The organism is Psychrobacter sp. T6-4 (assembly GCF_052258425.1).
Classification (GTDB): Bacteria; Pseudomonadota; Gammaproteobacteria; order Pseudomonadales; family Moraxellaceae; genus Psychrobacter.
Genome location: NZ_JBQQEZ010000002.1, coordinates 115,343 through 173,013, shown reverse-complemented (window position 1 = coordinate 173,013; position 57,671 = coordinate 115,343). Strand labels below are relative to the sequence as shown.

Annotated in this window: 44 protein-coding genes and 1 pseudogene (2 of these 45 running past the window's edge); 29 read left to right on the top strand and 16 right to left on the bottom strand. The window is 41.5% G+C overall.

All coding sequences use genetic code 11. The features are described 5' to 3' along the window. Both ACTXGE_RS02470 and ACTXGE_RS02465 read left to right on the top strand, forming a co-directional pair. Positions 1 to 844: the 3' portion of a 3-hydroxyacyl-CoA dehydrogenase gene (locus ACTXGE_RS02470; RefSeq protein ID WP_435950834.1), read on the top strand. Its footprint begins 743 nt before the window's first position; only the last 844 of its 1,587 coding nucleotides appear in the window; the start codon falls outside the window, past its left edge; the stop codon is at positions 842 to 844. Positions 845 to 933: 89 nt separating this feature from the next. After that, on the top strand, positions 934 to 2,136 hold the full coding sequence (locus ACTXGE_RS02465; RefSeq protein WP_443541627.1) for a 3-oxoadipyl-CoA thiolase: 1,203 nt from the start codon (positions 934 to 936) through the stop codon (positions 2,134 to 2,136). Positions 2,137 to 2,405: 269 nt separating this feature from the next. Here ACTXGE_RS02465 and bhcD read toward each other — a convergent pair whose 3' ends face one another. The 5 genes from bhcD to bhcA all read right to left on the bottom strand — a co-directional run bounded on the left by bhcD (position 2,406) and on the right by bhcA (position 7,131). Beyond that, a complete protein-coding gene (gene bhcD, locus ACTXGE_RS02460) occupies positions 2,406 to 3,392 on the bottom strand; it encodes an iminosuccinate reductase BhcD (protein WP_435950836.1) in 987 nt (328 codons plus the stop codon). Positions 3,393 to 3,566: 174 nt separating this feature from the next. After that, positions 3,567 to 4,718, bottom strand: a complete 1,152-nt coding sequence (gene bhcC, locus ACTXGE_RS02455) for a 3-hydroxy-D-aspartate aldolase BhcC (protein WP_443541625.1) — start codon at positions 4,716 to 4,718, stop codon at positions 3,567 to 3,569. Positions 4,719 to 4,912: 194 nt separating this feature from the next. Then, complete coding sequence (locus tag ACTXGE_RS02450) at positions 4,913 to 5,050, bottom strand: hypothetical protein (RefSeq protein WP_443560264.1); 138 nt, start codon at positions 5,048 to 5,050, stop codon at positions 4,913 to 4,915. Between the two features lie 39 nt (positions 5,051 to 5,089). After that, a complete protein-coding gene (locus ACTXGE_RS02445) occupies positions 5,090 to 5,893 on the bottom strand; it encodes a pyridoxal-phosphate dependent enzyme (protein WP_443541622.1) in 804 nt (267 codons plus the stop codon). Between the two features lie 38 nt (positions 5,894 to 5,931). After that, positions 5,932 to 7,131 carry an L-aspartate--glyoxylate aminotransferase BhcA gene (gene bhcA, locus ACTXGE_RS02440; RefSeq protein WP_443541620.1) on the bottom strand — a complete coding sequence of 400 codons (1,200 nt, stop codon included), beginning with the start codon at positions 7,129 to 7,131 and terminating at the stop codon, positions 5,932 to 5,934. Between the two features lie 881 nt (positions 7,132 to 8,012). Between bhcA and ACTXGE_RS02435 the strand changes: the two genes are divergently transcribed. The 3 genes and pseudogenes from ACTXGE_RS02435 (at position 8,013) to ACTXGE_RS02430 (ending at position 11,305) form a co-directional block, all read left to right on the top strand. Further along, the gene (locus ACTXGE_RS02435; RefSeq protein ID WP_435950841.1) at positions 8,013 to 9,695 is read left to right on the top strand and encodes an NAD-dependent malic enzyme; all 1,683 of its coding nucleotides are present in this window, start codon (positions 8,013 to 8,015) and stop codon (positions 9,693 to 9,695) included. Positions 9,696 to 10,367: 672 nt separating this feature from the next. Further along, positions 10,368 to 10,475, top strand: a pseudogene (locus tag ACTXGE_RS12525) (transposase); the annotation flags it as partial. A 242-nt stretch (positions 10,476 to 10,717) separates the two neighbouring features. After that, a complete protein-coding gene (locus ACTXGE_RS02430; protein WP_443541617.1) occupies positions 10,718 to 11,305 on the top strand; it encodes a hypothetical protein in 588 nt (195 codons plus the stop codon). A 117-nt stretch (positions 11,306 to 11,422) separates the two neighbouring features. Here the strand turns inward: ACTXGE_RS02430 and ACTXGE_RS02425 are convergent, their stop codons facing one another. Together ACTXGE_RS02425 and ACTXGE_RS02420 are read right to left on the bottom strand one after the other, a co-directional pair. Further along, positions 11,423 to 12,976 carry an ATP-binding protein gene (locus ACTXGE_RS02425; protein ID WP_443519830.1) on the bottom strand — a complete coding sequence of 518 codons (1,554 nt, stop codon included), beginning with the start codon at positions 12,974 to 12,976 and terminating at the stop codon, positions 11,423 to 11,425. Further along, complete coding sequence (locus ACTXGE_RS02420) at positions 12,966 to 13,700, bottom strand: heavy metal response regulator transcription factor (RefSeq protein WP_025645672.1); 735 nt, start codon at positions 13,698 to 13,700, stop codon at positions 12,966 to 12,968. The genes ACTXGE_RS02425 and ACTXGE_RS02420 overlap by 11 nt, the downstream gene beginning before the upstream one ends. A 227-nt stretch (positions 13,701 to 13,927) precedes the next feature. Here ACTXGE_RS02420 and ACTXGE_RS02415 point away from each other — a divergent pair, with 227 nt between their 5' ends. The 20 genes from ACTXGE_RS02415 (at position 13,928) to ACTXGE_RS02320 (ending at position 32,700) form a co-directional block, all read left to right on the top strand. Next, positions 13,928 to 14,254, top strand: coding sequence for a hypothetical protein (locus tag ACTXGE_RS02415; RefSeq protein ID WP_093068413.1), 327 nt, complete (start codon positions 13,928 to 13,930; stop codon positions 14,252 to 14,254). A gap of 134 nt (positions 14,255 to 14,388) precedes the next feature. Next, positions 14,389 to 14,667: a hypothetical protein gene (locus tag ACTXGE_RS02410; RefSeq protein ID WP_093068416.1), complete on the top strand. Its 279-nt coding sequence runs from the start codon at positions 14,389 to 14,391 to the stop codon at positions 14,665 to 14,667. Positions 14,668 to 14,728: 61 nt separating this feature from the next. Continuing rightward, complete coding sequence (locus ACTXGE_RS02405; RefSeq protein ID WP_093068419.1) at positions 14,729 to 15,322, top strand: c-type cytochrome; 594 nt, start codon at positions 14,729 to 14,731, stop codon at positions 15,320 to 15,322. A gap of 139 nt (positions 15,323 to 15,461) precedes the next feature. Next, on the top strand, positions 15,462 to 16,091 hold the full coding sequence (locus tag ACTXGE_RS02400; RefSeq protein ID WP_025645678.1) for a DUF411 domain-containing protein: 630 nt from the start codon (positions 15,462 to 15,464) through the stop codon (positions 16,089 to 16,091). A gap of 67 nt (positions 16,092 to 16,158) precedes the next feature. Further along, entirely contained in the window at positions 16,159 to 17,856 is a 1,698-nt protein-coding gene (locus ACTXGE_RS02395) for a copper resistance system multicopper oxidase (protein ID WP_319052020.1), read from the top strand. Between the two features lie 25 nt (positions 17,857 to 17,881). Then, a complete protein-coding gene (locus ACTXGE_RS02390; protein ID WP_319052022.1) occupies positions 17,882 to 19,015 on the top strand; it encodes a copper resistance protein B in 1,134 nt (377 codons plus the stop codon). 95 nt (positions 19,016 to 19,110) lie between these two features. Continuing rightward, the gene (locus tag ACTXGE_RS02385; protein WP_201572229.1) at positions 19,111 to 19,587 is read left to right on the top strand and encodes a DUF305 domain-containing protein; all 477 of its coding nucleotides are present in this window, start codon (positions 19,111 to 19,113) and stop codon (positions 19,585 to 19,587) included. Between the two features lie 145 nt (positions 19,588 to 19,732). Next, entirely contained in the window at positions 19,733 to 21,076 is a 1,344-nt protein-coding gene (locus ACTXGE_RS02380) for an APC family permease (RefSeq protein ID WP_220455939.1), read from the top strand. A gap of 130 nt (positions 21,077 to 21,206) precedes the next feature. Continuing rightward, a complete protein-coding gene (locus ACTXGE_RS02375) occupies positions 21,207 to 21,860 on the top strand; it encodes a methyltransferase family protein (protein WP_443541615.1) in 654 nt (217 codons plus the stop codon). Between the two features lie 112 nt (positions 21,861 to 21,972). Then, the gene (locus ACTXGE_RS02370) at positions 21,973 to 22,251 is read left to right on the top strand and encodes a DUF5676 family membrane protein (protein ID WP_025645689.1); all 279 of its coding nucleotides are present in this window, start codon (positions 21,973 to 21,975) and stop codon (positions 22,249 to 22,251) included. A 98-nt stretch (positions 22,252 to 22,349) separates the two neighbouring features. Next, a complete protein-coding gene (locus ACTXGE_RS02365; protein WP_156770962.1) occupies positions 22,350 to 22,505 on the top strand; it encodes a hypothetical protein in 156 nt (51 codons plus the stop codon). A 138-nt stretch (positions 22,506 to 22,643) separates the two neighbouring features. Then, the gene (locus tag ACTXGE_RS02360) at positions 22,644 to 25,262 is read left to right on the top strand and encodes a copper-transporting P-type ATPase (RefSeq protein ID WP_443541613.1); all 2,619 of its coding nucleotides are present in this window, start codon (positions 22,644 to 22,646) and stop codon (positions 25,260 to 25,262) included. A gap of 80 nt (positions 25,263 to 25,342) precedes the next feature. Next, positions 25,343 to 25,627 carry a Sec-independent protein translocase subunit TatA gene (gene tatA / locus ACTXGE_RS02355; RefSeq protein WP_011959992.1) on the top strand — a complete coding sequence of 95 codons (285 nt, stop codon included), beginning with the start codon at positions 25,343 to 25,345 and terminating at the stop codon, positions 25,625 to 25,627. A gap of 55 nt (positions 25,628 to 25,682) precedes the next feature. Further along, positions 25,683 to 26,069 carry a Sec-independent protein translocase protein TatB gene (gene tatB, locus ACTXGE_RS02350; RefSeq protein ID WP_192992010.1) on the top strand — a complete coding sequence of 129 codons (387 nt, stop codon included), beginning with the start codon at positions 25,683 to 25,685 and terminating at the stop codon, positions 26,067 to 26,069. Continuing rightward, positions 26,066 to 26,899 (top strand): twin-arginine translocase subunit TatC, encoded by an 834-nt coding sequence (gene tatC, locus ACTXGE_RS02345; RefSeq protein WP_025645697.1) that lies wholly within the window; start codon positions 26,066 to 26,068, stop codon positions 26,897 to 26,899. The genes tatB and tatC overlap by 4 nt, the downstream gene beginning before the upstream one ends. Before the next feature lie 175 nt (positions 26,900 to 27,074). Then, positions 27,075 to 28,367: an ATP-grasp domain-containing protein gene (locus ACTXGE_RS02340; protein WP_286708074.1), complete on the top strand. Its 1,293-nt coding sequence runs from the start codon at positions 27,075 to 27,077 to the stop codon at positions 28,365 to 28,367. Between the two features lie 101 nt (positions 28,368 to 28,468). Next, entirely contained in the window at positions 28,469 to 28,798 is a 330-nt protein-coding gene (locus ACTXGE_RS02335) for a DUF6122 family protein (RefSeq protein WP_226945081.1), read from the top strand. Between the two features lie 124 nt (positions 28,799 to 28,922). Beyond that, the gene (locus tag ACTXGE_RS02330) at positions 28,923 to 29,345 is read left to right on the top strand and encodes an ion channel (protein ID WP_201611663.1); all 423 of its coding nucleotides are present in this window, start codon (positions 28,923 to 28,925) and stop codon (positions 29,343 to 29,345) included. 126 nt (positions 29,346 to 29,471) lie between these two features. Next, the gene (locus ACTXGE_RS02325) at positions 29,472 to 30,956 is read left to right on the top strand and encodes a leucine-rich repeat domain-containing protein (protein ID WP_193005964.1); all 1,485 of its coding nucleotides are present in this window, start codon (positions 29,472 to 29,474) and stop codon (positions 30,954 to 30,956) included. 73 nt (positions 30,957 to 31,029) lie between these two features. After that, positions 31,030 to 32,700: a hypothetical protein gene (locus ACTXGE_RS02320; protein ID WP_443541611.1), complete on the top strand. Its 1,671-nt coding sequence runs from the start codon at positions 31,030 to 31,032 to the stop codon at positions 32,698 to 32,700. A 180-nt stretch (positions 32,701 to 32,880) separates the two neighbouring features. Here the strand turns inward: ACTXGE_RS02320 and ACTXGE_RS02315 are convergent, their stop codons facing one another. The 9 genes from ACTXGE_RS02315 to ACTXGE_RS02275 all read right to left on the bottom strand — a co-directional run bounded on the left by ACTXGE_RS02315 (position 32,881) and on the right by ACTXGE_RS02275 (position 48,057). Continuing rightward, entirely contained in the window at positions 32,881 to 33,099 is a 219-nt protein-coding gene (locus tag ACTXGE_RS02315) for a helix-turn-helix domain-containing protein (protein ID WP_156770958.1), read from the bottom strand. Between the two features lie 381 nt (positions 33,100 to 33,480). After that, entirely contained in the window at positions 33,481 to 34,767 is a 1,287-nt protein-coding gene (locus ACTXGE_RS02310; RefSeq protein ID WP_083328828.1) for a Wadjet anti-phage system protein JetD domain-containing protein, read from the bottom strand. Continuing rightward, positions 34,760 to 38,149, bottom strand: coding sequence for an ATP-binding protein (locus tag ACTXGE_RS02305; protein ID WP_071001766.1), 3,390 nt, complete (start codon positions 38,147 to 38,149; stop codon positions 34,760 to 34,762). The genes ACTXGE_RS02310 and ACTXGE_RS02305 overlap by 8 nt, the downstream gene beginning before the upstream one ends. A gap of 11 nt (positions 38,150 to 38,160) precedes the next feature. Continuing rightward, entirely contained in the window at positions 38,161 to 39,138 is a 978-nt protein-coding gene (locus ACTXGE_RS02300; RefSeq protein ID WP_443541609.1) for a DUF4194 domain-containing protein, read from the bottom strand. Positions 39,139 to 39,203: 65 nt separating this feature from the next. Next, entirely contained in the window at positions 39,204 to 40,664 is a 1,461-nt protein-coding gene (locus tag ACTXGE_RS02295) for a DUF3375 domain-containing protein (RefSeq protein WP_443541607.1), read from the bottom strand. A gap of 308 nt (positions 40,665 to 40,972) precedes the next feature. Continuing rightward, entirely contained in the window at positions 40,973 to 42,364 is a 1,392-nt protein-coding gene (locus ACTXGE_RS02290) for a GIY-YIG nuclease family protein (RefSeq protein WP_443541605.1), read from the bottom strand. Then, positions 42,318 to 44,519: a DEAD/DEAH box helicase gene (locus tag ACTXGE_RS02285; protein WP_443541603.1), complete on the bottom strand. Its 2,202-nt coding sequence runs from the start codon at positions 44,517 to 44,519 to the stop codon at positions 42,318 to 42,320. Before ACTXGE_RS02285 ends, ACTXGE_RS02290 begins: the two co-directional genes overlap by 47 nt. Before the next feature lie 83 nt (positions 44,520 to 44,602). After that, positions 44,603 to 45,274, bottom strand: coding sequence for a hypothetical protein (locus ACTXGE_RS02280; RefSeq protein ID WP_443541601.1), 672 nt, complete (start codon positions 45,272 to 45,274; stop codon positions 44,603 to 44,605). Positions 45,275 to 45,279: 5 nt separating this feature from the next. Further along, the gene (locus ACTXGE_RS02275) at positions 45,280 to 48,057 is read right to left on the bottom strand and encodes a DNA methyltransferase (RefSeq protein ID WP_443541599.1); all 2,778 of its coding nucleotides are present in this window, start codon (positions 48,055 to 48,057) and stop codon (positions 45,280 to 45,282) included. Positions 48,058 to 48,223: 166 nt separating this feature from the next. Between ACTXGE_RS02275 and ACTXGE_RS02270 the strand changes: the two genes are divergently transcribed. The 4 genes from ACTXGE_RS02270 to ACTXGE_RS02255 form a co-directional block, all read left to right on the top strand. Continuing rightward, positions 48,224 to 48,715, top strand: a complete 492-nt coding sequence (locus ACTXGE_RS02270; protein WP_443541597.1) for a hypothetical protein — start codon at positions 48,224 to 48,226, stop codon at positions 48,713 to 48,715. A gap of 200 nt (positions 48,716 to 48,915) precedes the next feature. Then, on the top strand, positions 48,916 to 51,456 hold the full coding sequence (locus ACTXGE_RS02265; RefSeq protein WP_443541595.1) for a hypothetical protein: 2,541 nt from the start codon (positions 48,916 to 48,918) through the stop codon (positions 51,454 to 51,456). A 14-nt stretch (positions 51,457 to 51,470) separates the two neighbouring features. After that, positions 51,471 to 53,360: a hypothetical protein gene (locus tag ACTXGE_RS02260; RefSeq protein WP_443541593.1), complete on the top strand. Its 1,890-nt coding sequence runs from the start codon at positions 51,471 to 51,473 to the stop codon at positions 53,358 to 53,360. Positions 53,361 to 53,369: 9 nt separating this feature from the next. After that, a protein-coding gene (locus tag ACTXGE_RS02255) for a DEAD/DEAH box helicase (protein WP_443541591.1) crosses the window boundary here: on the top strand, positions 53,370 to 57,671 show its 5' portion. The gene runs 1,485 nt beyond the window's last position; the window shows 4,302 of its 5,787 coding nt (coding positions 1-4,302); its start codon is at positions 53,370 to 53,372; the stop codon falls past the right edge of the window.

Genomic DNA, 57,671 nt, shown 5'->3' with positions numbered 1-57,671 from the left:
TATGGAATCGATTTATAATCAATATTACTTCGAGCCGCGCTATCGCCCGCATCCATTAACACGGCAAATGCTAGAGGGTAACAAGCTTGGTCGTAAAGTGGGTGAGGGCTTTTATCAGTACATAGACAATAAAAAGCAAGATAGTAAAAAGGTGACAGCAGATACCGCTCAAGAGTCTTTGTCTAACGCTGTATCTGACAAAGCCGTTAATTCAGTTTGGATTGGCGCGGATTTAGCGGCAGATAAACAACAGCTGGTTGATTACCTAAACGCTAATGACATCACTATCGATAATAACGATACCCCAAACCCTAGCAGTTTGGTATTACTGGCGATTTATGGCGAAGATACCACCAATGCCGCTATTCGCTATCAAGTGAACCCTCAACAAGCGGTTGCCATCGATATGCTAACGGACTTATCTAAGCATCGTACGTTGATGCCAAGTATCGTTACAAAGGACAAATTTGTCACGCAGGCTGATACTTTATTCGGTAAAAGCTTAAATAATAATTTGAATGAAGGCTCAGCTGGTGCTTCGCTAATTAAAGAAAGCACGGGCTTTGTGGCGCAGCGAGTTATGGCGATGGTGATTAATTTGGGCTGTGATATGGCGCAGCAAAGCATAGCGACGCCTGAGGATATCGACAATGCCATCAAGCTTGGCTTGGGATATCCGTTCGGTCCGATTTCGTGGGGTGACGCGCTTGGTGCTTCGCGTATTTTACTTATCTTAGAGCGTGTTTATGCTCTAACAGGTGATCCGCGTTACCGTCCTAGTCCGTGGTTACAGCGCCGTGCCAAGCTTAGTATTTCGCTGTTTACGCAGCAGAGTAATTTTTAATGCCAGATCTTTAATGCTAAAAACTAAAGCAGTTTGATGAACTCTATATCTCAATCGAAGCAACTCTTAAAACACAACAAGGAACAGTGATGTTAGACGCTTATATTTATGATGGATTAAGAAGTCCTTTCGGTCGCCATGGCGGCGCACTTGCCACTGTGCGTCCTGATGATATGATTGCGGCAGTGATCAAAGCTTTGGTTGAAAAACACCAATTGCCCAGCGACATCTTTGATGAAGTACTGATCGGTAACACCAACCAAGCGGGTGAAGACTCACGCAACATCGCACGCAATGCCGCATTACTAGCGGGACTAGATGTCACCACGCCCGGTCAAACCGTCAATCGTCTATGCGCGTCAGGGCTATCTACTGTCATTGATGCCGCGCGCGCTATCACTTGCAACGAAGGGGACATATTTTTGGCAGGTGGCGTTGAGTCCATGACCCGCGCGCCCTTTGTCTTTGCCAAGACCGAGCAGCCTTTTAGTCGTGACTTTAAAGTATTTGATACCACTATTGGTAGCCGATTTCCTAATCCTGTTTTAACCAAAGAATTTGGTGGCGATAGCATGCCGCAAACGGGTGATAATGTCGCGCGCAAATACGACATCAGCCGAGAAGAAGCCGATAAATTCGCAGCCGCCTCGCAAGCGAAATATCAAACCGCCAAACAAGCTAGTTTCTTTGATGAGGAAATAACGCCAATCACAGTATCGCAAGGTAAAAAATTACCAGACAAAGCGATAACGGAAGATGAGCATCCTCGCGCTAGCTCTACGGTAGAAGCACTGCAAAAGCTAAAACCGTTGAATGAGAATGGCGTGGTCACAGCAGGGAATGCATCAGGTATTAACGATGGCGCCGCTGCGCTGATTATTGGCTCAAAACAAGCAGAAGAAAAACTAGGCTTTAAACCTATTGCCAAGATTTTATCCTCTGGCGCGATGGGCGTTGAGCCAAATATTATGGGCGTAGGCCCCGTTGAGGCGATAAAGCTAGCACTCAAACGCGCTGACTTGACCCTTGATGATATGTCCATCATTGAGATTAATGAAGCCTTTGCATCCCAAGTACTAGGCTGCCTAAAGGGTTTGGATATCGACTTTGATGACAAGCGCGTTAACCCAAATGGCGGCGCGATTGCGGTCGGTCATCCGCTTGGTGCGTCAGGTGCTCGCATAGCCTTAAGTACGGCGCGCGAGCTACAGCGCACGGGCGGACAATACGCGGTAGTCAGTTTATGCATTGGTATTGGGCAAGGGCTGGCTATGGTGATAGAGCGGGTGTGAGCGGTTAGATAGTATTTGGTTCATACTCAATATATTTCAAAATAACGCGCAGTCAGTTGCGGTAGTTAATAATGTAAACTAGAAGGAGAATGTCAGCTTTGTAAAGACAAAGTCTATTCGAAATAGTACAGATTAAACAGTAGAGGCATTGATAATAGTCTGTCACAGCTGCACGCAAAGCATGTTGGTCGGGTTTAATTAAGCAAAAATAGAACCGCCAAGTAAGCTCATGATTTGGCGGTTCTAAAATACAATAGCTAGTTTGCTGATTATAACGAGATTTGCTGGGCTTCGCCTTTTTCAAGTGCAAGCTTAGCAGCAGCAGAAGCAACTGCTAAATCTTGCAGGCCAACACCAGTCCCATCAAACAAGGTAATCTCATCATCATTACTACGACCTGCATGTTCACCGTTGATGACGTCACCAAGAGTAGTGATATCACTTTCTTTGATAGCACCAGACTTAATCGCATGCTGAGCCTCACCAAGGCTAATCGATTGCGCGATTTCATCAGTAAATACGGTAGCGGCGGCGATCAAGGCAGGATCGACTTCTTGTTTTCCGACCGTATCAGTACCCATACAGGCGATATGTGTACCAGATTTGATCCACTCTTTCATAAGCAGCGGCTCAAACGCTGAGGTAATCGTGATGATTACATCAGCCTGCTTGCAAAGCTCTTCGCGCTCCACTGATTTAAACGGTACGCCTATCTCTTCAGCGACGGCTTGTAGGGTTTTGAGGCGATCCTTGTTCTTGTTCCAAGCCACTACCTTTTCAAAATTGCGTTGCTCAAGAGCAGCACGCAGCTGAAAAGTAGACTGATGACCGGCGCCGATCATACCTAATACTTTGCTATCTGTGCGCGCTAAATGGGCAATCGACACGGCAGAGGCGGCCGCTGTACGTACCGCCGTTAGGTAATTGCCACCGACGAGGGCGCGCAACTTACCATTATCTGGATTGAATAAGAAAATCGTTGACTGATGATTGGTCAAGCCTTTAGCGGCATTGCCTGGCCAATAACCACCTGATTTTAAACCTAGTGATTTACCAGCACGGTCAAAGCCAGATTTAAAGCCATATAATGCATCAGCATAGCCAATTGCTTCACGAATCACAGGGAAATTATAGGCATCACCGCTTGCCATAGAAGCGAACACGCTCTCAACTGCTATAAATGCAGATTGGCGATCAATCACAGACTTACAAGCCTCTTCTGAGACGATTATTAATCCTTCACTATGGTCACTCATAAAAGCTCCTTTTTATATATTGTCTATATAGAATTACTGCAAAATCAATGCGATAAATAGCGAAAGGCAGTACGTTGTGCCCGATTCGATAAAATATCAAAACTGTGCGACAACACGCAGCCTTTATAGAAACTCAAGTTTCTGCAGTTAGGTTTATACCGCTTAGTAAGCGCGTTAATACGCGCGCCCACGAGCAGATACTGGCCATACGCTCTCAACCTTGCCGCCGCGTACGCCAACATACCAGTCATGAATGTTACAAGTAGGATCACAATGTCCTGGTACTAATTTTAGTTTTTCATTGATTTTTAGCACGCCATTTGGATCGCTTACTACGCCATGCTCGTCTGAACATTTCACATATTCAACATCGTCGCGACCATAGATAAAGGGTAGGCCACTATCGACGGATTGAGCTTTTAGACCTGCATCAACGATAGCTTTGTCTGGCTTGGTATGACTCATTACTGAGGTTAACAGGAATAGCGCGTTTTCCCACTCGCCAGCATCGATACGGTTGCCGTCTTCGTCTAGGATACGGCCGTAGTCTGCATCCATAAAGGCGTACGAGCCACACTGCAACTCGTTATAGACCCCTGAGTTGCTCTCAAAGTAGTAGCTACCGGTACCGCCGCCTGAGACAAACTCTGGTTTTAGGCCAATCTTTTCAAGCGCTTCAACGGCCTCTTGGACTTGATCGATAGCGACTTGGGTTTTGGCTTTACGGTCGCTATAGCTGTCCATATGCTGCATCGCACCTTGATAGGCTTGAATACCCGTGAACTTCAAGTTGTCCGCCGCATCGATGGCTTTGGCAATCTCAACAACCGCTTCTGTGGTGGTGACACCGCAGCGGCCAGCCCCGCAATCAATCTCGATATAACAGTTCAGCTCAGTATCGTTTCTAATAGCTGCTTCTGATAGTTCAGCCACATTATCGACGTCATCAAGACAAACGGTGATTTTTGCGCCAAGTTTTGGCAATTTTTCTAGGCGATCAATCTTTGCAGGGTCACGAACTTGGTTGGATACCAAGATATCTTTGATACCGCCACGGGCGAACACTTCTGCTTCTGATACTTTTTGGCTACAGATACCTACTGCGCCGCCAAGCTCTTCTTGCAGCTTTTGTACATCGACGGATTTGTGCATTTTGCCGTGGCTACGGTGACGCATATTATGGTCTTTGGCGTAGTCGCCCATTTTTTTGATGTTGCGCTCAAGGGCGTCTAAATCAAGGATTAAGCAAGGGGTCTGGATATCCGCTTCATCCATACCGACTTTTGCAGGGACGTTAAAACCAACTTCTAATTCTTCAGTAATCATGTTCAAGCTCCATTTGTTTGATTGTTTGATTGCATCATTAATGCTACTGCATTAATGATAATTAAGAATATAACGGCGTTTAAACTTGGGTATTATTTACGCTTAGTTAACGCCAGATTTATGATTTTACTCAGCTCTTTTCACTATTAGCTCTTTACACTAAGTGCTTTATTTTGGTACTTGATGACAAGGCATTAATTCCAAGGCAACTTATCCAGATCGACGTTACCACCAGTGATGATAACGCCCACTTTTTTACCTGCAAAAACATTTTTGTTTTTTAAAATAACAGCAAGCGGGACCGCGCAGCTGGGTTCAATGATGATTTTCATATGTGTCCAAGTCAGCTTCATGGCTTCAACGATTTCTTCTTAGGTTGCGGTCAAAATATTGGTGACATAACTACTGACAAAATGCCAAGTCAAATCTTTAAGCGGCACTTTTAGGCCGTCAGCGATAGTATCTGGTGCGTCATCAGCAATGATGTGACCGGCGTGTAGCGAGCGTGCAGCATCATCAGCATTGACTGGCTCTGCGGCATAGATTTTGACATCAGGAGCTAGGTTCGATAGCGTTAAGCAAGTGCCCGATATCATACCGCCGCCGCCAATAGGAGCGACAACCATGTCAGGCTTAACGCCGCGCTCGTCCATCTGCTCTAAGAACTCACGTGAGCAAGTCGCTTGGCCAGCGATAACGCGAGGGTCATTGTAAGGATGGACAAAATCGCCACCTGTTTCTGCTTGAACCTTGGCAAAGACTGCTTCGCGTGAAGTGGTTGATGGATCGCACTCAGTAATGATACCGCCATAGCCGCGTACAGCCGCTTTTTTAGCTTCGGGCGCACTATAGGGCATGACTACATTGCAGGGTATGCCGCGCCGACCAGCCGCATAAGATAAAGACAAGGCATGGTTGCCTGAGCTATGGGTACAAACGCCATTTTTGGCCTCTTCATCGCTCAAGCCAAATACGGCGTTTGAGGCACCGCGCACCTTAAAGGCACCAGCTTTTTGGAAGTTTTCACATTTAAAATACATCTCACAGCCTGCCATCTCATCCAAAAAACGTGAGGTCAGAACTGGAGTACGATGAATGTATGGTTTAATGCGCTCATGCGCCTCCAACATATCATCAAGGGTTGGAATCACTAGTCCATCTTCATTTTTGATCATAGAAATATTCCTTTATTTTTCTGTTGAATCGCCTTTATTTAGTGGTTGCGATAGTACTCTTGCGCTGCTGTAACGCCTTGACCGAGCTTGATAGGGTAATCTAGGTCAACCATTGCCATCTCAATGGTGGCCAGTCCTGCTAACACCATAACCTCAGTCAGCGAGCCTAGATGCCCTATTCTAAAGGCGCGACCCGCCATTTCACCTAAGCCCACCCCGAACGAGATACCGTATTTGTTAAAGGCATGATCGGTCAGCTCATTGCTATCAAAACCCTCAGGCACGTATATCGCACTCACCGTTTGGGAGTATAGGTCAGGTGATTTTGCCGCAAGCTTAAAGCCCCAAGCGCTCACCGCTTGGCGTACGCCCTCGGCTAAACGGTGATGACGCGCGTAAACATTCTCAAGCCCTTCCTCAAACAGCATATCGAGACTGGCGCGCATCCCATAAATCAGATTTAGTGGCGGGGTGTAAGGAAAGCCGCCATTGGCGTTGGCTTTTAGCATGTCACGAAAGTCAAAATAGGTACGTGGCAGTTTGGCTTGTTCCATAGCAGTCAAGGCTTTTGGACTGATAGCTAGTATTGCCATACCCGTTGCGAGCATAAAGCCTTTTTGTGAACCAGCGATAGCGATATCCACGCCCCATTCATCCATCTTAAACGGCACACAAGCGATTGAGCTGACCCCGTCGACGAGCAACAGGGCAGGGTGATCGGCGCTATCGATCGCCGTGCGTACCGCACCAATATCGCTTAGCACGCCAGTTGCGGTCTCGTTATGGGTCACCATCAAAGCTTTGATCTCATGATTGGTGTCCGCTGCCAATATGGTCTGAAACTCATCAGCAGGTGCGCCGTCGCCCCATTCGCATTCGATCACTTGTACATCGAGGCCATGACGCTGACACATATCAATCCAGCGATGCGAGAACATACCGTAGCGGGCAATCAGTACTTTATCACCAGGGAACAAGGTGTTGCTGATAGCCGCTTCCCAGCCACCTGTGCCGCTTGAGGTGAATAAAAGCACTTCGCCCTCACTGGTACCAAATACTTTTTTGGCATCTTGAAGTACTGGCAAAAAGGTATTTGAAAAGTCAGGGGCACGGTGATCTTGGGTCGGCACGTTCATCGCGTGGCGGAGTCTTTCTGGAATATTGGTAGGGCCAGGGATAAAAATAGGGTTTTGTAAAGACCTGATTGGCGTCCTTGTATATGTGTATAAAGGTGACACAATAGTTGTATAGGCAGGGTTTCATGCGAATGTAATGCAAGAGTCTTCCTGACTCATACAGTGTGGTCTTTGGGTTGTTCTGATTTTAAATTAACCATGTCAAAGACAGGAGTTGCAGGTGATTGGTCACTTTACTACTTACTGCTGTCTTTTTATGGTGATGTTGCGGTAACGATTTATACGAAGAGGAAACTAAGAGGTTTTGGTTGAATAAAGTTTAGATACTCATCAACTCTCTAAAATATAGCATCAATATTAAGTTGTAACAATTTGTTTGTAAATAATTTTTTTGCTAGACTTCTCTTAACTATTACAGTAGCTATTTTGCGACGTTCGTCCTAAAGTATCTACTTAAGTTTTGAGAAAGTAATTCGTTGTTTCTGTATCAGATGCTTAATCGGTTTAAGAGTAATGACCACTTTAGCGTAGTACGGTTTTGTGCTGACAGGCTTGGCTTTATTAGCGTAGCTTAGCCAATTAGATGACGTATGCCTAGCTATTCTTAAATGCTGAGCCGCTGTAGTCAAAATAGCATCATTGCTGACTATCTTTTTGGCTGCTTCTGCTTTAAATTCTATACTATATCGCTATCTCTGCATTTTTTGTCTTGATAAGCTCAGTATCGAGTGCTTAGATTACCAAGTTTTCTTCTACATTTTTTAATATATAATCAGTTCAATATAAAAATGATACAGCGAGATTGAAATGGTTTTTTTGCAGCATCGAGCGGCGTAGGCACAGCACGCAAGAAAAAATTATTTCAATCTTGCGCCATAATACGATGTATCTGTTTTATTTGGTATCGACTATAGCTCAATTATCACTGTTCGTTTAAATACTCCATTTATACCCTCATAAATTTTTAATAAGAAGACTTTATCATGTTAAATAAACGTCCGTTATATATTCCCTTTGCAGGTCCAATATTACTAGAAACACCGTTGCTAAATAAGGGTAGTGCCTTTTCTTCAGAGGAACGTGATAGCTTTAATTTGACTGGATTATTACCGCATAATATTGAAACTATTGAAGAGCAATCTTTGCGCGCTTATCATCAGATGAGCTCCTTTACTAGTGATATGGATAAGCATATTTACTTGCGTAATATTCAAGATACCAACGAAACCTTATTTCATCATTTGGTTGAGCAGCATATTGAAGAGGTAATGCCGCTTATATATACGCCAACGGTCGGGCAGGCGTGTGAGAAGTTCTCACAAATTTATCGCCGCAAACGGGGTATATTTATCTCTTATCCTGAGCGCCACAAAATCGATGACATGCTACAAAATGCCACCAAACAAAAAGTAAAAGTGATCGTGGTGACCGATGGCGAGCGTATATTGGGCTTAGGCGATCAAGGCATTGGTGGCATGGGCATTCCCATCGGTAAGTTGTCTTTGTACACCGCTTGTGGCGGCATTAGTCCTGCGTATTGTCTACCGATCTTGTTAGATGTCGGTACCAATAATCAGCAATTACTTGATGATCCTATGTACATGGGCTGGAGAAATCCACGTATCTCAGGCGATGAATATAACGAGTTTGTCGACTTATTCATTCAAGCGGTTAAACGGCGCTGGCCTGAGGTGTTATTACAGTTTGAGGATTTCGCGCAAGAAAACGCGACGCCATTACTGAACCGATACCGTGATCAAATATGCTGCTTTAATGATGACATCCAAGGAACGGCTGCGGTGTCGGTCGGTGCCTTAATCGCGGCTTGTTTAGATAAAGGCGAAAAACTTAGCGAGCAAAAAATAGCGTTTTTGGGTGCAGGATCCGCAGGCTGCGGTATCGCGGAGCACATTATTCGCCAAATGCAGCGTGAAGGGTTGTCTGAGGTGCAGGCACGCAGTCAGGTATTTATGGTGGATCGTTATGGTCTGCTCACCGATAGTATGACAGAACTGCAAGCATTCCAAGTGCCGTTGGTACAAAACGAAGCTGATATCCAGCACTGGGACAAAAGTCAAAAACTTGGGCTTTTACAAGTGGTCAAGCAGGCACAGATCACAGTATTGTTCGGTGTCAGTGGACAAAAAGGACTATTTACTCAAGAGGTGATCGAAGCCTTATGCACTAATACGGATAAGCCCATAGTCCTACCGCTATCAAACCCAACGTCTCGTGTTGAAGCCACACCGCAAGAGATTACTAACTGGAGCTTTGGCCGCGCTATTATTGCAACGGGTAGTCCATTTCCTCACACTACTTTTAACGGTCAGAGTTTTGAGGTGTCTCAGTGTAACAACAGCTACATCTTCCCAGGTATCGGCCTAGGAGTGCTTATATCACGAGCAACGGGAATTAGCGACAATATGCTTATGGCAGCAAGCCAAGCCCTTGCTGATATCTCAGCAGCGTATGAAAAAGCCCCCGGTGCTATATTACCTCCCATCAAAGTCATCAGAGAGATCAGTGAAAAAATAGCTTATGCTGTGGCCCTGCAAGCGATTGAAGACAAACTCGCTCTACCTGTAACGATAGAGAATCTACAACGCCGATTACAAGCCAATTTTTGGCTGCCCAGATACCGTAACTATCGTCGTACTTCTTTTTAGATTTATAGAAATATAAAGAGAAAAGCCGACTATTAATCAAACATAGTAGTTGGCTTTTTCGTGAAAATTGCTTTTATAATGTGGACTTGAATTATTTATCAAAAACAAAAACCCCTTTAAATCTTTTGATTTAAAGGGGTTTTATACAATCTAAATTTGGTGGGCCCAGTAGGACTTGAACCTACGACCAAAGGATTATGAGTCCTTTTTCTTACAACAATAATACACAACATCTATCAACGAGTAGCTATGTTTTTTAGATAAAAACCTTTAATAATAAGGTCTAACGATAAAAATGAAATATAGATATCAATAAAGAGTTATATCTAACAATATATGCAGAGTATCAAAATAGTATCAAATAGACTGCTGACCCGAATAAACTTGAATTAAATGACTCGTAAAATCTATCTTATAGCACCTAACAATAAAGGACGACTCTTTCATTCAAAGTATCAAAAAAGTGAATAGCGAAGTACACTTACTTTTATAGAAATGATGAAAATATACTGCTGAGATCAATGTATGCAACTTTCGTATTGCTACTTCTAGTTACAAAGCATCAGATTTTAGATAAAGCTGTTATCTGCGATTTTTTAACGGCCTTAGTGTAGTGGTATAATTAAATTGGACAGCACACAAGGTTATACTACCCCAAAGAAGAAAAGTAGTTTGGCCACCAAACGCAACCAATATACCCGAGAATTCAAATTAGAAGCTATTAGCTTAGTGATTGATCAAAAGCATAAAATACCTGATGTTGTTGATTCACTGGGTATAGTCAAACTCACCTTGCAGGAATAGCTGAGTCAATACCGTCAAGAAGTTAGTGGCTAAACACCTACAACTGCCAATACTGGACTGGCTCAATAAAATGCGACTGCATAGCACAATTGGTTGCGTGTCATTCTTTAAATTTGAAAGACGCTATTACGATAGTTTAAGACTGTCAGGCATTGCTATACGACTCAAGTAACTCAGCCTTCGATATAACCGTTTATCGAATTAGGTATGCAAAAATTATGCTAGCAAATACTATAGATTGGAAAGATATAAAAAGCTATGAGCACTCACAAAACACAGCCTTTGAAGAGGTTGTTTGCCAATTAGCTTACAACGAGAACAAAGAAAATGGTCAATATATTAGAGTCAAAGCTCCCGACGGTGGTGTTGAGTCTTATCTAACCTTAGACAATGGCAATGAAATTGGCTGGCAGGCTAAGTATTTCTTTGATATTCAAGATAGTCAGTTCAAGCAGATTAAGAAATCGTTTGAGACAGCTATCACAAAGCACCCGAAACTGGTGAAGTATTATGTTTGTTGTCCTCTTGATAGAGCAGACCCAAGAATAAAAGATAAAAAATACCTTCAGGACAGATGGAATGACTTCGCAGAAGAGTGTAAAGCGCTTGCCTCAGGTAAAGGTATGACTGTTGAGGTCGAGTTTTGGGGTGCTTTTGAGCTTAATAATAAACTGCAAAAACCTATAAATTCTGGCATGGTTCAATTCTGGTTTGGTGGAGATAATTTTTCTAAAACATGGTTTACCGAACAGGTCAAACCCCCATATCAACAACATCACCTAAGAAAATTAGACTTCATAATCTAGCCTTATACACTATATGAATAATAGCATTCAGAGCCTTTCGACTTATCAAAATAAAATAGACCTATAGTAGGTCTACATATTATTAATATTTTGAACACTAGGATATTGAGGTGTATGCTACTTAGCAATCAATAATCCTACAGTAACTTCAAAACAATACTCATCTTTGTTAGTGATATTGACCGTCCCTTTATGAGCATTAGCAATAGCCTGAACGATAGATAAACCCAAACCTGATCCTGAATGGTGCTGGCTAGTTTTATCATGACGATAAAAGCGCTCAAACAATCGATCTGCTTCGCTTTGGTTTAGAGGTTTTTCTAGAAGGTTAGTAAAAGTTATCTCTAGCCAAGATTGCTTCGCGGTTTGAGTGTTACTTTGATCGTCTTCAAGCATCTTATAATTATTAACGGAAGTATTTGGAGTGTTGACAGTGGCTGATATTGTGACGACGCTATTACTAGCGGCGTAGTAGATCGCGTTTGATAGCAGATTAGCAAATAGCCTTTGTAATAAACCTTCATCGCCTAATACTGCCTTAAAATCTCCTAATTTTACAAAAGTTATTTTACGATCCTCGGCAATCATTTCAAAGTAATCTAACAGCTTATTGATTAGGACCTCAGTATCTACAGTAGTCACTTGCGAATCACTCAGTCCTTTTTGGGTTTTTGCTAGCAGTAGCATGTTGTTAATCATCGCCGATAATTGCTCTAAGGTGTCATGTTGCTGATGTAATTGTTCGACATATTCCTCTTCCTCTCTAGGCTTATTTAACATGACTTGCGTTTGCGTAATCAGCGTCGCTATTGGCGTGCGTAGCTCATGCGCGATATTGTCTGAAAATCGCGACAACGACTCAAAATTGCTTTCAAGCTTAGCCATCATCGAGTTATAGGATTCTGCTAAAGGTCTTAGCTCTAATGGCATATCACTAACTATTACTCTTTCGCTCAATCTTTCAGGATGAATACCTTTCATCCTTTGCACGATAGTGGATAAAGGGGCAAAACCCCAATACACGCTTAAGGCTGCTATTGAAACCAACAGTAGTGTGATGGCAAATAGGATCAGACTAAGTTGACGGTTAAACTGTAATAAATACTGATGATGCACGTCAATGGGTAAGGCGATAAGGGCAAGCATGTCATCGTCTCCAATAACCATAGCTCGATAACGTCTGTCTTTAATATTTATTACAAACTGTCTGTCATCATGATTTTGCTGTAATGATAATAGGTTAAAGTCGGCACTTAATTCATTAGCAAAGTTTTTGGGAGTACTAGATAGCAATCGCCCCTCTTTATCAGCAATGATAGTTTTTAGATCGTAATCTAGCGCTGATGAATGCAGGTGATCATCATTTTCTGTGGCTATTGTAGGAAGTAGATTTGAAGAAGCTTTCGAGCTTAGCGGTTGTTGAGTGTTTGATGGACTTTGAGGCTTAGGTAGTGTCTGAGAGGCTATTTGGTTATCCGCCTCTGTTACGCGCTTACGTAGATTAAAGGCTGCGTGGGTAATGATTTCAGCATCCATTTGCTCAAAATGGCTTTTAACAGAGTGCTGTACCCAGATATAGATTATCAACTGCGATAAAACGACAAATATCGTCAATAAAAACACAGTTCGCCATAGTAAGGGTAAGCGTCGATTGTCCAATCTATTTATCATATTGGCTATCTTCCGTTTCGCTGGCAGCTTTATTACTAGCTGAAACGTCGACAGCATCTAATCGGTAGCCCATGCCACGCACAGTATGAATTAGCTTGGTATCAAACTCATCGTCTATTTTTATACGCAGACGTCTTATTGCCACATCAATCACATTAGTATCGTTATCAAAGTTCATATCCCATACTTGTGAAGCAATGATTGAGCGTGGTAATACTTCACCGCGGCGCTCTAATAGAAACTGTAATAGGGAGAACTCTTTTGCGGTTAGTTTAATGGGCGTGTCTCCTCTATGTACAGTGCGCTTGGCAATGTCCATTTTGAGATCCGCTATTTGCATGAGCGTACTTTTATAGTCGGCTTGATTGGCGCGTCGTAATAAGCTTTTTATCCTGACTATTAACTCTGCAAAGGCAAAAGGTTTGGTCAGATAATCATCACCGCCAATCTCAATCCCCTTGATTTTGTCATCTAAATCATCTTTTGCGGTTAGAAATAACACTGGCGTATGCTTGCCAGCCGCTCGGTAATTACGTACTAGCTCAAAACCGCTAACATCAGGCAGCATAACATCCATGAGTATCACGCTAAACTCTTCAGTCATCATAGCATGGTAGCCATCTAAACCTGTCAGCTGATGATCAACAATGAAGCCTGCTTCACTTAAGCCTTTTTTTACATATTCGCCGAGTTTTAATTCATCTTCTACTAGTAGTACTTTCATAGTAATCCTTCAATATAATTATGATTTTATAATACCCAAATCAATATAAATGACAAAACGGACTGGTATCTGACAAAGATGTCATGCGCTCGTCATCAAATAGTCAGTCTTCGTTTGTTAATCTATACCTATAGTACATAGCGGCTCATTCTTGATACGAGTAGCTACTATGAATTATTACTACAGGTAATTAGTTTCAATATTTAATAATTTATTAAGGATGTTATATGAAAAGCTATCGTTCATTCAAAAAAGTGGTGCTGCTATCCGCTTCGATGCTTATCGGTATATCAGCAGCTAATGCGCATACTACCAATCTAAGCACTTCAATTATCGATAATTGCGATAACTTAACTACGTTTGCCAGAAATCTAGATCACAATAACGCACAGATGTCTGATGCTCAAATGAAAAGCTATGTTGATGCACGAGTCGCTTGCCAAGTTCAGCATCAAGATCAACATCTGCAGTCTGAAAAGTATTTTATAAAAAAATATGGTAGCGATCGTGATAGAAATGCTGATGCCATACTAAATGAATACGTGCAGCATTAAAATATAAAAGTAGCAAGATGACAATATTGTCATCTTGCTGTCATCTCTCTGTCAGAATCAATAAGTTATGCTTTAGACTGAATTAATATCCTAAAGCTTTATGTACCCTCAACTAAATCAATTAAGGATTAACCATGTCACTCTTTAAATCAAAGTCTTTACCTAAAGCAATCGTAGCCACTGCCGTCGCTCTAGTCGTTTCAACCTCAGCTCTAGCACATGATCCTAAAATGCATGCTGAAAAAGATCAAATGAACTGTGAAAAAATGCAAAAGCATATGGATATGATGGGAAAAATGGATCATAGCAAGATGGACATGAGCGATCCTGCCATGAAAGCGATGATGGCTAACATGGGTAAAATGAAGCAAATGTACCAAAAACACTGCGTTACTAACGACAGTAAATCTTAAAAATTTTAGCTCTGTTAAATAGCAGTCAACACTTAACGGAAATAAATTGTTAGGAAAACATATGAAATTTTTATTGGGTGCGCTCTTTACCGTATTTGTGGCAATCGTTAGCGTGTTTGCGGTTGTTACTAGTGGCGTTGTCAATGTGGGAGCTGACCAAGAGCATAGCCCAATGATGTTTAGCTTTTTAGAAACTGCTCGCAATCGTTCCATAGAAAATGCCAGTAAAGATATTGTGGTACCAGATTTAGAGAAGGCTGAGCTAATCAGTTCTGGTGGCGCGGACTATAAGGATATGTGTGCAGGCTGTCACTTGTCTCCGGGAGTGGCACAAACTGACTTTAGTGAGGGCTTGTATCCAAAGCCGCCCAACTTTACCAAGGCTGATATTGTCAAACGTTATCAAACAGAAGACGGTGCAAAGCAAGGCTTTTGGGCAATTAAGCACGGTATTATGGCATCTGGAATGCCTGCGTGGGGCGCGTCCCATGATGACGCTAGAATGTGGGCAATGGTAGCCTTCATTAGATCGTTACCTGAATTAGATGAAAGCCAATACACGATGCTAACCACTAGGATAGATGGCGATATGATGGACATGTCATTTGACGGTGATATGAATATGTCGGATGATGGATCTGGAATGCAGCATTAATTCTTCCATATTCCTTTATAAAAGCGCAGTGCTAAATAGTGCTGCCTTTTGGGATTTAAACTTTGCCTATACTACACTTAGTTATAGGGTATAAATCTTTAGAAGGTTCAACAGATAAGCAGACGCTTAGGAGTAAGTTATGAGACGCTATATAAATATAATGGGCAATGGACATAAAAAGGTATCAGCTTCTGCTCTTTTACTAGTAGCAACGTCAACAGTAATGGCTTGTAGTCAGCCCGATACTAGTGTTTCAAATTCTACTCAAACTGAGCCAACGCTTGCCACCAAAAGTGCTCAAATAGAGCAACCACAACCGCAAATGATGTCTGTCAGTGCTAATTCAGGTACTGGGTCGACAATTCTACAAAACGTCTCGGCTACAGTTTACAAAGATGCTAATTGTGGCTGCTGCAAAGAATGGGTAGGCTATGCCGAAGGTCATGGTCTAAGCGCAACTGCGCAAGACGTTACAGATTTATCTTTATTTAAAGAGCGTTACGGTGTCCCGCAGCAAATGCGCTCTTGTCATACCACCGTCACTACTAATGGTTATGTTTTTGAAGGTCACGTTCCTGCCAAATACATGGCACAGTTTCTAGCCAATCCGCCAACTGATTCCATCGGTCTTGCGGTACCGAGTATGCCAGTTGGTAGTCCGGGCATGGAATATCAAGATAAATTTATGCCCTATAAAGTCATGCAATTGAACAAGGATGGCAGCACTCAAGTGTATGCGGCTATTGAGTCGCCAGCGCAGCAGATGTAGTTCTATTAATAAGTTATCAGATATATAAGTTCAACTCTCATTTCATGGATTAACTTAGGTCAATATTATGAATAAAAACAGATTTAACCGCAGGCGTTTTTTGACAGGGTCATCCACCTTGCTCGGCGCGTCGATGCTATCCACACTACCGACGATGGCTAATAGTGCTTTAACTAAAAGCCAAAATGTCGTAGTCAATAGTGATAGAGCCGATCACATTGTACCTATACTAACGGGTAATGAATTTGATCTTTATGTCAGTGAGAAGATGATAACGGTCAACGGCAAGTCAAGCATGGCAACGCTGATAAATGACTCACTGCCTGCGCCAACGCTTAAGATGCAAGAAGGCGATACGGTCACCATTCGAGTCCATAATCAGCTGAATGAGTCGACCTCTATTCACTGGCATGGCCTCTTAGTGCCGTTTGAGATGGATGGCGTACCGGGTATCAGCTTTGATGGTATTCCTGCGGGTAGCACCTTCACGTACAAATTTAAACTGACACAGTCAGGCACTTATTGGTATCACTCGCACACTGGATTCCAAGAACAAACCGGTATGCGCGGGGCTATTGTGATTGAACCTAAAGGGCGCGAACGCTATCCTATTGAGGAAGATCACGTTATCCTGCTTAGTGATTGGACGCATCGCGATCCGCATAATCTGCTAAAACTACTTAAGCAGCGTGCTGACTTTGATAATTATCATCTGCCAGACTTTAAAAAGCTATTGTCCGATATTGCCGCTACGGATCTTGAGGCGGCTTATGATAAACGTAAAATGTGGAACCAGATGCGCATGATGCCGACTGATTTTACTGATTTATCTGGTGAGACCACGTTTACTTATCTTATGAATGGTAAAACGACAGCGGCTAACTGGACGCAACTTGTCAAGGCTGGACAGCCTGTCAAACTACGCTTTATCAATGGCTCCGCGCAGACGATATTTGATGTACGCATCCCCGGCCTAAAAATGAAAGTCGTCGCGACGGATGGGATTGATGTCGCGCCCGTTGATGTCGATGACTTCCGTATCGGGGTGGCCGAGACTTATGACGTCATCGTCACCCCAACCCGTGACGCGCATACCATATTTGCCCAAAACATCGATCGCACCGGCTTTGTCGCAACCACGCTTGCCACTAAAAGAGGCGCTCGCGCTGCCATACCTGCTATGGATGATGTTGAGTGGCTAACTATGTCCGATATGATGGGGGCTATGGGTGCTAATGGCTATGATGCCCGTCATGCTAAGACCGAATATGACTTTAAGACAGATATGCGCGTCGATAGTCCACGGATGAATCTCGATGATCCGGGTATTAATTTGCGTGATATTAATCGTAAGGTTTTAACCTATAACCAACTGCATTCTGTTGGCAATGAAATAATGGCCGAGCAGCGCAAGCCCACTCGAGAGATTGAAATACATCTAACCGGTAATATGGAGCGCTATATCTGGGCACTCGACGGCATCATGTTTAAGGATGCGCCGCCTGTCAATATCAAACCGGGCGAGCGTGTGCGTATTACCTTAGTCAATGACACTATGATGAACCACCCTATGCATCTGCATGGTATGTGGAGCGATTTGCGCACGCCTGATGGCGATTTTCAAGTTCGCAAACATACGATAATGGTGCAACCAGCGCAAAAAATTAGCTTTGATGTCACAGGAGAAGCTGGTCGCTGGGCATGGCATTGTCATCTGCTCTATCATATGGAAGCCGGGATGTTTAGAGAAGTTGCCGTTGTTTAATAAACCTTCGAATATGAGCCTTATTATGAAAATATATAAAGTAGGTCTACCGTTTATTGGCATGTCATCTTTGATGCTACTAATGTCACCTTTAGCAAACGCTGCTGAGATGTCGAACATGGATCATGGCAGTATGGACATGTCTGGTATGGATATGTCAGATATGGATCACAGCAGCATGGATATGTCGGGCAATATGTCAGATATGGACCATAGTGGCATGGATATGTCAGGCGATATGTCGGATATGGATCATAGTGGTATGGATATGTCAGGCGATATGTCGGATATGGATCACAGTGGTATGGATATGTCAGGTGACATGTCAGATATGGATCATAGTGGCATGGATATGTCGGGCGATATGTCAGGTATGGATCACAGTAGTATGGACATGTCAGGTATGGATCATAGCAGTATGAATATGGATATGTCTGGAATGCAAGGCGGCGAACCACCTCCTAATGCTCGTAGTCCCGACTACTCAAATGGTGTTGACTATGGACAGTATGGTAAACCGGTAATGATGGGTAGCTTACCGTTATGGGGTGTGTCAGTAGAAACTTTGGGCTATCAGTTTGAGAATGACCAAATCGATTTTGAAGCTGAAGGCTGGTACGGTACTGATAGTAATCGTGTCACTCTACGCAGTGAAGGTAGTGCTCAAACTAACGATGATAAAGAGATCGATAGTCTAAGCTCACTCGCTTATTGGAAGCCGCTCGGTATCTTCTGGAATGGAGAAGCGGGTATTGCTTATAATACTGAAAACGATAAGTCCGCAATCATGGCAGGCATTGCTGGTACGGCGCCGTACTTCGTTGAGACTGACGCAAGAGCTTATCTATATACTGATGGTCAAGTCCAGCTTGATCTTGGGGCAGCGTACGAGTGGCGCTTAGATCAGCGTTGGGTGGTCAGACCAGAGCTGGAGCTGACTGCCTTTAGTAAAGATGATACCGATAACGGTATTACTAAAGGATTTAATGAGTTTGAAGCTGAAGTTAGGCTGGCTTATGAGACATTCAGTCGTCAGCTCGCGCCTTATGTTGGTTTCAGCTACGAGAGCGCCTTGGGTGATGCGCGAGACTTACGTCGTCAAGAGGACGAAGACGTTGATTCTAATAGTCTGACTGCTGGTGTGATGTTTTGGTTCTAGTGTTAACCATGTAAGTAACAACAGTTTATAACACTAGCTCTAAAAAAAGGCACCTCTTTATTTAGGTGCCTTTTTACTAAATTAAGGATAAGAATATGAATAACCATATGGATAATAAACAGAAGCAAATGAACCCTTATGTAAAGTTCACAATCATGATTTTAACATCGACAGTCGTGATGTTTATCATGATGTATTTTAACACCTATCAGTGGGATCATATTTACTTTAGTGAAACCCGAGCTTATATGGCGTTATATATGGGCGCTATGATGGCTATTATTATGCTTGCCTTTATGACCAATATGTATAAAAAGACTAAGGTCAATCTAATGGTTTATGGGATTAGTGTCGTGCTATTTGCCTTTGGTTTATGGGGCGTTAGATCACAACAAACGGTCGATCAAGTGGATTGGATGCAGGCGATGATACCGCATCACTCGATTGCTATTTTGACCAGTTCGCGTGCTGATATCGAAGATCCACGTGTACGTCAGCTTGCTGATGACATTATCGAAGCACAAAAGCGTGAAATCGGTGAGATGCAAGCACTTATTGATGAGTTGGAATAATATATTATGATACCAATAAGTAAGCTCTTCTTTAAAAACTATTTACTATATCGCGTCTTTTAATTCTAACTATACCTACTCCTTACTTCAAAAATAACCTGTAAAACTGAAGTTCTACGAAGAAATAGATTAAGGTCGAATAAGTATGAAGCAAGATAGAACGACTCGCTATCAGAAGGATAGTTTGACATTATCAGGAACAGTTATGCTAGGTACCGGTGTCATGATCGGTGCTGGTATTTTCGCTCTGACCGGTCAGATGGCTCAGATGACGGGTTCGCTTTTCCCACTTGCTTTTCTAGCCGCCGCAATCGTTGTTTCTTTTAGTGCCTATTCTTATATCAAAATCTCTAACGCTTACCCGTCGGCTGGCGGTGTTGCAATGTACCTGCATCAGGCATACGGAGATCGTTTACCGACTGGATTTAATGCCCTGCTGATGTATTTCTCCATGGTTATAGCGCAGAGCTTTTTGGCCCGGACGTTCGGGTCATACACTATGCAGTTATTCGGTGGCGATGACAGCGGTCGCATGGTATCCATCCTTGGCGCCGCGCTTATTCTTGCTGCGTTCTTTATCAATTTACTTGGTAATCGTTGGATTCAGGGGGTTGCATCGGTTATCGGTATTATAAAAATTGTCGGTATTCTTATATTCGGGTTGGTTGGTATCTGGCTAGCTGATAGCTTTGCAGTTGATTCTTCTACATTAGGTGACACTAATACTGTTGGTGACTTTCTTGGCGCAACGGCGCTAGGCATACTGGCATTTAAAGGCTTTACCACGATTACCAACAGTGGCTCGGAAGTAAAAAATCCTCATCGCAACGTCGGCCGTGCCATTGTAATATCAATCGCAATATGCGTAGTTATTTACACTCTAGTCGGTTTCGCGGTGTCTAGTAATCTATCTCTTGCCGAAATCATCGAAACTAAAGATTACTCCTTGGCTGCCGCCGCACGCCCAGCACTTGGCGACTATGGTCTATGGTTCACAGTTGCAATCGCAATGGTAGCTACCGCTGGCGGCCTCCTTGCTAGCATCTTCGCAGTCTCTCGTATGCTTGCTATGTTGACTGAGATGAAGCTGGTGCCTCATCGTCATTTGGGAATGCCGGGAAGCGTTCAAAAACATACGTTGGTCTATACTGTGGTGTTGGGTTTAGCTTTTACGACGTTATTTGACTTATCACGAATTGCAGCGCTTGGCATTGTTTTCTATCTAATTATGGATATCGCCATTCATTGGGGTGTTTTGCGATACCTTCGTCAGGATATAAAGGCGGTGATGTGGGTGCCTATAGTGGCCATACTTCTTGACCTGTTGGTTCTCGGCGGTTTTGTCTGGATTAAACTAAACTCAGATCCATTCGTACTTGGCGTAGCAGTCGTCACTATTGTAGTGATTGCTGTGGCTGAGCAGGTTTACCTGAAATCTTCAGCGAGGAAAAAAGCTATCGAAAAAGATACGCTTGCAGACCATCATTGACAGTAACATCAAAGAGTTTACAGAAAAATTGTTTGGTTAAAAATTGCATAGATTTAAGCGTCTGCTTACTATCTTCAAGAATTGATTTCATGCAATACGATATTCATAAAGACAACAGGGAAAGTAAGCTATGAATGAGTCATTTAATCACGCTGGAACTTGGGGTCTCGCACTAATTGTTATTGTTCTGATTTCTTGGTTCTTTTACCGTTATTTCGCACCAAAGAACTGGCGTGAATGGGCGGGTGCTGGTGTAGTTCAGGCTTTCATTATTGCACTTTACGCAGAAATGTATGGCTTTCCGCTCACTATATATTTATTAGTACGGTTTTTTGGTTTGGACAGCCAATATGTCAGCGCTAGCTTATGGTCGACCCTTGTTGGTTTAGGTGAGACAGGCATGATGATCTCAATGCTACTCGGCTATGCTATTGCATTTTTAGGAGTCGGTCTTTTTGCTCAAGGTTGGCGCCAAGTCCACAAAGCACGAGGGGGAAATCGTTTAGTAACTGATGGACTCTATGCCTACGTACGTCATCCTCAGTACACCGGGTTGTTTATTGCACTGTTCGGTGAGGGTGTGGTGCATTGGCCAACTCTGTTTTCAATCGGTCTGTTTCCAGTGATTGTGCTTGTATACACATGGTTAGCTCGACGTGAGGAACGGCATATGTTTGAAGAGTTTGGTAAAGACTACCTTGCTTACAAACAGCAAGTGCCAATGTTTATTCCTCAATGGGGTCAATGGCGTCAACTTGCCGCCGCCGCACGAGTTAAAAAGTAATATCAATACAGGATAAAGCTTTAATTCATACAAATCCTTAGAGTTAGCATGGTTAGATACGATTGGTTATCTTGAGCTTGAACCACATCATACAATAGTGAGGATTACTAAGATGGTCAAATCAAACTTAACAACAAGTACTTTAAGGATTGCCCCTGTTGGCAATAGTGTATCGTTGTTTCTACTCATTAGTTATCTATTATGCATAGGGTTTGGTTTACTCGCACCCGAACAGATAGCGATGCACGAAGCTTGGGCACCTCTACTACCTGGCTTTGAGTGGTTAACATGGACAGGTTTTCTAATTGGACTTGTAGAATCATATCTTTACGGTTGGTATTTCGCCATCTTGTTCGTGCCACTATATCGTTGGTTCGCCAAAGTGCGCTAAAGATATTGATATATTAACAGTCAGTAAACCTCTTCGGTTCGAGTAAAAATTAATTGAAGAGTTGGAGTGATCACAGTTTAGACTGAGGAGAAATCATAATGAATGGGTCAATGCATGGCATGATGAACGGCTCAATGATGTATGGCATGGGCTGGGTTATGATGCTTATCTGTTTGTTATTCACCCTACTATTTTTCGCAGTACTAGTACTAACAATCATGGCACTGCTCAAGTATTTGCGTGATAAAAACTAAATTCCAATTGAAAAGTATAGAAATTATTTTTTAGAGGTTTTTAGATTAATGATTAGATGAATAGCAATCGAGGATTGATGATAGTGCTTTAAGAGTTGTACTTATTATCAATATTTATTGTCTTCAAGGAGTGGTTTTATGAAACATATTGCCGATGAAAAATCTATCAAAGGTGGTCAGTACGATAAAGTACCGGAAAATTATAGCGGTACGGTTTATATCTGCCCGATGCATCCTGAGGTTAGAGATACTGAGAAGAGCGATTGTCCGATATGCGGCATGTTTCTCAAACCTGAAGACGAGGTTGCTGAATCCAACAGTAATGAGGGCAGTCATGCGCATTGTCATAAAGCGGATGCTAATAATAGTACTGAGTTAAAGTCTGTCGAAGGCAATAAGTACGACAAGATACCAGAAAATTATAACGGCACGATTTATATTTGTCCTATGCATCCAGAAGTAAGAGATGTTGAAAAAAGTGACTGCCCAATATGTGGCATGTTTCTTAAACCTGAAGACGAAGTTGCTAAAGATGATAGTCACGCCAGTTGTCATGGAAAGGATACTGATAGTAGCGGAGTAAAATCTGTTAAAGGCGGTAAATACGATAAAGTACCTGCTGATTACGATGGCACGGTATATACCTGTCCTATGCATCCTGAAGTGAGAGACGTTAGAAATAGCGGTTGTCCGATATGTGGTATGGCGCTTGAGCCCGAAACGCTTACTATCGGTGAAGAGGACACCTCAGAGCTTGACGACATGACTCGTCGTTTTTGGATATGTACCGTGTTGACTGTACCGCTATTAATATATGTGATGAGCGGTATGTTTGACTTAAACGTAGTTAATTTTAGTCAGTATGGTATCTCCTCAAAGATCTTACAATGGGCTGAGTTAGTGCTCGCGACCCCTGTAGTGCTTTGGGGCGCCGCCCCGTTTTTCGTCCGTGGCTGGCAGTCTATAAAAAGCCGCAATCTAAATATGTTTACCTTGATTGCGATAGGCGTAGGCGCTGCTTATATTTTTAGTATTGTCGCGACCTTTTTTCCCGATATTTTCCCAGACAGTTTCAGAGATGCCTCTGGTCAAGTCGGAGTCTACTATGAAGCAGCAGCTGTCATTGTAACCTTGGTGCTACTGGGTCAAGTATTAGAGCTCAAAGCCAGAAGCCAAACTTCAGGTGCGATTAGAGCTTTGCTTGAGCTCGCACCACCAACCGCAAGACGTGTCGATGAAAACGGTGAAGAAGTCGAAGTCTCGCTTGATGAGGTCGTCACTGGCGATAAGCTACGGGTTAAACCAGGTGAGAAACTACCCGTAGATGGTACAGTGATCGATGGTAATAGTAATGTTGATGAATCAATGGTGACGGGTGAGCCAATCCCTGTATCAAAAGTAGCAGGAGATACAGTGACTGGTGGTACGGTAAATGGCACCGGAACGCTATTAGTCGAAGCGGTCAATGTTGGAGCAGATTCAGTATTATCTAAAATTGTACAAATGGTTGCTGAAGCCCAGCGTAGCCGCGCGCCTATCCAGCGCTTGGTAGATCAAGTGGCGGGTTGGTTCGTACCTATTGTTATTGTCAGCTCTATCATAACCTTTATTGTCTGGGCGATATTCGGCCCTGAGCCCGCTATGACCTATGCTTTGGTTAACGCGATTGCGGTACTGATTATTGCTTGTCCTTGTGCCCTTGGTCTAGCGACGCCGATGTCCATTATGGTTGGTACCGGCAAAGGCGCGCAAAACGGCGTCCTCATCAAAAATGCTGAAGCGTTAGAGAGTATGGAAAAAGTCGATACCATTGTCGTCGACAAGACCGGAACACTGACCGCTGGTAAGCCCGAGCTTACCGCAATTGATGCGCAGGTAGGTCAAAATGAAGACGAGTTCCTCGCATTGGTAGCCTCAGTAGAAAGCGCTAGCGAGCATCCTTTAGCAGAAGCTATCGTTAGAGCAGCTCAAGAAAGATCACTCATTATTCCTAAAGCTACTGACTTTAATTCGACTACTGGCGAAGGCGTACAAGCCGTGGTCGATGGTAAGAAAGTCGCTATTGGTAACTCTAAGCTTATGGAAAGCCTAAATAGTTTTGATAATGAGCTGTCCACTAAAGCTGATGTCCGTAGAAAAGACGGTGAAACGGTAATGTTTGTGGCTATAGACGGTAAAGCTGCTGGTATTATTTCAGTTGCTGACCCTATTAAACCAAGCACTAAAGAGGCTATTTCACTGCTTCATGACGCAGGTTTAAAAGTTGTGATGCTAACCGGTGACAACGAAAAAACCGCGCAGGCAGTCGCCAATAAACTAGGTATTGATGAAGTTCATGCGGATGTCTCACCAGAGGATAAAAACCGTATCGTCAAAGAAATGCAAGACAGCGGTAAATTGGTCGCTATGGCGGGTGATGGTATCAACGACGCACCAGCGCTAGCGCAAGCTAATGTTGGTATCGCTATGGGAACCGGTACCGATGTGGCGATGGAGAGTGCGGGCATTACCCTGCTAAAAGGTGATTTAATGGGCATTGCCAAAGCTTATAAGCTTAGCCACGCCACCATGCGCAATATCAGACAGAATCTGTTTTTTGCCTTTATCTACAATGCACTTGGTGTTCCTATTGCCGCAGGTGTGCTCTATCCCATATTTGGGCTTCTGCTCAGTCCGATGATAGCAGCGGCAGCGATGAGCTTGTCGTCATTCTCGGTGATTGCTAACGCGCTGCGATTGCGCCGTTTGAAACTATAATTCTGGTACGGTAAAAAGTGTTCTAAAGCACACTGACACATACTGGTCTAAACAAGATCACAAAATATAAGGATACCGTTATGGGCAGCTTTTCTATTACACATTGGCTGATTTTATTGGTCGTAGTGGTGGTCGTATTTGGTACTGCCAAGCTTAAAAATGCAGGTAAAGATTTAGGCGGTGCGGTGAAGGGTTTTAAAGAAGCGGTCAAAGATGAAGAACCTGAGAATGCTCGCAAAAATCATGTGCTTAGCCATGAAAATAGTACGCCAGCTGCAAGTAATGATTTAAATACGCGTGTAGGTAATCAGGCTGATGATATGGAAATCAGCCCTATTTCCACTGATGACCAGCCTAAAGTATGAAGCGCGCCGCTTATAAATAGCGGCACTAAGTAGTCTATTAATATATGTGACTGTTATGTTTGATATTGGGTTTTCCGAATTACTCTTGTTTGGCGTCATTGCTTTAATCGTATTGGGCCCAGAAAAACTGCCGCAAGCCGCACGTACCGCTGGGCAATGGTATGCCAAATTGCGTCGCACGATTTCAACCTTACAGTCTGATATAGAGTCTGAGCTTGATTTGGCTGAGACACGAAAACAGATGCAAGATGAGCTGGCAAAGATTCGTCAGACTGAGACAGACATGCGGCGTGAGTTAGCCGAGATGCGCGGTAGTATGGATAAGTTTGAAAACTCGCAAAACCAAAGCTTAGATACTTCCTATCAGTCAAACACTCCTCAGCAGCAAAATCATCAGCCAGATACTTCCTCTTCTTCAGCTATAGAGAAGGGGGATAAATGAGCTTATTTAAGCGCCAAAAAAGTCGCCAAAGAAAGTTAGCAAATACAGATGCTAAGGCGTCAGATGCTACCCATAATGTTGAGACTGATAATGTGCTGAATGTGCTTAGCGACATGCCTATTACTGAGCATTTGATTGAATTACGCAAGCATCTCATCAAAATATGCGTAGCCGTTTTGATCGTCTTCTTAGCATTGGTAGGGTTTTCGCGTGAGCTCTACAATCTTTTATCAGACCCTCTGGTTGCGCAGCTGCCTGCGAATTCGACTATGATTGCTACTGATATTACCTCGAACTTTATGGCACCTATTCGCTTGACGATTTTCGTTGCTGCCTTTGTAGTGATGCCGTATATTCTGTATCAAATTTGGTCATTTATAGCGCCTGGATTATATAAAAAAGAGAAAAAAATCACTATTCCAGTGCTGATATCTTCGATATTCCTATTTTATTCTGGTGTCGCTTTTGCCTACTTTGTGGTACTCAAAGGCGTATTGAAGTTCTTTATTTTATTCGCTCCGCAAAACGTTATACCTATGACCGATATCGACAGTTATTTAAGCTTTGCGCTAAAGTTATTTATGGTATTTGGACTCACTTTTGAGATTCCAGTGGTTACTTTATTATTGATAATGGTCGGTATCATATCCACTCAGAGTCTAGAGAGTAAGCGCCGATATATCATCGTCGGTTGTTTTGCTGTGTCAGCGGTAGTCACACCGCCCGATGGGGTGTCAATGCTATTGCTCGCGATTCCAATGTGGCTACTGTTCGAGTTAGGTTTGTTTTTAGCGAAAGTACTCATTAAAGAAGAGCGTAAAACCGTATAACCTTGCAAAGTAGCTAATTTATAAACTAGATATATTGCAAATTAAGTATCTTGCAAAATGACTATTTCGTAAAGTAACTATAAAAATAACCTTATCTTAAATATTTAAGACACTTTTTTTATTTTGGCTGTCCCCTAAACCCTATCAGTACATTCAACTTAGTAATGAGATTTAAATGGAATCCCTAATTAATAATAAAAACAAAACGAATGATAATCTGGCAAATCAGCTTAATCAAGAGTGCTATTGCCGTACTTTAGATCGTAAAGCGCTTAATAACAGCCTGCAAGATCAATTAGTAAACACAAGAGATAATCCACTAGGAGCCAATGAGCTTAATAAGCTGTTTTCAGCGACACCGGTGTTCGTCCCTAAGACAGAGATAGAAGCAATGGTGCGAATCATCGCAGCTATTGAGTCGACTGCTAGACTACCGTCATATCAACAGCAAGTACTGTCGTGGGCACCCAATATCTCGGCTTTCGATCCGGGGCCAATAGGGGCCTTTATGGGTTATGACTTTCACTTAGGGAGCGATGACCCCAAGCTTATTGAGATCAATACCAATGCTGGAGGCGCATTTTTAAACGTAGCACTTGCCCGCGCACAAAAACACTGCTGTCGCCCCTCAGAGCAAAGTGTTGCTACTACTAAAATGCTTGATGGGTTTGAAGAAGCGGTCGCTAATATGTTCATACAAGAATGGCAGCGACAATCGGCAACTAGCATGCCCAATCGCATTGCTATTGTGGATAATGAGCCCAAAAGCCAGTTCATGTATTTGGAGTTTCAGCTGGCCTGCCAACTACTTCAAGCTAAAGGCATTGATACCGTTATACTCGATCCGTCTGAGCTTAACTATGCTGATGGTGTACTGACAGCTCATAGCAAGCCCATTGATATGATCTATAATCGGTTAGTCGATTTCGCCTTTGAAAACCCCAACCACGCCGTGCTTAAAAGTGCCTATTTAGAGGGTGCGGTAGTAGTAACCCCCAATCCGCATGCCCATGCTATATTCGCTAATAAGCGCAACCTGACTTTACTATCCGATACGCAAACTTTGCAGTCGTGGGGACTAGGTGATGATGATGCAGAATATCTAAAAAAGTCAGTACCAACTACCAGAATGGTTACAAAAGAGGATGCAGCAGAATTATGGCGTACTCGGAGACAATTGTTTTTTAAGCCAGTAGCTGGTTATGGTAGTAAGGGCGTTTACCGTGGCAGCAAGATTACCCGCCGCGTATTCGAGACTATTTTAGATGAAAGCTATATTGCGCAGACCTTTATCCCTGCTACAGAGCGATCAATAAAGATTGATGATGTGGTGACGACTAGAAAGGTAGATATACGTCTTTATACCTATGCAGGACAGCTGCTACTAACTGCTGGGCGTATCTATCAAGGCCAAGCGACTAACTTTCGCACACCAGGGGGTGGCTTTGCGCCTGTTTTTCAAGTCTGAACATAGCATGAACATGTAGCTTTGGCTTCTTAAGTAACGTTTACTAGTTTAATTATTCTGCATACCAACTTATCAATAAAACATCATGCTGAATTGGAAAGATGATGATCCAAACCGTTATCCACTACTTCCTGCATTTTGGCATGCCGTTGATTATTGCCTATACTTTTTTTCGTGATGATTACAAACGAGTATATTTGATTCTTTTAGCAACCATGCTGGTAGATTTAGATCACTTGCTAGCAACACCTGTTTTCTTACCTGATCGCTGTAGTATTAATTTTCATCCATTACATACTTACTATGCAATGGCAGTTTATGCGGCTATGCTATTTCTACCAAAGCCCTATAGAATAATTGGTCTAGGATTGTTACTACATATGCTGACTGATTCAAATGACTGCGTAATGACCTATCTGAATAGACTCTAGTGCTTATGCGTAGTCGTTAGCTATAGTGAAAAAATTATACAGGATTAGTTAAAATAAATAGGGTAATCTTCCTTTAATGTCGTTCCTTCCTCAAAAAGGATAAAAAGTGATTCTGGCAATTATAATGGCAGCGATTCTAATCGCTGTCTGCACAGCAATACATTATGGCGTATTAAAATTCTCGTCACAGTTTGTGACGCCGTCGCGCCATCCGGGACACTGCCTTGGGGTCGCAGTTGCCTCAATCGTGCTGGCTCATATCCTTGAGGCACTGCTTTATGCGACTGGCTTTTGGGTTGCTGTGCATAACTTTCAGGTTGGTGACCTCGTCTCGTCCTCATCCAACGGCAGTGCCTCCCTTACCTTTATGGACTACTTTTACTTCTCGCTAGTTAACTACACAACGCTTGGGCGAGGTGACCTCATGCCTAACGGACATCTTCGATTTATGACCGCGATGGAGGCCTTCCATGGTTTCCTACTGATTACAATGTCCGGAACCTTTGTGCTGCAGATCATGAATGGTAAAAAACCCCTTGCAAATTAGCTAAAGACTATTTAGCTAAAGACTATCTCGACTATGTGTAGCATAGGGCTGCATAAACCTATGTCAGGATACTAACGTTATTCTGGCATAAGAAAAATAGTTCAAGTTGTTATAAGGAATAAAGCTATGAATCCAAACAATAATAACTACCATCAGGACATTCATCAGTCTGATACTTCTAATAAAACATTAAATACTAATGACAACTGGATTGAGAAAATATGGGCGTGGGCAGATGAGTTTGAGCTCAAGCATTCTGAAATTCCTCGTAATAAAGAATCACTGTTAGCCCTAAAAAAGCTAGAGATCTTAGAGCCTGAACATGATGAGCAACACTCAAAAGACGTCTATAGAATAGCCTATCTACCCGATGAGCTTACCAACCTTACAAATCTAGTAGATATAACTATCAGTGGCATATGTTCAAGTCATTTACTGCCCAATATCGGTAAGCTCACTAATCTAACCAAACTGTCTATTAGTCACTCTAAACTTGTCGCATTACCTGAGAGCATCGGGCAACTGAGTTATCTTACTGAACTCTTTATTGATCAAAGTGAACTCGAAGCGCTACCTGATAGTATTGGACAACTTCATAACCTTACTAAGATGTTCATTGGTCGCTGTCAGATTCAATGTTTACCTGACAGCATTGGACAGCTTACTAAGCTTACGGTACTTGATATAGTTCACTGTGAGATTGAAGAACTGCCTGACAGCATAGGGCAGCTTATTAACCTCGCTAAGCTTTTTATTAGTTATTGCCCGCTCAAGCACTTGCCTGACAGCATAGGGCAACTCAAAAATTTAAATGACCTTGATCTTATTAACTGTGATCTCAAAGACCTACCTAGTAGTATTGGACAGCTTACCAACCTCAACAAGCTTTATATTAATCGTTGTCGTATTAAAGAGTTGCCCGCCAGCGTTGGACAACTGAGCAGTCTTACAGAGCTTTTTATTACTCATTGTGAGCTTGAAGAGCTACCTGATAGCATAGGCCAGCTTTTGAGCTTAACTCACCTTGACCTGCTTCACCTTGAACTAACGGAGCTACCCGATAGCTTTGGACACCTCATTAACCTTGCTGAGCTTAATATTATCAACTGTAAACTTAAAGTATTGCCTGATAGCATCGGACAGCTCGTTAACTTAACTAAGCTCAATTTTAATCACTCTAAGCTTGAAGTCCTACCTGATAGCATAGGGCAGCTTATTAGCTTAACTGAGCTTTTTATTAGTCATGGCAAGTTTGACAAGCTACCTGATAGCGTAGGTCAACTTACTAATCTAGAGAAGCTTTATATTAACCATTGTAGCCTCAAAGAGCTGCCTGAAATCATAGGGCAACTTAAGAGTCTGACTGAGTTTTTTATCAGTTATTGTAAATTGGGCAAGCTACCTAATAGTATTGGTGAGCTTAATAATCTTGTTAAGCTTGAGCTTGTTTATTGTAATCTTAGAAACCTGCCAGATAGTTTTACACAGCTGAATAGTTTGAGATGTATCAATCTTACTGGTAATCCTCTTGATAGGCTTTCTCCGAGGGTGAAATGTTATTTACGTTCTATTGATACAGTCTACGGTTGGGATAAACAATCATACTCTTAGCGGTTGTGCGATATTCACATCATACTCTTAGCAAACTTCAAACATTAAGTTACGAGACAATGCCACAATAGCATTGACTCGCCTTCTACAAAACCATATTCATGTTGCGGTTCAATTGCTATCAACCTTTCAAGAAGTAGATGATCCTTATGTGTTTGAGCGTGTTTTAGCTTCAGTGTATGGTGCAATATTATCGTCACAGAGCCATGAATCAATAAATGAGATATCCAGTTTTATCCTTAGCAATATTTTCGCTAAAGAAGAGGTGTATCCTAATGTTCTTGTAAGAGACTTTGCTCGAAATATCATTGAATATGCTAATAGTCATAATTTAGTAGGTTTTAGCGAAAGTGAGCTGAAGTTAGCTAGACCATCATATAAAAGTGTGTTTCCTAAAACTATTCCTAGTAATGAAGACATTGACAATGAGTACGCGAATGATTATGAAGATAAAACCATTCCTAAACATCGTTTTGCTCAAGATAAAATTATAGACTCAATGACGACAGAGTATGGTAGAGGTACAGGTTGGTACGGTGATTTTGGGCGTTACGTTTTTCAGTCTAATTTTAGTAACTGGAGTAATATAAATATTGATAAGCTTAGCAATTATGCTGTAGAAATAATTTTTAATAAATTTGGTTATGATGCAGAAAAACATGGTGAATTTGATAGAAACACTCCCTATACAGGTCGTGGTGAAAATAGAGTTGAACGAATTGGCAAAAAATATCAGTGGATGGCAATGTATGAAGTGGTAGCTAGAGTAGCGGATAACTTTGAAATGACAGACCCATCAACACGTTGGAAAGATGATAAGAAATACATATGGTACAACGGTTCTGTAGAGCCTTCTTTTAGAGATATAGACCCTACATTCATACCTCCTGATTCAACTAACATCCGTCTTATAACTCCCCCTAATTACAATGGGTGGAGTGATGATTTTGAAAATTGGGTAGTTTCAAAAAATGATTTAATTGATTCAAAAGAAGTCATCTTAAACCATTTTCAGAACGAAGACTGGTTATCCCTAGATAGGCATATTGAATTTGAGCCTAATAAGAAGTTAGGTGATGGTGACCATTCTGGCTCATATCAACGTGTATGGTATATGATCAACGCATATTTGGTAAAAAATGAAGACTTTGATCTGGTCGTATCAAATATACAGAATAAAAACTTTATGGGTCGATGGATGCCTGAGTCTGTAGAGAGGTATAACGATATATTCAACTTAGAGTATTACTGGTCACCTTTACTTGAAATCTATGATAATGAATATTATGGTAATTCTGGGTGGCAAAACATATATGAACGCCGAGTTGGTTCAGATGAAGATAGTTTAGGTGAAGTTTACGTTTGTTCAGAAAGTCATATTTCAGAAGGGATAAAAAATCGTGATTTAGGCTATAACATCAGTGCACCTGCTAGATTATTATTCGAAACTTTGAGTCTAAAAAATGATAAGTTCTCTGGTTCATGGGTTGATAAGCATGATGAATTAGTGATGTTCGACGCTTCTTTTTATGGTAATGAATCTGGTAACAACCTAATGGTGAAAAAGGACGCATTAGAAGAGCTGCAAAAAAGCACTGGATGTAGAGTGATCTGGACAATACTTTCAGAGAAGATTGCGATGTACGGAGGTACCAAATCAACTGAAAAAAGGTTAAATATTTCGGGTGTATATTACCTAGAGGATGGTGAGTTGGTCGGTGAGGATTTTTTCTTTACAACTTGATTTTTATAAGTTATTTACAATTAATTAAACGTTACTGTAGTTAGTGTGGCTCTCTGACTTGAAATAAAAAAGCTACTTAAATGTAAGTAGCTTTTTTATATGCCTATTTCTAACCTTAAAATAAGTTTATGAAATATGAGTTTATTCATGAAAGAGCTAAAGAGTAACTATTGTCACTAATCAAAAATTAGATGTACATTTTTTCTCACATTTATCCAGATAAGCATCCAAATTCTTACGCCGATATACAATGTGGCCACCAGTTTTACTGTACGTTATTGCATCAGACTTATGACAGCGCATATACTGCAGAGTGTTCACGGATTTGTTTAGATAGGCCGCTGCGTACTCAGGCGAAAATGGAGTGTCAGCAGATGCATTCGCTACAGTTTCTTTCATTAATGTGAGCTCATCATGTGTGTAATCAGCCCATTTCTTTTTCTTAATATACATAGTTAAATCTTCATCTTTGTTAATGTCATTCAACAATACAATGATTAGAATTAAATAAATATAAATAGCAATGAAAAAAAACTACTATAAAGTGTGGATATAAGCAAAAACTCTAATTTTTGCTTATGTTTACTTTTAAACTTACATATCAGTTACAATTTCTAAAAATAAAAAATTGCTACGGGGAGAGTAGATCAGTATGAGTAACTTCAGTAGTTTTAGAGGCTAAGTATTTTGAGACATAACTACGATAAGGAAATAAATTAGCAAAGATATTATCAATCGTAGCGAAATCTCAAATAATTGATCTTTTAAGCTAAATAGCAATTATGAAGAATATGGAGTAGGCTTATCGAGCCACTTTTCCAATGCTTGTTTAATATATTCGCTTGGAAGTCTTTCTTGTTCTAATCTCTTAAAGCCATATATTCCTCGGCGCAATTCTGTAAATAATGTTAACTCGTCATGAGTTAAGTGTGTTGGCTCATGATTTATAGAGTCCGGCTCATCTACCATACGATTGATAAACTGTTTTATCGTTTGGTCGTCCATCATGATAGCGGTCAACTTTGGACAGTATTCTCTGGCGCGGCTTAATATCATTAAACCTTCAGAGTCAATATCGCCCCAGTACGCTACTGTCTTTTTCTGTAACCAGCCAGCATTCATCCAATTAATATTTTTACCACCCCCTGCAACTGCAATCGTGTTTTCTGTTTCTGGGAGTGCTAAGCAAGATTGCTCATTTTCTACGACTAAAATATGTTTAGCAGGCAGCGCTTGGCTATGTAGAACATGTATCGGTAATCTTAAAATAGGCAAGCCAGATAAAGCATATCTTGTATCAGGGCACAAAGGTCGTACCATTAACCAGCCTTTAGGCTTATCCAAGCATCCGAGCCAATAAGCTAAGCCTTGTTCTTTGATTTGCCCAGGATAAAAAGCTTCCAATAAGGTCTCGATAAGCTTGTGATAGGTTTCTATAAACTTGGTATCAACGTAACATACTGGCAAAGCGCGCAAGTATAGCCCGGCACCCATTCCTTTTTTTAATTGCGGTATAAGCGCGACCAGTAACTTTAGATCATCAGCACTCAAGTTATCAACAACTTCTAACATATCAATGAGAGCAAAAAATAAATTCTCATGCCAGCTATCTGCAATCTTATTTGTACTGTTAGCAGATGACATTGTCATGCCTTTAGCGATTTCGGTATGAAGGTAGCTTAGTTTTTTTTGCCAGTCTTTAAGCTGCTGGCGTGCCGATGCGCCTAATATTTCAGACAGTGCTTGAATATTAGGAATAGTTAAAGTGATAGGAAGGGTCTGTTCAGAAAAATGTCGAAAGCTATTATGCTGCCATTGCACCATATCAGCGAAAGCAAAATTACGCCACGCTTGCACAAATTCGTGGAAATGCAGTGTATGGTTGAGTAATTCATTACCTGTTTTGGGAGGCTTTAGGCTTATGACAATAGGGAAGGCTCTTTCATTTTTTAAACGGGCTTTAAGGCGTGGTAGATTGTCCCACTCTCGCTTTTTTAGTTGTGTGATGACGGCTGCAGGCATCAAACCCCAATTTGGTGTTTCTGTAGTTATCATCTCTTTAGTCATGAAGCTCAATACCTAATTCTGCAATTTCTTGGTTGTCTTGGGAGAACTGTTCAAGCTTATTCTTTGCCAGGATGTTATCCACTTCTTTCCAAGTAACTTCGCATAATCGGCTTTCATGATGTTCTTGGTTACGCTCAGCAATCAGTAAGCTTCTGGCAGATTCACGTGCCAAATTTAGGTTCTTAAATGGGGTGATTAAGTTGACATGAATGTTTAGCTTTTTGAATACTTTTAGTACGCGGCGACTAACTTGTTCGGCAGTATTTGAAAAAGCTTCGTCCAGAAACACAGTACTATATATTGGCATATCACAGCCATCGGGCGTTAACACATAAGCGAGGCTTGCTGCAACAATCATACCCGCAAAAGATTCTTTTTCGCCGCCCGATTTGCCACTTGATGAGCTGAGCACGTCCAAGACCTCTTGTGTATCGTTATCAATTTCTTCAGCAAAAAATGCCAGCTGATAGCGAGGGTCTAATAAACGTAAACTTTCAAGGGTAGTACTCGAAGTGGAGCTAGTAGCTTTATCCAATATGTCGATGACCTCTTTAAGTAGGTAAAACCTTCTTGTATGGTTATCGTCGTTCACCGCAGAGAGGGCCTGATTGAGTTTTTGGTTAAAGGTTTGTACATGCAAGAAGTTTTCACGTTTTAAACTGAGCTTAAGATGAGAGTCTTGCCTAAACTCAGTTTTCTTTAATACCTCATTGATATGTCCAATACGCCGACGAATATCGTCATGCACCATAGATAAGTGATTACTTAGACGTGCCAGCGATTGAGTGGCATGTTTGTTTAAGCGTTTTTTAAATTCATCCAGTAACTCAGGTAATCCCTCATTGCTTAATTGGTTCAAATGGGCGATATAGTCATCCATACCATTCAGCCCTGTTTCCCATTCAACCGTATAAGCCTGCCATTGTGGTTTTGATTTATAGCTACTCATAATGCCGATAGCTGTATGAGTATATTTGTTGAGCCTACTTTGGTTTTCGTTTATTTTTTCTTCAAGCTGTTTGGTTATTTGCGTTTGATAGCTAGAATTGTCAAGCTCGATATTACCAACCAACGCCTTTAGCTGCTGTTTTACCTGCTCATCTAACTCTACTTCAGCTAATCTCTTAGATCTATCAAGCTCCTTTTGCACAGATGATAACTCTTGCTCTTTTGCACCGTTTTGACGCACCTTCTCTTTTTTATCTTGAGCGACTTTAGATAAAGCTTCTTCAGCATTATCAAAGCGTACTTTAGCTTGTTTTAAATCGCCTTGGGCGTTTTCAATAGCGCTTAGCTCATGTTCCTCATGCTCCAGTCTTTGTTGCCAATACGGTACATTGATTTGTGACCATTCAAATTCCTCTAACTTCTTCCATGAGGATATTTGCTCACTGACACTACGCATGGCTGCGCGTGCATCTTTCCAGTGTTTACTATCTTCTTGCAGCTTTGTTTTGAGCTGCTCTATTTCTACTTGCAGCAATGCGAGCTTGTTTTTGTTGCTAAAGCCCAGTTGCCAATGACGCCTATCATTAATACTCTGCAAGTCTTTTTTATCAAAGCGGCCTTTTTCTTTATGAATTAATCCTTGCCGAGTCATTGAAAAAGCAGTGCGGTCGAGCTGTTCGGTGTTAGCCACACACAGCAAATCATAACGAGATAAAAATGTTTTGAGCCAGTCACGATAAGAGTGAGTACGCCATTTTAGCTTACATAAAAAACCGTCAGCTTTAAATGCAGTATGGCTCTTAGCTTGTTGATTATCCAATACTACTTGTACACGGACATGTAATCCTGTGTGCTGGCTATTAAGCCATTTAGTAACAAGCGAGTAATACTCTTTTGGTACAAGTAATGTGGTTTTTAATCCTCCAAGTGCTCGCTCGATAGCGCCTTGCCAATCTTGTTCATCTTCTTCTATATCGACCAATTCACCGATATACATGAGTGTATTAGGATCAATGCCTAAACTACGGGAAATTGCGTCTTTTAGTTGGTTAAACTTCGGTGGAATATTTGAGTTAGGTTGGCTTTTAAGTGCTTCAATCTCATTTGATAGCTCTCGATGGTGTTCCTCAGTTTCATTTAAAGCAATGGCGCAGTCACCAAATTCACGTTCACGGTCTGCTTCTTGCTCAGCGAGATGCTCTTGAATATTATTGGCTTGAGTAATATTGCTGTGAAAAGTCTGCTCATCTAAAGTGGTTTTAATACTTAGGTTACGGCATAGTATTTGGTAACGAGAGGCGTTCGCATTGGTGCGGTTAAGGGTATCTTTAGTAGCTTGGATGTCTTTTTTTAGGCTATCAATGCGATTGCCGCCGAGGTTCATATATTCATCACGGCAGCGGTTTACTGTTTCAGTAGCATCACGCTCTTGTTGTTCGATTTGCGCAAGATCGCGCTCTAATTGCTCTAGCTGTTGTGACAACTGCTGTTGCTTTTGCTGATATAGTTTGGCGTAGCACTGAGCAAAATAGATCGGCAGCGCTTGTTTTTGCTTAGAAGTGTCATTAATAACTAATTGTGTTTTTACGATATCATCAGCAAGCTTTGGTAAGCGTTCAAGGTGGGTAACTTGCTCTTTGGCATCTTGCAGGCGAGTATGAATGGCAACCAAGTCACCGAATTCTTTCACAATCTCTTTGGCGTCATCACGAACGCCACTTGGCTCAAGTACCAGCGTACGAATCAGCTCAGTTAAGTCATCAATCTTTTTTAGACCCAGCGCTCGCGAGAGAAGGGCCGGCGCGTTTGGGTTGTCCATATAGAGCATGCGTCGGTACAGCTCTTGATAGTCGCCAAAATTATCATCACAGCAAGTTACTTCTGGCTGCATGCTTAACCATTGTTTTAATTTACGGACATTGCCTTGAGCAAACTGATCTAAGACCTCTGACAGTGGCAACTGTTTTTGAGCGACGACATACAGTCTTTTCACATCACTTAACGAGTTACTAGCGACAGTCGTCCAAAATAGTGCCAATAAAGTCATTTTTTGACCATCGTCACTGAGATATTCAGCAGATAGTCCTGTAATAACACCTTTATCGCGCTTACTTTTTACCTTAGTGTTGATACCATCGTGCGCTGAGCCAAAACTGCCACGCATGTAGCTGATTAGTGAGCGGTCACTTTTGTCATTTTGTGCTGCTGCGACATTAAAAGTCGCTCTACCAGCAGGCATGAGCAGTGCCATTAATCCATCAATTAAGGTGGACTTTCCTGAGCCATTATCTCCTGTGATGAGGGTTCCTTCCACGTCGATATTTGCCGTATGTAACCCATGGAATGACCCCCAATTAAATACAGACAGTTTGGCTAAGCGTATTTGGCTAAGTGGCGTGATGTTCAGAGTCGCGTCATTTGATGATTGTTGCATTATATTCATCCTCATTCGCCAAATAAATCGGACTGATTATCTACAGATTGATTATTGGAAGTTTTTTCGGATTTTACTTTGTTTGTAGATTGATTGTTTAAGGAGTCATCTTGAGAATATTTTTTATCTTCGAAATCGTCATTTTCAAAAGTAGGTGACTCTAATTCTGTATTTGTTGTACCTTGTGCCAAGCGCAGATATTCACCCAGCATACTCTCTAAAAAATCAGCACTGACCACATAACGAATCAAAGGCGTTATCTCGTAACGATCATCATTGCCGCGAATGCTACTTAATAAATGGCGACGGCTAAGCTCTTTGAGTCGCGCGCTCAATTTTTTAAGATCTCGGCTGGTATGATCAGTTAATGGTAAAAAAGGGATGAGTAGCGATGACAGGCGTTCAATGTCGATGATGATTTTTTGTTCGCCACTGGTTTCGCGCTCTTGATAATATTTTCGCAACATTAACAATATCAAGGTGTCATATAAGCTCAGTGTGCGTTTGCTAATCAGCGAGTGAGTGTGCTCATCATCATTACTATCTATAAGCTCATCTGCTAACAGGTCTTTAGGGTGGCTTGTACTTGCTGAATCAAAGCTATCTTGGCTGTTGCCTGCAGTCTCACTATCAGAACGAGCAATAAAAGCAATACCTTGCCGCTCATCTAAAACTAAGGTTAAGTAGACCTCAGACAAATGGCGCTGAATCATCGACTGATATCGGCATAATGAATGATATAAATTAGGTTTTTGCGCATGAAAAATAACCCCATGGCGCATGATATGTACTAAGACGCGACTGGCATCGCCAGGCATAGGGTCTAGCATAGTATTTTTAATCGCAGACTCATCGTTAACACTTTCGCTATCAGGACTAATAGTTTCGTTCTTACTCGCTGATGTAGATTTCTTATCGTGATTACTACTAACGGCAGTGTCACTGTTGGTACCAATGACCATGTCAAAAAAATGATTGGATACACTCATTCTAATCCTCTATATTCAGTCCGTTGTCATTAGTTTTTTATAATTAGTCTTATTAGAAGGTATGGTTACAGCGATAAGTCTTCAATATTTTCAGGGAATAAAGAAGGCGTTAGTAGCATTGTTGGTATGCTGGCACGTAACATATTGCCTTGATTGTCATTAATGATAACTTCCTCCACTGATGCAAGCTCAGTAGCTTTTACAGCACGGGCAATACGAATGTAAGCAACTAATTCTTCAAGCCCTTCACTAATGGGTAGTTGATGAATAAGCTGAGAAATGGTTTGTGGACTGTTTTGCATGAGCATAGACTTTACTTTTATGGCCACTTCTTGCACTTTAACTGAGTTTAGACTCGCAAGCATCTTGACGCTTGGCTCACGGCTATTAATATGAGGTGTTGTGAGGCCCATTTGTAGCCGCTCATCGGGTTGTTTTAGTCTGATTGAGTCTGGAGATGACAACTCAATCTTACCCACAGACAATGACAATGAGGTGTTTGATTTTAAGTTGCACTCTTCATTACGTAAGGTTACCGCCAACTGCTCAAGCTTGTTGATGAGTTTGCCTACGGTACGGTTTTCGCTCATTGCGCCACTTTCAATATAGGCTCTTAATTCTTGTTCGGTACGTCTGCGAATGCGAAGTACTCTTTCGCTCTCACGGCTCAGTTCTGCTATCAAATCCGCTAAAAACTGACGTTGATGTAAGCTTAAATGCTTTGCTGCAGGTGTTTGTAAGACATACTGCAATTGCTCACGAAACTCTGTGACACGGTTGTAATCACATAATAGTTGAAAAAACCCTTCAAAAGCACTGCCAGCTTCGGTCTCTGATAACACATTTTCTTGTTTCATAACTTCATTTAGCAGATTGCCTCTTGAAGTAGCGTCGTCGATCATCTGTATGCGAATGTCTTTATCAAGCTTACGTATTTGTTCTTCTAATAACCTAAAATCACCGGTGAGTTGTGACGCAAGCTGGTATATTTCACGGATATATTCACGCTGTTCATTGTCGCTCAACGTATGTACCACACCTGCCTGCAAATCGTCTATTTGACGCTGAATGGCTGCTTTTTTTTCTTCAAGTAACTTAACTCGGCTATCAGTATCTTCATTGGTAACGACCACAAAATCTCGAACAGCTTCTTGTACGATACGCAAGTGTGAGGCACTGACACCAATACTACGTTCTTCTAGCCCATGACAAAAGCGTATCACCATTTCTGTTGCATCAGTTTTGGTCAATAGATCATCAAGTTCACGAAGCCAGCCCTGAGCTATCCATTGATTAAGGTAAGTAGTAGCGTTGGTTTGGGTTTCCCAAATACCAAGATTACGACTGTGTTCAATTTGCGCCTCTAATAGTAATTTAGCTCGGTTATAGGGCACTTCGCTACGTTCACTGAATAGATCAGAGATAAACGCCATTATGTGCGGTGCATTGTCTGCTCGCATCAATCGCCATCCTGCATGCTCTTGATATAAGCGCCGATACTTAGCAGATAGGCCTTGAAAACTCACAATAGACTCCTTATCGGATAGAGGAAATTAACCCCAAATTTATTTAATATGGCAAATATGCTTGTCAGTCTATTTTTATTATTATCAAACCCCGATTTTCACAAAGCCACCTGACAAATATTATGATTAGCAAGTTGTAGTGCTAGCTTTATATAAACAGGCTTAGATGAATTATCACCATAGTATTTTCATATTGTGGTTGATAATCAGTATTTCTATAAATACTATTTATAGACCCGTAATATTATAGGTAATCACATCTGATAACTTTTAAACATATGGATATAAGTTAGTGCTGCAAGAGCCCATCACTTCATAACCACCTTGCCAGCCGCACCATCCATACGATAGTTTTTAATGTCACCAGCGATAACTAGGTTAATTGCTTTTTCAATCTCATCAAGGGGAACATTGAACCACTCTGTCGCCTTGTAAAGATTATTATCTGCTGCTTTTGAAGATACCTTGACTCTTTGATCGTAGAAGAAGGCATGCAAGACACTTTCCACACTACGAGCATTGGCATCATAGACTTGCCATTCAGCTATGATATCTACAGGCTGTTGCAAGAAAGCGGTATCCCTAATCGAGTGTTTAGTACGCGCTTCTCCTGTAAGGGTTGAGAAGCCAATTTTGTGCAGATGTTTATAGTGCGCTAAATCACTTGGGGTCTCAGTCAGCTTAGCAACATAAATGACACCGGTAAGTTGTCGCTCGTCCCCAAAGTTTTTGGCCAGTTCATCGTCCATCCAGTCGGGATCAGTAATTAACAGCTGATAGCTGTTTTCGTATTTATACTGCGCGGTAGCCAATGAGTGAGTGAGCATATTGGACTCTGTACCATTAGAAAATATTAAGCGTAATCTCTCTTGGCTACGGGTGTTTTTTCTGGCCTCTGCTTTATAAATATTAGCCACATAGCAAAGCATGCCATTTAAAACAAAGACGCTGCCAATGTTGATATCTTTCACTGATGAAAAGTTGGTTTTAGTAAAAGCACCCGTTTGAATGGCTTTAGATATACGCTCAAACGTCGCTTCAAATTTATAAAAGTCCTTACATTTGAACCGGCTGGCTATATCTTCGTCGTTATATTGATCATAGCTGGCACGTGTATTAGCCTTATGATCACTGATTAGGATTTCAGAATGAATATTGTCAAAAATCCCTAGGTCGTCACTGTTAAAAATATCATCTAGACTATTAATCACAGGAGGCTCGCTAACAACCTCAACTACCGGCTCAGCTTTTTCAGTGCCAGCGCTATTTGTCTTTTCAGACTCATTATTCTTATTACTTATACTTTTGTCTGAGAGTGTGGGTTTGTCGTCAGATAGGGTAGAGGCCGCACTTTGAGCAGTTAATAAACCATGTCTATCTAAAGCTAGCAGTTCTCGCGAGTCTGCGTGGTTAGTTTGTATGGTCGCTAACAGGCGAGCTTGTATCTTTTCATTAATATCGTTGGCACTGCTACTAGGCACGTGTCCCTGTTGATCGATAAAAAGGTTGATAGTGTCAAACTGCTGCGCTAAAACACTATTAGTATCTGCGCTTTTGGTAGTAGGCTTAATATCATCAAGTAGACCAGTACTGTCATTGATAAAAATATCGTCTAGCGTTTTGTACTCACGACTTTGATAGATCTCATCGAGTTTAATCATGACTATTGGCGTCTCGTTTTGCTTTTTGGTTTCTGACATAAGTGATAACCTCAGCCATACGTCGCTCGATAGCGTCCTCTGAGTTTTTATCAGGTTGACGATTTTTATTTTTCATAAATGCAACGATCTTTGGCCACATCAGGACCGCTTCTTCCTCAGTGACAGTAGAGCGGCTGGCATGGACGACGTCATTGATGGTTTGCAGTACTTCTTTGTCCACTGTCCTAGAGAGAACTTCATACGCATCATGAAAGGGATTGACGGAGCGCACAAGATCGATAGGAAGGTTGTTTACATTGACAAACTTACTGCCGACTTTGACAAAACCGTTGCTAGGGTTCGAGTCGCTATTACTACTTGATTTGGTGCTAGGGTTGTAAATTTTTGCGCCAGCTGGCAAGTGGCGCTCTTTAATGATGTCACTTTCGTTGAGCTGACCTTTCCGTTCAGCGTTCAGAGTAGCGATATCGACATACTCAGTGCCTTGCTCAACGAAAAATCGTTCATTTTCGATGACCGCATCCTCAGGAATATCCTTACCCTCAACCACGCCGCCTTGGCGGTTGATGGCCATATACTGCATGACGCCTTCTTGTACTTGCCGTACCTCATCAGTGTCTAGCGCTGGGTATTTACTACGGATAATACTTGGGATGACGGAGTCTGATACCGCTTCAGTCTCGACATTATTGGTTTCGGCGGCAATATACTTTTTGACTGTCTCAGTGTTCTGAGTGAGCTGGGCCAATATCTCATCACGGTCTTGGTTTAGTATATCCATGACTCGATCAGACGGAGGGTTGACGCTGTCGTCAATGATAACCGTACCTGCCGGCAAGTCTTGCGTCCCTAATAGGTCTATCTCACTGCGGCGTTTAAAGTTGACGTTAGGTTTGAGCACTTGTTCCATCAGTAGCGATAGCGTAATGGCTTTTAATAAGTCATTAACAGAGCTTGTCACAGTCGACTTATCGGCTTCTGGCTCAGCGATTAGGTTGGTAAATTGAGCATGGTGTTTACCTTGGCTATCTCGTGTCGAGCGTCCAATGATCTGCACCACCTCGGTCAGTGAGCCGCGATAGCCAATCGTTAATACGTGCTCACAATACTCCCAGTCGAAGCCTTCTTTTGCCATCCCAAGGGCGACGATGATATCCATCTGATCACGAGAGGTAATATCTGCTAAGTAAGCCTGAGTATTCGCCCGCATAGCGTCATCAGTCACTAGATCTGCGAGTAGCAATTGCTTACCGTCATGTGCGCGTATTGTCATAACACCAGTAATATCATCACGAGACTCAACTTCACCAATGACATCTATGATACGGCCAACGGTCTCATACTTGTCTGTCTCAGCAGTGAGACTGTTGACGTTAGGAATGTGAATGATGGTCTTCTTACTGGTGTCCAAGCATTCATCTAAGGCATCAAAAAATGATTTTTTATAAAAGTGATAGCCGAGCCCTAATGATTTTAAGTATTCATAACCATTCAGCTGTTCGTAGTAGGTGTAAGTTACCTTATCGAACTTCTCTTCGTCGTTGTCTGACAAGATGGGTACTGAGTCACCACGGAAATATGAACCCGTCATTGCCACAATATGCGCGCTAGTCTGTGTCATAATGCCATCTAGTATGGCACCCAAGCGATTAGAGTCATCCGCTGACACGTGATGGAACTCATCAATACCGATCAGCACATCGTTAAATAGCTCAATACTGCCGCCATCTTCAATCACTTTGTCAAAACCATATCGAAAGCTATGATGGGTGCAGACTAATACTTGGGGTAGGGCGCTGTCATCTACATCTTGGCTAATAAACTCTGAGAATATCGCAGTCTTACGTGTATCACTTTGAGCGAGACTTAAGCATAAGTTATAGCGGTCTGCCACCTCCCAATCGGCAAAGAATCCAAAGTCGCTCAGCGGCGTTGATTTAAAGGATTTACCGATACTCATCTCTGGGACGGCAATAATGACCTTTTTGATACCTTGATTGATCAGCTTGTCGAGTGCCAAAAACATCATGGCACGTGACTTACCAGAGGCAGGCGGCGACTTAATAAGCAAATACTGGCTATGACGCTTCTCAAATGCACGCGCCTGCATTTCACGCATGCCAAGCTCGTTGTTCTGTTTACTTTGACCCGTGCGGGCGTAATTTTGATTTAGGATATTAACAGTGGCAGTCATAGTCGATTCATCATAGGTAGAGATGCTTGTAAGTCTGTAGCGTCGTAAAAATAAAGCTCATTTGTCATAGCAATAGTGTGAAACTAATAAACACAAGTTATCGTATTATCATTACGATCAAACTCAGCCTTTTGATCAAAGACACCGTCCATCCAGTGTGATGTCTGACGTGTTTTGAAGTGTTTCCACACGCTTTGCATATCTGCATTCTTGGCAAACTTCAGGACGTGTGCACCACCTTCTGACTCAGGTCTAAACTTATATTGATACTCTGTTATAGGTTGTTCACGGTATTTGACACCATTTGCAAATTTAATATGGTATTCAGTATATTCATAATTAGTATGCATGCTGATATCCTTTATGAGTGGGCTATAACCAGGGGTCCATTGAGATCTAGGTGTTATAGAAAACTCATAAATATCATCATTTGCATTCGGTTCTGCAAGGGTCTTCATTTTCATCGATTTATCAATGAATTTATTATGATGTTCATTGATAGAGCTATAAATGGGACCATCACCGATACAGCCATCTTCCATCCATGCAAACAATATAAACATATCGCCTTCAGGAAGGTCTTGACCATTTTTGCCTTTTAGCGATATGAGGTCACTTTGCGACGCAGCTGATGCTTGACCCGCAGAAAACACGAGTAGGGCAGCAATTGCTGCACTTGATAAGATTTTGGAAAACATAATAGAACGCTCTTTATAAGGGGTTTGATATTGTTTTGGTATGGATGTTAATGCCAAATAAGCTACTTAGCTTTCTTTTTCGTCTTACTTTGCTTTTCCGCTTCGATAAGCTGCTCATAACGTGCCAGCAAATGCGCCAAACGCTCTTCGGTATTGGCAAAGCCTTGCGGGCGATACAGCTTGTCCACCGCGTCGTCTAACGTGCTATGCGCTTGCTTTAAATCATCAGGCATCTTATCAGGGTCATATAACTCTGCGAGAGTCATGCCAGCATTGTTAGCGCGAGCGAGTAAGATTTCTTCTGCTAAGGTTTCAATATGCTGTTTCTGATCGTCTGTGGCGTCAGGGAAGGGGAAGGTGTTGTATATGATAGTCCCAGAGTATCGGTAATCACTTTTTAGGCGACCAGCAACCAATCGCATCCAATCATTATGAGAAAGAGAGTTTAAAATGCCAAAATCAAATAGCGTGCCATTAGGGATCATTTGATTAGCATCTGATGATATTATTGTATGGTCAAAGAAACCCATTGGTACGTATTTACGACGTTCTGAGGAAACCCTAGGTACAAGAATATAGTTGCCTTCTTTAGGTTGAGCTATTTGTCGAAATAAATGTGGATATTTGGCATAATCCCTAGTTGATTCTGCATCGCTATTTTCTCTTAAGTTTTTCACTCCATCTAATCTTTCTTTGATTAAAGGATATTTAACCAGACTTTTTAAGTCAGCACCCTCGAACCATAAGCACCACCTTTGCTGGCTATGTAAAAATTCTTTTGCTCCTAAAATTTGTTTTATATATTGTTTTGAAGATGGTTCGTTGAACTCAAAATTACTTTTCTCACTTTCATCTAGATATAAAAATCCACCATCAGTAGGTTTATTACCGAATATCATTTTAGTTCTTGGCTGAATGGGTTTTCTTAACGCCTCTACAGTAATATTGCTTCCTGATACGAGATATGGGCTAATATTTTCTACTTTCTCACTATGCCATGATTTATTAACAAGCTTATATATTGTTTTATTTTTGCGACCTTGAGTAGAAAGACCAATAATAATCACATGTACAGCCGCATTGTGCTTAGCATTGTTAGTCCAAGGGAACGTTTGATAAGCAAAGCGAATATGGATACCTAATTTGAAAATATCAGGGAATAGCATGGCTACTTGCTCACCTTGAGCAATTGAGTTAGTAGATACCAAAGCAAGCTCGGCATTAGAGTTAGCAATATACTGTGAACCTTTCCAAAACCAAGAGGACACATAATCTAAATATTTAAGAACTTTTTTTCCAAAAACAATTTTCATGTCTTCAGCTTGTTCGTCAGTTCTATTGGTTGTGCCCCCAAACGGCGGATTACCGATAATATAAATCTCATCCGTGCTATTATTCGGACAGACGTCCTGCCAGTCGATACGCAAGCTATTGCCATAAATGATATGACCACTGTCTTTCAGCGGTAGCATCGGCTGAGAGACACCAAATTCCTGCTCACACAGCACATTCATCTGATGCTCAGCGAGCCACAGTGACAAGCGTGCAATCTGACTGGCAAAGTCGTCATACTCGATACCGTATAAGTTATCTAAGCTGACCACACTATCAAAGCCTAGACCTAATAGATTGTCATTAGAGCCTAGTAAATCGCGTTGTGCCTTTAATATATCGATCTCTAGTTTGCGTAACTCTTTATAAGCAATGATCAAGAAGTTGCCTGACCCGCACGCTGGGTCAAATATTTTGATTTGGCTGATACGCTTAAGTAGGGCATCTAAACGTTCGGCTTTATTATTCTTATGGCGATTGTCATGACTTAATGCTCTCACCGCGTCTAGCTCTTCATGTAGCTCATCTAAGAATAGCGGCTGAATGACCTTCATGATATTGCTAACACTGGTGTAATGCTGTCCTAAGCTGCCACGCTGCTCAGGGTCAATCACCGCTTGAAACATGGAGCCGAAAATATCGGGGTTAATCTCGGCCCAGCTCAAACGTGCGCACTCTAACAAGATACGGCGGGTGCGTGCATCAAACTCCGGGATGGCAAAGGGATATTCAAATAAGCTACCGTTCACATAGGGGAATGCACTTAGGTGAGTGGGCTTGGCATCGCGCTCGGTGCTAGACTCAGGTAAGTTGAGAATGTCAAACAGCTCATATAAGACGCTATCGACGTCACTGCCATCTATATTGGTAGTGCCATCGATCACATCATGGAACTGATCTGGCTTAAAGATACCCGTATCTTCGGCATAAAAGCAGAACAGTAGTCTCGTCAAAAATATATTAAGCGCATGTAAGTCATCAGCAGTATTAAACTCGTTGAGCTTACGAATATGATCAAACAAACGCCCCATTTTCTCTGACGCCTGCACATCGGCTGGGTGCTCTGAGTACTCACGCGCACGCTCTAGGCCGGCAAGTGGCAATAAAAAGTGGTAGTTTTTATAAAGATCGGTAAAGTCGCAGTCAAGCGTCTCATCATACTTAGTGTCGTTAATCAGTACTGTATTGAAGTCTGTCACCATTACCATACGGATTTTGTGCTGATTAATGATTGGACTGCTTATCACCTCACTTAGGGTTTTAGCAAGGTCTTGGCCTTCAGCGACAGGCTTGAAGTAGATGCGATGCTTATTGGCAACCTCACCAGCTTCAGGGTTGGCGGCAACGTTAAAACGGCTATCGTTCTTTTTAAGTGCCGTTATCGTGGTTTTCGAGACATCGAGTAGCTTTAGAAAATCAAAGATAAAGTCGTCTTGTTTATTCTTATCAATGACTTTGGTGGTTAATTTTTCTAAATCTTCAAAAAACTGGGTTTGGTTAAATGCCATGGAGGTCTCTTTCGATGAATTACGGGTGTAAATTAGCAGGCTAATGTGCAATTATAGCGCTATCTTATCGTATTTGAAGGCTTAAGTGTTCTGAAAAATAGGGTGGATATAGTGTTTTATTGCTTATTAATTTAATACGCTATAAGTTTATCAACAGGGATTAACGATGATAGTGGGTACTGAGTTTCAAGGAGATTCTATTCGTATAGGAATGATCCAGCATGACAGCTACGGAGAAGCATTACGAATCATCATTGACTTTGCTATCGATAAGCATCGCCATGCCGAAAGGGTAGTTGATGTCCGTACAGAACTGAGCGACTTGCGAGATGAGCTGAATAGTTTTGATCATAGAACTTTGCAGTGGTTGCATGATTGTATGGCAGCTGCGTTCCGTATGGAATATTGTCTTAACGCAGATTTATTTACTTATAGTACGCCAGATCCTCATACGCCTGCACAGACGGTTTCGTTTTGGCTTGATTTTTTAAGAAAAGAGCTTGCGAGGGTGTTTTCTCACCACTTAGAGCTACCCCGATTGATACTTACTGCTGCGGCTTATCCAAACCCTGATAAGCGAGGGATGAAGGCAGAGGATGAGATTTATGAGCTTACTAGGCGACTATATCCTGATTTTAAACGCTTTCAGTCTAGATAATCCAAAAGGATTTTTGGTAGTTTGCTAGCTGTACAAATTTATCACTATATTGCTGTTCACCGCGAGTACGAAGATGAATCGATTTAGTATCAGTCTTAAAAGAAGCAGATTTAGGATTACCTGCCAAAGAGATATGTCGTAAATACAGTAGCATGTAAGTGAACGTTGCGAATTTATCAAACAACATGTAAGGACAAGTCATGGTGCTAAAGCCAATACAAAAGACTCTGGCTAGTTTGACAGAGAAAGAGTGGATCACATCTCTACAGCACCACTATTTAAGTACAGAAGGGCCGTATGGCGATTCAGAGATAATTAATTTGGATGTAACTCCAGCGGGCTTAGCAGATGCAATAGGTATGAATGGATACTCCGATGAAGAAATTCAAAATGCATTCATGTCAATCTTTACTAGAAAATCAGTAAGGAGCTTTCTAGGAGAAAAAGTAAACAAGGTTCAAGGAGTAAGAGCATATCATCATTTTCATTTTTTAATATTATCTTGTTTAATCGCTGCTACGACGACCAATGCAGGGGATAGTAATCAATATCGAGAAAGATTAGGCGCTTTACTTGCTGACAATCAAGGTGCTGAGCAAGGTGTAAGCGGCATTAATAGTTTATGGCTGGCTTTAACGAAATGGATAGATAGTCAAATCCAGCAAGGTAAGAGTTATAGAAGAATTATTTTACCTAAAGATATAGGAAATATGACCGTTATCGGCTATGCCGTGAAGTTGGCATACCCTTCTCGTGATGATCGAAAACGACTCAAAGATGTATTAAAAAAACTAAGTTATAGGGCATTTGAAAGCCCGGTATCTTTGCTAATTGAGCTAAATGAAGATTATTATTGGGAGCTACCAGCGTTAATACAAAAAGACTTATCTGCGCTAAAAATACTTTATGAAAGCGATCAATCTATAGGAAGCCACTACTTCTGGCAATTAATACTAAGTGTTTTGTCTGAAATCAGTCGAGAAGATTCAAAAAGCCATACTTTACTATGGTCGGTATCGGTCAGGTTTGGTGGGTGGGATGGTGATGAGTTAGAAGAGGTGGTTTTAGCAAAAGGAAATCGCCGCCAAGATTTAGAAGAGACTTTTTGGCAAGGGAGCTTTGTAGAGTTTTTAAAACTGTATCGGATACCAAAGCAAGTTAAGACCTTACTAGATAATGGATGTATTGTCCTATTAGAACGCCATGGTGGACTATGGACACAGGATGACAGACAACCTGATTCAGAAGACACAGCTATTATTCTAACTAATCGCACAGAAATCATTGAGCAGTTCCAACATCCTAGTCATATTACTAGAGAGTGGTGTTTTTCTGAAAGTATGCCGCTACAAGCTGTATTAGAGTTAACCTATAATCAAGGTGTAGCGGGGAAAAACACATCAGAGAAGGGGTTAAGTTTTGAAGGAGGAATCCCACTAGGACGTGGTAAATGGCTGGCACGTTTAGGATACTTACCACTTGTCAAAATTAAACCCAATAGTGAATTTAGCACAAACCCAACATTAAAAGTTCAAATTGAGGACAACATCGTTACGATTATCGATGATGACTTAATAAACAAAGAATGGCACTTAACACAAACAAGTGGCTATGACGAAGTCACATCGAAAAGAATTCAGTTTTTTGATAGTGCCCCACTCAATGATTTATGGTCGCAAAGAAAAGATGGATTTGAAGCGTCGGTAGAATTTGATTATCAATCAGGCACACCAATAATTGAAACTCAACATATGGTTTCGACGGGCGTATTTCCGAATCGCTTGTGCGACGCATTGGAGGCTCTATACGCTCGTGCACAAGCTCCTCGGTCAGAGTCAGAGGTTATTGCTATCTTGCAGACAGCTCTACCTAAAAGATCTGAGCTTAAATATATGGTCTGGGATGTGCTACGGTCTTTAGAGGAAGCAGGTTGGCTTGAGCAAGATCTGAATCGACGATGGCGGGGACGTGTTTGGCGTGTACAAGCGCCAAAAATTGTATTAACAGGCGGTTTGACCGCAATCGTTGAAGGTGCTATTGCCAATAGAGAGCTAGAAATACTTAAAGTTGAAGCTATAAGACAGAATGTTGAGATACATATTAATGCTCAGTTAGAGTGGGCAGCTCCTATTATAAGCTTGTATGGTGATAACATTGAGAAACTAGCAAAAGAGCTTAATTGGAGCATTGAAATTGGTAGAAATATTGTCGCAAAACCAGCTCCAAAGTGTTGGCCAGTAGAAAATAGGTCCGTTATGGGACGTCAGTTGTCTAGCATTTGGAAAGCTGAGCCAGGACTGTTTGTTCCGTTAGAACAAAGTATCTCTACTGATAAAAGGCTAGTGAGGTTTGTACGTGATGATGATAGAGATGTGTACGCGATTGATGAAAAGCAGATTTTCATTACAACACAACGCAATACTGCAATTTTGGAGTATGCACGACGAATAAAAAAGTCAGTGTTTATTTACAATGATGGGTTGTTAAAACGGCAAAGTTTGAATGGCCACTTACCGTTGCCTATCGCTAAGTGGTTACGGCGATTAACTGGTCTACAGTCTGGACCTGCCATTATATCTAAATATTCACAGTATCAATATGCCGTGAGTGAGGAACAGTTGAGTCAATTACGAATAATATTTGGTGCGGCTATTCAAAGTAATCATAAATTTGAGCCGAAAAACCTTATTCTCACAATTGCTAAGCAGCGCCATCGCGGTAGCCGCATAAGCTACACTTAAAAATAGGAAAAAATATGTCAGAACAACGGTACCTTGGTCAAATTGACTATACTCCTCGACCTCACACACGAATCATTGGTATTGCAAAGGCAGTAGATGGTAAGTGGGAAAAACAGACCTTAACCAGTGATTTAGCGCCCGTAGGTAAGGTATTCGTTCCCGCGTTACACGATGTGGCTGTGACTAAAGGTCAATTCATTACTTTTACGGCTAAATTGAATCCAAAAATCAGTGAGCACAACAATTATCCCTCTGATAAAGAGCATGATCATTATATTAGTGAGGAATGGGAGAAGCCTGTAGTCGTTATTGATTGCAGGCATATGGATTCAGAAGAAATACGCTATAAGTTAGTAGAGTTTGGCTTAGGAAGTATTGATGCCATTGATGCAGAGCCAAGTGAAGTTATTGTTGCACTATCTGACACAGAATGTGCCCTTGTTGAAGTCATATCACATCCTCGTAATGGTCGTTATGTGGCTAAAACAAGAAACGTGGAGGTTTATTCTTTTAACAGTGCAATCTTTGATGGAGATACTTTTGAAGGGCAGTTTATAAAAATACCTGATGTGACTGTTGGCGATTTCATTCGCGAAATAACATGGAAGCTAGACGTCGATATATTACATGACTTATTGGCTAAACTAAGGGATTATGATGAGTATCTAAAAACTACTACTAGAAAGCAACGGGCGGATCTAGTTAGCTTATTAGATCGGGCGCTAAACATTGTAGAACAAGAAGACTGGGCTGACACACGTAAATGGTTGGAAGGATATAAGCAAAGGGTTACAAGGTCGTTAATAGAGCCAGAACAAGTAGTCGATACTTTATCAAATATGCAACCTTTTCAGGAGAAGTTGGAGATAGCTCACCAAGCGGCAAGTAATGCCTACCGCCAAAAGATGCAACCTATTATTGAACAAGAGGTTAGAGCAGATTTAGCAGACCTGGTATCACAACAAGAGGCTTTAGAAAAGAGCATCCAAGAAAACTATGACGTATTAGAACATCAGAAAATAGCTAAAGATGAGCTACAGAAAAAGATTTCAGATTTGAGCCAACAGTTACTGACAGAAATTAATAATCTGAATCAAACACTTGGTGACATTAAAGAGTTAGATAACCAAGAAAATACATCTCTTGTAGAGCGTTTCAAAAAAGCTTTAGATCGTCAAGGAAAGTTGGTTAAACCTATAGATTCTATGTCACCACCATGGTCGAGAGGGTTGGTAAGAGATGATGTGCCATATGTGGATGATTCGGAGTTCTATATTAAACTACAAGAAGTTGCAAAGAAAACAGCCATATCATTGTTAGAGCTCATTACATTTGATAGCGTTTTACGCTCAGGTGATCTGGTTCTTTTACCACCCACATCTGCAGAAGTTCTCATGTCTAAATACGCAGAAATTGTGACAGGTAGTGAGGTTTTTCGGGTTTCCTTAGGTCCAAATGTTTTAAACTTAGATGATTTATGGGTGCAACCAAACCAAGGAGCCAAAACTAGTTTTGCAAGAGCATGGTCAATGGCAGCAGCAAACTTAAATCAATATTATTTAGTTTGGCTTGATGGTTTACAACGAACTGCCATAGACTTATGGTTGCCAAGCCTAATAAGCGTTTTATATAGCTCTGAAAGACCAAGAAATCTACTTGTTGTAGCTACTATCGATGACAATTTTATTGATCATGAGCGGACGTGGCTAGAATTATCAAGGTTTAGTACCCCCATTAAGCTTAATAGTCAGATTGAATATAACAAAGAGTCATCACGACAGCTTTCAATTGTTCCTAAAAGCTGTACCCAGCTTGCTTATCAAAAGGTAGCGGTAGCTGGCGAGGACTGCTCCCAAGTGCTTGAAAAAGGTCAAGAGTGGCTAAAAGATTTATTAAATATATAAGAGAATAATATGCTAGATCCAATAGGGGCTTACTATAACATTTTAGAACTTTATCTTTCTTACTTAGATACGGTTTATCGATTGCGTCGTGAAGATTTAAGTCAAGAAAGACAGCGTTTATTGCGGCAGCCAGGCAATTTAATGCCAGAGCCTTTTATCGAACCTATTCTGCGCTACCAAACAGCCGATATTGCATTAGAAAATTGTTTAGACGACCAGGAACAGCATAACCCGTTAAAGAAATTTAATCGTGAGCAGCGCCGAGCTATCATTGAAATGGTATTTTCTGGACTTTTTCCTGGCAAGCCAGCTGCAGGCGGATTGTTACGACAAAGTGTGTTTTCACCCTATTCTCACCAAATGCAAATGCTGCAACGTGGATTAAAGAATGGTCACCCTGGTATCGTTACATCTGGTACGGGTTCTGGCAAGACAGAGTCATTTTTATTACCTATTTTAGCTGAGTTGACTGCAGAAGCAACGCAGTGGGCACCCCCAGCAGCAGATTACTTACAATACCAATGGTGGCGTGAGAGCAATAGGTTTGAGTACCACCGCAAAGGTGAGGCCAGTAATCGACCACAAGCAGTGCGCGCATTAATTTTGTATCCAATGAATGCGTTAGTAGAAGACCAGATGGTACGCTTACGCACAATGTTAGACTCGCCAGAGGCTACAGAGATATTAGATAAAAGAGCAAATGGTAATCGAATATTTTTTGGACGTTATACCAGTGCTAGCCCTGTTCCTGGTTATTTGAACCACCCAAGAAAACAAGGAGATGTAAAAGAGACAAATGCTGCTAAACGCCGTCTGAAACGTACTAAGACCATGCTAACGACATTGGCTAATGATCAAGGAAAAGCATTGGAGTACGACAGAAATAACCCTGAGACTGATGCAACACGTTATTTATTTCCATCTCCTATAGGGTCAGAACTCATTACGCGATGGGATATGCAAGAAACGCCACCAGACTTGCTAATTACTAATGTCTCAATGCTCAATGCTATGCTATCGCGAGAGGTTGATGCTCAAATCTTTGATAAAACCAGACAGTGGCTTGAAACAGATCCTGAAGCTTATTTCTTCTTAGTTTTAGATGAATTGCATTTGATACGCGGCTCAACAGGAACTGAAATGGCGGCTCTCATTCGTGTTTTGATCAACCGATTAGGATTAGATCGTACACAGTATCGCCATAAGCTGCGCATACTAGCGTCTAGTGCTTCATTGCCCTTAGATGGTACTGAAGGCGATCAAAGCTTGAGCTATCTTTATGATTTCTTTGGGCCGTTTGGAACTTATGTAGATAGTCACAGTGAAGGAGCCAAAAAACCTGAGGATTGGGTAGAGGCAGTTATTTCAGGCATCACTGATATACCTAAACCAATTACTCAACAGCATATAGATGCTAGACCATTTACGGCAGTGGTAGATTATCTAGCCCCAGATGGTCGTTATCTAGGTCAGCTAAAAAATAAGTTAGATGAAGATGAACGTTTAGAGGAACTACTAAGTGCTTGCAAAATAACCTTAGGTCTACCTCAATCTTGCACAACTAGTGGCATGGTGAATGAGGTTGCGGCAAGACTCGCAATTAGTTGTACAGATGAAGAGGGAAAAACTAAAGCTCGATCAATATCAACTTTGGCAGAAAAAATTTTTGGGGACCGTCAAAATCATAAAGCATTGCGTGGTTTAATGATCCTCAGGGGGTTAGGGGATATAGACGGTTCAGAGGCTATTTCTTTTAGGGAGCACTTATTTCTAAGAAGCTTAGAAGGTTTATTTGCCACTCCCGTAATTCAACAAGATCAGCTTGCCTATAAAGGTGTTTCAGTTGAAAGCGGTACTAGTCATATCAATACTTTTCAAGGTTCTCAGCGGCTATTTGAATTATTTTTATGCGAGGGGTGTAATACAGAGTTTATTGGCGGATTACGGGGAAAGGCTTCTCGTAATACATCAAACTCACCAATCGAAATCCTCCCCCAAACCCAAGATCTTGAAAAGCTTCCAGAGTTTGGCGTTGGTGCTGGGATTGAAGATCTTAGTCACGAAGAATTCGTTCTATTTTGGCCTTCCAGAGCACCTGTAAAGCAAGGCGATAATAACAAAGAGTCATGGATCCCTATGTCGCTAGACCCATACAACGGTCAGTTACGCTCAGTAAACGCTACCCCTGAAGGTTTTATTCCAGGACAAGTTTTTACTTTGATTAATGTATCTGTTAAAGACAAGCAACGGAAAAAGACTGCAGCGCCCAATTGCTGCCCTGCGTGTGGAGCAGATTACTCACGTCGCAGTGAACAATATCGTCAGTCACCTATTCGTAGTTTTCGTACAGGTTTTGCTAAAACATCACAACTACTTGCCACTGAAGTTCTTGAAATACTCAAACAAGCTGGTAATAGCCCTAAGGCAGTTGCATTTTCTGATAGTCGACAAGATGCAGCTAAGGCAGCCGTTGACATCGAACGCCATCACCATAATGACACACGACGTAGAATTTTAGTCGATGCCTTAATAAATAGAAAGCCGCTTATGAGCCTTGAAAGTATTGAGGAGCAAATGAATAAGGCATTACAGGAACGTGATTTAGCTAGTATCTTAAAGTTAAACTCTTTAAAAGAAGAGGCGGATAAATTTGGACACTCAAATCGTATAGCTCTGGCAACAATTCTAGAAGCGAACGAAAAAGGGATTATTGAATCGGACTTCAAAGCTCAGCCTCTATTAGCAGGAATGGCGACTATCGGCGTACATCCTACAGATGATACAGGCGTCGAAAAAATTAATTATAACGAATGGTATAGTTATTTTGAAGAGAGGCAAGACGGAACAATTTATTGGAATGATAAAATTGAAGGTACAAAAGTTACTGATGCAAAAAATGCTGTGGCAAAAGCACAGCAAACCTTGATTGAAGATGTTATTTTTGCTCGTAACTATTTTGCTTTGGAAGAAACTGGGATTGGTTATCCTTGTTTTGAGGCTCAGCATACGCAAAACTCAGATGAACTTAATGCGATCTTAAGAGTTTTTGCCGATAACTATCGTGTATTAGCTAACAAATGGGTTAAACCGGACTCAATTAAAGAGTGGGTAAACGGTGGCTCTATAAGTAGTAAAAGAGTAAAGGGCTTTATACAGTCTTCTAATATCAGTGAAGATAAAATGACTGATACTTTAAGAAAAATGGAAAAGCTTGGACATTCAGGTGGTGTTATACGAATTGAGCGTTTATATATTCAACTTACTGAACCTGATGATCCAGTTTATGAATGTACCACATGTAGTAGAGCTCATCTACATCGCGGTACGGGAGTATGCACGCGCTGTCATCAACCCTTGCCTGCCCAGCCAAATCTCAATGCAAAACAGCTTAGAGAACGTAACTATATATCTAAACGATTAGATAAAACATTTTCAGATGATCACTCTGTATTTAGATTGCACTGTGAAGAGTTAACGGGTCAAACAAAATCATCTGCAGAGCGATTAAGGCGTTTTCGAGGTATTTTAATTGATGATAATAGCAATCCTATCAAAGAAAAAGCTCAAGAAATCGATTTGCTGTCCGTTACCACAACAATGGAAGTTGGTATTGATATTGGTGCCTTACAAGCTGTATATCAAGCTAATATGCCGCCGCAACGTTTTAACTATCAACAGCGTGTAGGGCGTGCCGGACGGCGTAAACAAGCATTCTCTCTAGCAATGACACTATGCCGTGGTCGTAGTCATGATCTTCACTATTTTCGACATCCTGACGCAATCACAGGAGATGCGCCACCACCACCTTTTTTAACAGTGGAACACATTGATATTAGCTTGCGCTTATTGAGAAAGGCTTGGTTGACAGAAGCCTTTAAACAACTAAGAGAAGAAGATAATAGCAGTTATCCAGGTGACAGTATGCCATCTGATATACACGGAGAGTTTATCTTAACGACTGACTATTATGACAAAGCCAAAGATTGGAAACAACGTTTAATGGTTGCACTTAGACAGACGCAGTCAATCGCTAAGAAATTAGCCCATACTTTAGGTCAAGGAGTGGCAAGTCGCGAGCAGGATCTTCTAACTTATTTAACAACTGATAAACTTATTGATGAAATCGATGATTTGGCGAAAGAGGGTAGTACCCGTGAAATGGGTTTAGCACAGTTCTTAGCTGAGAATGGCTTGTTACCAATGTTTGGCATGCCCACCAGAGTCAGAAACTTATATCTAAATTTAGAGTCAGTTAGTGATAATCAGTGTGAGTGGGATTCTGTTGATCGCGAAATTGATATGGCTATTTAT

Coding starts and splice junctions, on each gene's coding strand:
- ACTXGE_RS02465 (WP_443541627.1), top strand. CDS start 934: ATGTTAGACGCTTATATTTATGATGGATTAAGAAGTCCTTTCGGTCGC.
- bhcD (WP_435950836.1), bottom strand. CDS start 3,392: ATGAGTGACCATAGTGAAGGATTAATAATCGTCTCAGAAGAGGCTTGT.
- bhcC (WP_443541625.1), bottom strand. CDS start 4,718: ATGATTACTGAAGAATTAGAAGTTGGTTTTAACGTCCCTGCAAAAGTC.
- ACTXGE_RS02450 (WP_443560264.1), bottom strand. CDS start 5,050: ATGAAAATCATCATTGAACCCAGCTGCGCGGTCCCGCTTGCTGTTATT.
- ACTXGE_RS02445 (WP_443541622.1), bottom strand. CDS start 5,893: ATGATCAAAAATGAAGATGGACTAGTGATTCCAACCCTTGATGATATG.
- ACTXGE_RS02435 (WP_435950841.1), top strand. CDS start 8,013: ATGTTAAATAAACGTCCGTTATATATTCCCTTTGCAGGTCCAATATTA.
- ACTXGE_RS02430 (WP_443541617.1), top strand. CDS start 10,718: ATGCTAGCAAATACTATAGATTGGAAAGATATAAAAAGCTATGAGCAC.
- ACTXGE_RS02425 (WP_443519830.1), bottom strand. CDS start 12,976: ATGATAAATAGATTGGACAATCGACGCTTACCCTTACTATGGCGAACT.
- ACTXGE_RS02420 (WP_025645672.1), bottom strand. CDS start 13,700: ATGAAAGTACTACTAGTAGAAGATGAATTAAAACTCGGCGAATATGTA.
- ACTXGE_RS02415 (WP_093068413.1), top strand. CDS start 13,928: ATGAAAAGCTATCGTTCATTCAAAAAAGTGGTGCTGCTATCCGCTTCG.
- ACTXGE_RS02410 (WP_093068416.1), top strand. CDS start 14,389: ATGTCACTCTTTAAATCAAAGTCTTTACCTAAAGCAATCGTAGCCACT.
- ACTXGE_RS02405 (WP_093068419.1), top strand. CDS start 14,729: ATGAAATTTTTATTGGGTGCGCTCTTTACCGTATTTGTGGCAATCGTT.
- ACTXGE_RS02400 (WP_025645678.1), top strand. CDS start 15,462: ATGAGACGCTATATAAATATAATGGGCAATGGACATAAAAAGGTATCA.
- ACTXGE_RS02395 (WP_319052020.1), top strand. CDS start 16,159: ATGAATAAAAACAGATTTAACCGCAGGCGTTTTTTGACAGGGTCATCC.
- ACTXGE_RS02390 (WP_319052022.1), top strand. CDS start 17,882: ATGAAAATATATAAAGTAGGTCTACCGTTTATTGGCATGTCATCTTTG.
- ACTXGE_RS02385 (WP_201572229.1), top strand. CDS start 19,111: ATGAATAACCATATGGATAATAAACAGAAGCAAATGAACCCTTATGTA.
- ACTXGE_RS02380 (WP_220455939.1), top strand. CDS start 19,733: ATGAAGCAAGATAGAACGACTCGCTATCAGAAGGATAGTTTGACATTA.
- ACTXGE_RS02375 (WP_443541615.1), top strand. CDS start 21,207: ATGAATGAGTCATTTAATCACGCTGGAACTTGGGGTCTCGCACTAATT.
- ACTXGE_RS02370 (WP_025645689.1), top strand. CDS start 21,973: ATGGTCAAATCAAACTTAACAACAAGTACTTTAAGGATTGCCCCTGTT.
- ACTXGE_RS02365 (WP_156770962.1), top strand. CDS start 22,350: ATGAATGGGTCAATGCATGGCATGATGAACGGCTCAATGATGTATGGC.
- ACTXGE_RS02360 (WP_443541613.1), top strand. CDS start 22,644: ATGAAACATATTGCCGATGAAAAATCTATCAAAGGTGGTCAGTACGAT.
- tatA (WP_011959992.1), top strand. CDS start 25,343: ATGGGCAGCTTTTCTATTACACATTGGCTGATTTTATTGGTCGTAGTG.
- tatB (WP_192992010.1), top strand. CDS start 25,683: ATGTTTGATATTGGGTTTTCCGAATTACTCTTGTTTGGCGTCATTGCT.
- tatC (WP_025645697.1), top strand. CDS start 26,066: ATGAGCTTATTTAAGCGCCAAAAAAGTCGCCAAAGAAAGTTAGCAAAT.
- ACTXGE_RS02340 (WP_286708074.1), top strand. CDS start 27,075: ATGGAATCCCTAATTAATAATAAAAACAAAACGAATGATAATCTGGCA.
- ACTXGE_RS02335 (WP_226945081.1), top strand. CDS start 28,469: ATGATGATCCAAACCGTTATCCACTACTTCCTGCATTTTGGCATGCCG.
- ACTXGE_RS02330 (WP_201611663.1), top strand. CDS start 28,923: ATGGCAGCGATTCTAATCGCTGTCTGCACAGCAATACATTATGGCGTA.
- ACTXGE_RS02325 (WP_193005964.1), top strand. CDS start 29,472: ATGAATCCAAACAATAATAACTACCATCAGGACATTCATCAGTCTGAT.
- ACTXGE_RS02315 (WP_156770958.1), bottom strand. CDS start 33,099: ATGAAAGAAACTGTAGCGAATGCATCTGCTGACACTCCATTTTCGCCT.
- ACTXGE_RS02310 (WP_083328828.1), bottom strand. CDS start 34,767: ATGACTAAAGAGATGATAACTACAGAAACACCAAATTGGGGTTTGATG.
- ACTXGE_RS02305 (WP_071001766.1), bottom strand. CDS start 38,149: ATGCAACAATCATCAAATGACGCGACTCTGAACATCACGCCACTTAGC.
- ACTXGE_RS02300 (WP_443541609.1), bottom strand. CDS start 39,138: ATGAGTGTATCCAATCATTTTTTTGACATGGTCATTGGTACCAACAGT.
- ACTXGE_RS02290 (WP_443541605.1), bottom strand. CDS start 42,364: ATGTCAGAAACCAAAAAGCAAAACGAGACGCCAATAGTCATGATTAAA.
- ACTXGE_RS02285 (WP_443541603.1), bottom strand. CDS start 44,519: ATGACTGCCACTGTTAATATCCTAAATCAAAATTACGCCCGCACGGGT.
- ACTXGE_RS02275 (WP_443541599.1), bottom strand. CDS start 48,057: ATGGCATTTAACCAAACCCAGTTTTTTGAAGATTTAGAAAAATTAACC.
- ACTXGE_RS02270 (WP_443541597.1), top strand. CDS start 48,224: ATGATAGTGGGTACTGAGTTTCAAGGAGATTCTATTCGTATAGGAATG.
- ACTXGE_RS02265 (WP_443541595.1), top strand. CDS start 48,916: ATGGTGCTAAAGCCAATACAAAAGACTCTGGCTAGTTTGACAGAGAAA.
- ACTXGE_RS02260 (WP_443541593.1), top strand. CDS start 51,471: ATGTCAGAACAACGGTACCTTGGTCAAATTGACTATACTCCTCGACCT.